At 71.1% G+C, this 56,586-nt stretch carries 53 protein-coding genes (2 of these 53 only partly in view); 38 read left to right on the top strand and 15 right to left on the bottom strand.

Features of this window, described 5'->3' with window-relative positions:
- Positions 1–174, top strand: partial view of a chorismate mutase gene (locus AB0N02_RS14175; RefSeq protein ID WP_363945805.1) — the final stretch only. The gene continues 756 nt to the left of window position 1, outside the view; 174 of the gene's 930 nt are visible here — the last part of the coding sequence; the start codon falls outside the window, past its left edge; the stop codon is at positions 172–174.
- Between the two features lie 172 nt (positions 175–346).
- Here AB0N02_RS14175 and AB0N02_RS14170 read toward each other — a convergent pair whose 3' ends face one another.
- The gene (locus AB0N02_RS14170; RefSeq protein WP_363945804.1) at positions 347–1,750 is read right to left on the bottom strand and encodes an amino acid permease; all 1,404 of its coding nucleotides are present in this window, start codon (positions 1,748–1,750) and stop codon (positions 347–349) included.
- Positions 1,751–1,899: 149 nt separating this feature from the next.
- On the opposite strand from AB0N02_RS14170, the gene dnaE reads away from it, so the two are divergent.
- The 5 genes from dnaE to AB0N02_RS14145 all read left to right on the top strand — a co-directional run bounded on the left by dnaE (position 1,900) and on the right by AB0N02_RS14145 (position 10,904).
- Positions 1,900–5,421, top strand: coding sequence for a DNA polymerase III subunit alpha (gene dnaE, locus AB0N02_RS14165; RefSeq protein WP_363945802.1), 3,522 nt, complete (start codon positions 1,900–1,902; stop codon positions 5,419–5,421).
- A gap of 268 nt (positions 5,422–5,689) precedes the next feature.
- Positions 5,690–7,087, top strand: a complete 1,398-nt coding sequence (locus tag AB0N02_RS14160; RefSeq protein ID WP_363945800.1) for a discoidin domain-containing protein — start codon at positions 5,690–5,692, stop codon at positions 7,085–7,087.
- Positions 7,088–8,311, top strand: coding sequence for an MFS transporter (locus tag AB0N02_RS14155; RefSeq protein ID WP_363945798.1), 1,224 nt, complete (start codon positions 7,088–7,090; stop codon positions 8,309–8,311).
- A gap of 61 nt (positions 8,312–8,372) precedes the next feature.
- Positions 8,373–9,377 carry a hypothetical protein gene (locus tag AB0N02_RS14150; RefSeq protein WP_363945797.1) on the top strand — a complete coding sequence of 335 codons (1,005 nt, stop codon included), beginning with the start codon at positions 8,373–8,375 and terminating at the stop codon, positions 9,375–9,377.
- A 189-nt stretch (positions 9,378–9,566) separates the two neighbouring features.
- Positions 9,567–10,904, top strand: coding sequence for a serine hydrolase domain-containing protein (locus AB0N02_RS14145; RefSeq protein WP_363945795.1), 1,338 nt, complete (start codon positions 9,567–9,569; stop codon positions 10,902–10,904).
- A gap of 75 nt (positions 10,905–10,979) precedes the next feature.
- On the opposite strand, the gene AB0N02_RS14140 is transcribed toward AB0N02_RS14145, so the two are convergent.
- Entirely contained in the window at positions 10,980–13,295 is a 2,316-nt protein-coding gene (locus AB0N02_RS14140; RefSeq protein WP_363945794.1) for a transglycosylase domain-containing protein, read from the bottom strand.
- Between the two features lie 52 nt (positions 13,296–13,347).
- Complete coding sequence (murA, locus tag AB0N02_RS14135) at positions 13,348–14,664, bottom strand: UDP-N-acetylglucosamine 1-carboxyvinyltransferase (RefSeq protein WP_363945793.1); 1,317 nt, start codon at positions 14,662–14,664, stop codon at positions 13,348–13,350.
- A gap of 106 nt (positions 14,665–14,770) precedes the next feature.
- On the opposite strand from murA, the gene AB0N02_RS14130 reads away from it, so the two are divergent.
- Positions 14,771–15,322 (top strand): hypothetical protein, encoded by a 552-nt coding sequence (locus AB0N02_RS14130; RefSeq protein ID WP_363945792.1) that lies wholly within the window; start codon positions 14,771–14,773, stop codon positions 15,320–15,322.
- A gap of 65 nt (positions 15,323–15,387) precedes the next feature.
- Here the strand turns inward: AB0N02_RS14130 and AB0N02_RS14125 are convergent, their stop codons facing one another.
- Together AB0N02_RS14125 and ybaK are read right to left on the bottom strand one after the other, a co-directional pair.
- Positions 15,388–16,779 carry an amidase gene (locus AB0N02_RS14125; protein ID WP_363945791.1) on the bottom strand — a complete coding sequence of 464 codons (1,392 nt, stop codon included), beginning with the start codon at positions 16,777–16,779 and terminating at the stop codon, positions 15,388–15,390.
- Between the two features lie 100 nt (positions 16,780–16,879).
- Positions 16,880–17,380: a Cys-tRNA(Pro) deacylase gene (ybaK, locus tag AB0N02_RS14120; RefSeq protein ID WP_363945789.1), complete on the bottom strand. Its 501-nt coding sequence runs from the start codon at positions 17,378–17,380 to the stop codon at positions 16,880–16,882.
- A 100-nt stretch (positions 17,381–17,480) separates the two neighbouring features.
- Here ybaK and hisD point away from each other — a divergent pair, with 100 nt between their 5' ends.
- The 11 genes from hisD to AB0N02_RS14065 all read left to right on the top strand — a co-directional run bounded on the left by hisD (position 17,481) and on the right by AB0N02_RS14065 (position 26,487).
- Positions 17,481–18,788 carry a histidinol dehydrogenase gene (gene hisD / locus AB0N02_RS14115; RefSeq protein ID WP_363945788.1) on the top strand — a complete coding sequence of 436 codons (1,308 nt, stop codon included), beginning with the start codon at positions 17,481–17,483 and terminating at the stop codon, positions 18,786–18,788.
- The gene (locus AB0N02_RS14110; RefSeq protein ID WP_363945786.1) at positions 18,785–19,855 is read left to right on the top strand and encodes a histidinol-phosphate transaminase; all 1,071 of its coding nucleotides are present in this window, start codon (positions 18,785–18,787) and stop codon (positions 19,853–19,855) included. The genes hisD and AB0N02_RS14110 overlap by 4 nt, the downstream gene beginning before the upstream one ends.
- Positions 19,852–20,472 carry an imidazoleglycerol-phosphate dehydratase HisB gene (gene hisB / locus AB0N02_RS14105; RefSeq protein ID WP_363945784.1) on the top strand — a complete coding sequence of 207 codons (621 nt, stop codon included), beginning with the start codon at positions 19,852–19,854 and terminating at the stop codon, positions 20,470–20,472. Before AB0N02_RS14110 ends, hisB begins: the two co-directional genes overlap by 4 nt.
- 40 nt (positions 20,473–20,512) lie before the next feature.
- A complete protein-coding gene (locus tag AB0N02_RS14100) occupies positions 20,513–20,668 on the top strand; it encodes a hypothetical protein (protein ID WP_363945783.1) in 156 nt (51 codons plus the stop codon).
- Complete coding sequence (gene hisH / locus AB0N02_RS14095; RefSeq protein WP_363945935.1) at positions 20,659–21,294, top strand: imidazole glycerol phosphate synthase subunit HisH; 636 nt, start codon at positions 20,659–20,661, stop codon at positions 21,292–21,294. The genes AB0N02_RS14100 and hisH overlap by 10 nt, the downstream gene beginning before the upstream one ends.
- Positions 21,295–21,409: 115 nt before the next feature.
- Positions 21,410–21,751, top strand: coding sequence for a hypothetical protein (locus AB0N02_RS14090; RefSeq protein ID WP_363945782.1), 342 nt, complete (start codon positions 21,410–21,412; stop codon positions 21,749–21,751).
- Positions 21,752–21,755: 4 nt separating this feature from the next.
- On the top strand, positions 21,756–22,478 hold the full coding sequence (gene priA / locus AB0N02_RS14085) for a bifunctional 1-(5-phosphoribosyl)-5-((5-phosphoribosylamino)methylideneamino)imidazole-4-carboxamide isomerase/phosphoribosylanthranilate isomerase PriA (RefSeq protein ID WP_363945781.1): 723 nt from the start codon (positions 21,756–21,758) through the stop codon (positions 22,476–22,478).
- Positions 22,479–22,507: 29 nt separating this feature from the next.
- Positions 22,508–22,915 carry a RidA family protein gene (locus AB0N02_RS14080; protein ID WP_363945779.1) on the top strand — a complete coding sequence of 136 codons (408 nt, stop codon included), beginning with the start codon at positions 22,508–22,510 and terminating at the stop codon, positions 22,913–22,915.
- A gap of 31 nt (positions 22,916–22,946) precedes the next feature.
- Complete coding sequence (gene hisF / locus AB0N02_RS14075; RefSeq protein ID WP_363945777.1) at positions 22,947–23,717, top strand: imidazole glycerol phosphate synthase subunit HisF; 771 nt, start codon at positions 22,947–22,949, stop codon at positions 23,715–23,717.
- Positions 23,718–24,481: 764 nt separating this feature from the next.
- A complete protein-coding gene (locus tag AB0N02_RS14070) occupies positions 24,482–24,970 on the top strand; it encodes a MarR family transcriptional regulator (protein ID WP_363945776.1) in 489 nt (162 codons plus the stop codon).
- A gap of 74 nt (positions 24,971–25,044) precedes the next feature.
- The gene (locus AB0N02_RS14065; RefSeq protein WP_363945775.1) at positions 25,045–26,487 is read left to right on the top strand and encodes a DHA2 family efflux MFS transporter permease subunit; all 1,443 of its coding nucleotides are present in this window, start codon (positions 25,045–25,047) and stop codon (positions 26,485–26,487) included.
- 18 nt (positions 26,488–26,505) lie between these two features.
- On the opposite strand, the gene AB0N02_RS14060 is transcribed toward AB0N02_RS14065, so the two are convergent.
- The 3 genes from AB0N02_RS14060 to AB0N02_RS14050 form a co-directional block, all read right to left on the bottom strand.
- Positions 26,506–27,900 carry a glutamine synthetase family protein gene (locus tag AB0N02_RS14060; RefSeq protein WP_363945774.1) on the bottom strand — a complete coding sequence of 465 codons (1,395 nt, stop codon included), beginning with the start codon at positions 27,898–27,900 and terminating at the stop codon, positions 26,506–26,508.
- A 142-nt stretch (positions 27,901–28,042) separates the two neighbouring features.
- Positions 28,043–28,204 carry a hypothetical protein gene (locus AB0N02_RS14055; RefSeq protein WP_363945772.1) on the bottom strand — a complete coding sequence of 54 codons (162 nt, stop codon included), beginning with the start codon at positions 28,202–28,204 and terminating at the stop codon, positions 28,043–28,045.
- Between the two features lie 277 nt (positions 28,205–28,481).
- A complete protein-coding gene (locus tag AB0N02_RS14050; RefSeq protein WP_363945770.1) occupies positions 28,482–29,444 on the bottom strand; it encodes a hypothetical protein in 963 nt (320 codons plus the stop codon).
- An 85-nt stretch (positions 29,445–29,529) separates the two neighbouring features.
- Here AB0N02_RS14050 and AB0N02_RS14045 point away from each other — a divergent pair, with 85 nt between their 5' ends.
- From AB0N02_RS14045 to AB0N02_RS14035, 3 genes are all read left to right on the top strand, one after another.
- The gene (locus AB0N02_RS14045; protein ID WP_363945769.1) at positions 29,530–30,198 is read left to right on the top strand and encodes a MerR family transcriptional regulator; all 669 of its coding nucleotides are present in this window, start codon (positions 29,530–29,532) and stop codon (positions 30,196–30,198) included.
- Between the two features lie 586 nt (positions 30,199–30,784).
- Positions 30,785–31,684, top strand: a complete 900-nt coding sequence (locus AB0N02_RS14040; protein WP_363945768.1) for a hypothetical protein — start codon at positions 30,785–30,787, stop codon at positions 31,682–31,684.
- A gap of 26 nt (positions 31,685–31,710) precedes the next feature.
- Complete coding sequence (locus tag AB0N02_RS14035; RefSeq protein WP_363945767.1) at positions 31,711–32,766, top strand: hypothetical protein; 1,056 nt, start codon at positions 31,711–31,713, stop codon at positions 32,764–32,766.
- A gap of 189 nt (positions 32,767–32,955) precedes the next feature.
- On the opposite strand, the gene AB0N02_RS14030 is transcribed toward AB0N02_RS14035, so the two are convergent.
- The gene (locus AB0N02_RS14030) at positions 32,956–33,588 is read right to left on the bottom strand and encodes a TIGR03085 family metal-binding protein (protein WP_363945765.1); all 633 of its coding nucleotides are present in this window, start codon (positions 33,586–33,588) and stop codon (positions 32,956–32,958) included.
- A 171-nt stretch (positions 33,589–33,759) separates the two neighbouring features.
- Between AB0N02_RS14030 and AB0N02_RS14025 the strand changes: the two genes are divergently transcribed.
- The gene (locus tag AB0N02_RS14025) at positions 33,760–35,541 is read left to right on the top strand and encodes an ABC transporter ATP-binding protein (RefSeq protein WP_363945933.1); all 1,782 of its coding nucleotides are present in this window, start codon (positions 33,760–33,762) and stop codon (positions 35,539–35,541) included.
- A complete protein-coding gene (locus tag AB0N02_RS14020) occupies positions 35,538–37,310 on the top strand; it encodes an ABC transporter ATP-binding protein (RefSeq protein ID WP_363945763.1) in 1,773 nt (590 codons plus the stop codon). Before AB0N02_RS14025 ends, AB0N02_RS14020 begins: the two co-directional genes overlap by 4 nt.
- A gap of 21 nt (positions 37,311–37,331) precedes the next feature.
- On the opposite strand, the gene AB0N02_RS14015 is transcribed toward AB0N02_RS14020, so the two are convergent.
- The 5 genes from AB0N02_RS14015 to AB0N02_RS13995 all read right to left on the bottom strand — a co-directional run bounded on the left by AB0N02_RS14015 (position 37,332) and on the right by AB0N02_RS13995 (position 41,698).
- On the bottom strand, positions 37,332–37,802 hold the full coding sequence (locus AB0N02_RS14015) for a GNAT family N-acetyltransferase (protein WP_363945761.1): 471 nt from the start codon (positions 37,800–37,802) through the stop codon (positions 37,332–37,334).
- Entirely contained in the window at positions 37,799–38,806 is a 1,008-nt protein-coding gene (locus AB0N02_RS14010; protein ID WP_363945759.1) for an ABC transporter substrate-binding protein, read from the bottom strand. The genes AB0N02_RS14015 and AB0N02_RS14010 overlap by 4 nt, the downstream gene beginning before the upstream one ends.
- Before the next feature lie 83 nt (positions 38,807–38,889).
- Positions 38,890–39,654, bottom strand: a complete 765-nt coding sequence (locus tag AB0N02_RS14005) for an amino acid ABC transporter ATP-binding protein (protein WP_363945758.1) — start codon at positions 39,652–39,654, stop codon at positions 38,890–38,892.
- On the bottom strand, positions 39,651–40,559 hold the full coding sequence (locus AB0N02_RS14000) for an amino acid ABC transporter permease (RefSeq protein WP_363945757.1): 909 nt from the start codon (positions 40,557–40,559) through the stop codon (positions 39,651–39,653). The genes AB0N02_RS14005 and AB0N02_RS14000 overlap by 4 nt, the downstream gene beginning before the upstream one ends.
- Positions 40,556–41,698, bottom strand: coding sequence for an LLM class flavin-dependent oxidoreductase (locus AB0N02_RS13995; protein WP_363945756.1), 1,143 nt, complete (start codon positions 41,696–41,698; stop codon positions 40,556–40,558). Before AB0N02_RS13995 ends, AB0N02_RS14000 begins: the two co-directional genes overlap by 4 nt.
- Positions 41,699–42,064: 366 nt before the next feature.
- Here AB0N02_RS13995 and ppk2 point away from each other — a divergent pair, with 366 nt between their 5' ends.
- From ppk2 to AB0N02_RS13925, 14 genes are all read left to right on the top strand, one after another.
- Entirely contained in the window at positions 42,065–43,024 is a 960-nt protein-coding gene (gene ppk2 / locus AB0N02_RS13990) for a polyphosphate kinase 2 (RefSeq protein ID WP_363945755.1), read from the top strand.
- Positions 43,025–43,301: 277 nt separating this feature from the next.
- Positions 43,302–43,649, top strand: a complete 348-nt coding sequence (hisI, locus tag AB0N02_RS13985; protein WP_363945754.1) for a phosphoribosyl-AMP cyclohydrolase — start codon at positions 43,302–43,304, stop codon at positions 43,647–43,649.
- Complete coding sequence (locus tag AB0N02_RS13980; protein ID WP_363945752.1) at positions 43,646–44,395, top strand: Trp biosynthesis-associated membrane protein; 750 nt, start codon at positions 43,646–43,648, stop codon at positions 44,393–44,395. Before hisI ends, AB0N02_RS13980 begins: the two co-directional genes overlap by 4 nt.
- A gap of 111 nt (positions 44,396–44,506) precedes the next feature.
- The gene (locus AB0N02_RS13975; protein WP_363945750.1) at positions 44,507–44,893 is read left to right on the top strand and encodes a DUF4190 domain-containing protein; all 387 of its coding nucleotides are present in this window, start codon (positions 44,507–44,509) and stop codon (positions 44,891–44,893) included.
- 157 nt (positions 44,894–45,050) lie between these two features.
- Positions 45,051–45,443, top strand: coding sequence for a DUF2752 domain-containing protein (locus tag AB0N02_RS13970; protein WP_363945748.1), 393 nt, complete (start codon positions 45,051–45,053; stop codon positions 45,441–45,443).
- A 169-nt stretch (positions 45,444–45,612) separates the two neighbouring features.
- On the top strand, positions 45,613–46,422 hold the full coding sequence (gene trpC / locus AB0N02_RS13965) for an indole-3-glycerol phosphate synthase TrpC (protein WP_363945746.1): 810 nt from the start codon (positions 45,613–45,615) through the stop codon (positions 46,420–46,422).
- Positions 46,423–46,473: 51 nt separating this feature from the next.
- A complete protein-coding gene (gene trpB / locus AB0N02_RS13960; protein WP_363945931.1) occupies positions 46,474–47,664 on the top strand; it encodes a tryptophan synthase subunit beta in 1,191 nt (396 codons plus the stop codon).
- A 67-nt stretch (positions 47,665–47,731) separates the two neighbouring features.
- Entirely contained in the window at positions 47,732–48,526 is a 795-nt protein-coding gene (trpA, locus tag AB0N02_RS13955; RefSeq protein WP_363945744.1) for a tryptophan synthase subunit alpha, read from the top strand.
- 683 nt (positions 48,527–49,209) lie between these two features.
- Complete coding sequence (locus tag AB0N02_RS13950; protein ID WP_363945742.1) at positions 49,210–49,779, top strand: DoxX family protein; 570 nt, start codon at positions 49,210–49,212, stop codon at positions 49,777–49,779.
- Positions 49,780–49,790: 11 nt separating this feature from the next.
- The gene (locus tag AB0N02_RS13945) at positions 49,791–50,555 is read left to right on the top strand and encodes a thioredoxin domain-containing protein (protein WP_363945740.1); all 765 of its coding nucleotides are present in this window, start codon (positions 49,791–49,793) and stop codon (positions 50,553–50,555) included.
- 26 nt (positions 50,556–50,581) lie between these two features.
- Positions 50,582–51,646: a prolipoprotein diacylglyceryl transferase gene (gene lgt, locus AB0N02_RS13940; RefSeq protein WP_363945737.1), complete on the top strand. Its 1,065-nt coding sequence runs from the start codon at positions 50,582–50,584 to the stop codon at positions 51,644–51,646.
- 29 nt (positions 51,647–51,675) lie between these two features.
- The gene (locus tag AB0N02_RS13935; protein ID WP_363945735.1) at positions 51,676–52,395 is read left to right on the top strand and encodes a VIT1/CCC1 transporter family protein; all 720 of its coding nucleotides are present in this window, start codon (positions 51,676–51,678) and stop codon (positions 52,393–52,395) included.
- Positions 52,392–53,240 carry a hypothetical protein gene (locus AB0N02_RS13930; RefSeq protein ID WP_363945734.1) on the top strand — a complete coding sequence of 283 codons (849 nt, stop codon included), beginning with the start codon at positions 52,392–52,394 and terminating at the stop codon, positions 53,238–53,240. Before AB0N02_RS13935 ends, AB0N02_RS13930 begins: the two co-directional genes overlap by 4 nt.
- Positions 53,241–53,279: 39 nt before the next feature.
- Complete coding sequence (locus AB0N02_RS13925; RefSeq protein WP_363945733.1) at positions 53,280–53,909, top strand: hypothetical protein; 630 nt, start codon at positions 53,280–53,282, stop codon at positions 53,907–53,909.
- Between the two features lie 90 nt (positions 53,910–53,999).
- Here the strand turns inward: AB0N02_RS13925 and AB0N02_RS13920 are convergent, their stop codons facing one another.
- Positions 54,000–55,565 carry a bis-aminopropyl spermidine synthase family protein gene (locus AB0N02_RS13920; RefSeq protein WP_363945731.1) on the bottom strand — a complete coding sequence of 522 codons (1,566 nt, stop codon included), beginning with the start codon at positions 55,563–55,565 and terminating at the stop codon, positions 54,000–54,002.
- A 270-nt stretch (positions 55,566–55,835) separates the two neighbouring features.
- Between AB0N02_RS13920 and gltB the strand changes: the two genes are divergently transcribed.
- Positions 55,836–56,586: the 5' end (the start) of a glutamate synthase large subunit gene (gltB, locus tag AB0N02_RS13915; protein ID WP_363945729.1), read on the top strand. It continues 3,755 nt past the right edge of the window; only the first 751 of its 4,506 coding nucleotides appear in the window; its start codon is at positions 55,836–55,838; its stop codon lies beyond the right edge, outside the window.

The raw sequence follows: 56,586 nt of genomic DNA, 5'->3' as shown, positions 1-56,586 counted from the left end.
AAGCCCGTCGGTGGCTTCGCCGGCCGTGACATGGAGCGCGAGCGCCGCCTGGTCGCCGAGATGGCCCGCCGGGCCCCCACCCTGGGCGAGGTACGGCTGGCGCCCATCATGAACGCCGTCATCGAGGCGGGCCTCCACCTCGCCGAGGAACGTGCCGCGAACGCCCAGGCCTGATCGGAGGCCTGATCGGAGGCCTGGCGGCGCGTCGTCACGTGCCCGGCGGTGGGCGGGGCCGCCGCCGGGCACGTCGGGCGAGTCGCGGAGGGTGGGCCCGGTCTGCCCGGGCTCCGCCGTGTCCAGCGGGGTGCCGAGGACGGTCGGCACACCTCCGGGCCGGGGCGCAGGCTCAGGCGCCGCCGGGCGGTGGCGGTGAGAGGGGGGAGCGGGTGGGGCGGGGGCGGCGGGAGTCGACGATTCGCCATCCGGCGGCGATGGCGGCCACCAGCAGCGGGAGGCAGAAGAAGGCGATCCGCTGGTCGGCGTCGGCGAACGGCATGAGGAGCACGACCAGCGCGAGGAAGCCCAGGGTGAGCCGGCCGGTGTACGGGGAGCCGGGCATCCGGAAGGAGGGGCGCTCGAGCAGGCCCCGCTCGGCGGCCTCGCGCAGCCGGATCTGGCACAGGAGCAGGGTGCCCCAGGTGGTGATCACGCCGAGGGAGGCGACCGCGATCGCGATGTTGAAGGCGCGCTCCGGTACGAAGTAGTACAGGACGATTCCGGCGACGAACACGCTCGCCGTGATGAGGATGCCGCCGTAGGGGACGTGGCGGGAGCCGATCCGTCCGGCGAGGGCCGGGGCCTCCCCCTTGACGGCCATGGCCCGCAGGATGCGTCCCGTCGAGTACAGGCCGGAGTTGCACGACGACATGGCCGCGGTGATCACGATGAGGTTCATGACGTCGGCGGCCCAGGGGGCGCCGAGTGCGGTGAAGACCGTCACGAACGGTGACTGGCCGGGGCCGTAGGCGGTCCACGGCAGGACCATGGCGAGCAGCAGGACCGAGCCGACGTAGAAGACCGCGATCCGCCAGATCACGCCGTTGATCGCCCTGGGCATGACCTGCTCGGGGTTCCTCGTCTCCCCGGCGGCGATGCCGACCAGCTCGATCGAGGAGTAGGCGAAGATCACCGACTGCATGCTCATCAGCGCGACGGGGAAGCCGTTGGGGAGGAAACCGCCGTGGGAGACGAGGTTGCCGGCCCCGGCGGTGCTCCCGCCCAGGGACGTCCCGAAGACGACCAGCGCCAGTCCGACCACCAGGAACGCGCAGATGGCCAGGACCTTCAGCAGGGCGAACCAGAACTCCAGCTCGCCGAAGAGCCGAACCGACAGCAGGTTGACGGTCAGCACGAACGCCAGCGCGATGATCGCGGTGCCCCAGCGGGGGAACTGTGGCGCCCACAGGCCCACGTACGTGGAGATCGCGGTCAGCTCGGCGATGCCGGTGAAGGCCCAGTTGACCCAGTACATCCAGCCGCTGGCGAAGGCGGCCCACGGCCCGACGAACTCGGCGGCGTAGTCTACGAAGGAGCCCGAGGTCGGTCTGTAGAGCACCAGTTCGCCCAGGGCCCGCATCACGAAGAACGCCGCGAGCCCGGCGACCGCGTACGACACCACCAGTATCGGCCCGGTCGTCTGGAGCAGCCCGCCGGCACCCAGGAACAGGCCCACCCCGATCGCGCCGCCGATCGCTATCATCTGCACCTGGCGATTGCCGAGCGCGTGGCTGTAGCCCTCGTCGCTCCTCATGGGTCCCCCCGTTTGCCCAGCCCGGAAACGATATCACGGAGAGTATCCAATCGTTGCTCAGGGTGCACGGCGATGGGTGCCCCCACAGGACGGCGAACGCGCGTAGGCTTCCCACGCCGACACGCGACTAGGGGGAGGGACGAGGCCGCATGTCCGACTCGTTTGTGCATCTTCACGTTCACACGGAGTACTCCATGCTCGATGGAGCCGCCCGTCTGAAGCAGATGTTCAAGCAGGTCGGGGACCTGGGAATGCCCGCCATCGCGATGACCGACCACGGCAACATGCACGGCGCCTACGACTTCTACAGGCAGGCGACCGGCGCCGGCATCAAGCCGATCATCGGCATCGAGGCCTACGTCTCACCGGCCTCCCGGCACCAGAAGAAGCCGGTGCTGTGGGGTGAGCCGCACCAGCGGCGCGACGACGTCTCCGCGGGTGGTTACTACACCCACATGACGATCTGGGCGCGTAACGAGCGCGGCCTGAAGAACCTGATGAAGCTCTCCTCGCGGGCCTACACCGAGGGCTTCGTCCGCAAGTGGGCCCGGATGGACGCCGAGACCCTCGCCGAGCACTCCGAGGGCCTGATGGCCACGACCGGCTGCCCGTCCGGCGAGGTGCAGACCCGCCTGCGCCTGGGCCAGTACGACGAGGCGCTGGCCGCGGCGGCGAAGTTCCAGGACCTGTTCGGCAAGGACAACTACTACCTGGAGATCATGGACCACGGGCTCGACATCGAGCGCCGGGTCCGCGAGGGCCTGACCCGCATCTCCAAAGAGCTGAACATCCCGCCGCTGGTCACCAACGACTCCCACTACACCTACGAGTCCGACGCGACCTCCCACGACGCGCTGCTGTGCATCCAGACCGGCAAGCAGCTGTCGGACCCCGACCGCTTCCGCTTCGACGGCAGCGGCTACTACATCAAGACCGCCGACGAGATGCGCGCGGTCGACTCCTCGGACCTGTGGGCCGAGGGCTGCCGCAACACGCTGCTGGTCGCCGAGAAGGTCGACCCGGCCGGCATGTTCGGCTTCAAGAACCTGATGCCGACCTTCCCCGTGCCCGAGGGGGAGAGCGAGGAGAGCTGGTTCCGCAAGGAGATCCAGCGGGGCATGGAGCGCCGCTTCCCCGAGGGCGTCGACGAGGTGCACCAGAAGCAGATCGACTACGAGATGGACATCATCCTGCAGATGGGGTTCCCCTCGTACTTCCTCGTGGTCGCCGACTTCATCATGTGGGCCAAGAACAACGGCATCCGGGTCGGTCCCGGCCGTGGCTCCGCGGCGGGCTCGCTGGCGGCGTACGCGCTGGGCATCACCGACCTCGACCCGCTGCCGCACGGCCTGATCTTCGAGCGGTTCCTCAACCCCGACCGCGTCTCCATGCCCGACGTCGACATCGACTTCGACGAGCGTCGGCGCGGTGACGTGATCCGCTACGTGACGGAGAAGTACGGCGCCGACAAGGTCGCCATGATCGCCACCTTCGGCACCATCAAGGCGAAAGCGGCCATCAAGGACGCGGCTCGCGTCCTGGGCTACCCGTACGCCCTCGGCGACAAGGTGTCCAAGGCCTTCCCGCCCGCGGTGATGGGCAAGGACATCCCGCTGTCGGGCATCTTCGACAAGGATCATCCTCGCTACAACGAGGCCGGTGAACTGCGCAAGCTGTACGACGAGGACGTCGACGTCAAATCGGCGATGGACCTGGGCAGGGGCCTGGAGGGCCTGATCCGCCAGACCGGCGTGCACGCCGCGGGCGTCATCATGTCCTCGGAGGTGCTGACCGACTACATCCCGATCATGCGCCGTGACTCCGACGGTGTGATCATCACGCAGTTCGACTACCCGACCTGCGAGACGCTCGGCCTGCTGAAGATGGACTTCCTGGGCCTGCGCAACCTCACGATCATCGACGACTGCCTGAAGATGATCGAGGCGAACACCGGCAGCGCGATCGACCTGCTCAAGCTCCCGCTGGACGACCGCAAGACCTACGAGCTGCTCGGCCGGGGCGACACCCTGGGGGTGTTCCAGCTCGACGGCGGCGGCATGCGGTCACTGCTGCGGCTGATGAAACCCGACAACTTCGAGGACATCTCCGCCGTCGGCGCGCTGTACCGTCCGGGCCCGATGGGCGCCAACTCCCACACCAACTACGCGCTGCGAAAGAACGGCCAGCAGGAGATCGCCCCGATCCACGAGGAGTTCAGGGAGTCCCTGGAGGAGATCCTCGGCACGACCTACGGTCTGATCGTCTATCAGGAGCAGGTCATGGCCATCGCGCAGAAGGTCGCCGGGTTCTCGCTCGGCAAGGCGGACCTGCTGCGCCGCGCGATGGGCAAGAAGAAGAAGTCCGAGCTGGACAAGCAGTTCGAGTCCTTCGAGAAGGGCATGAAGGACAACGGCTACTCGGCCGCGGCGATCAAGACCCTCTGGGACATCCTGCTCCCCTTCTCCGACTACGCCTTCAACAAGGCGCACAGCGCCGCCTACGGCCTGGTCTCCTACTGGACCGCCTACCTCAAGGCCAACTACCCGGCCGAGTACATGGCCGGGCTGCTGACCTCGGTCAAGGACGACAAGGACAAGTCGGCGCTCTACCTCAACGAGTGCCGCCGCATGGGCATCAAGGTGCTCCCGCCGGACGTCAACGACTCCGACTTCGACTTCACCCCGCGCGGCAGCGACGTCCGGTTCGGCCTGTCGGCCATCCGCAACGTCGGCGGCAACGTGGTCGACGGGATCATCTCGGCGCGCAAGGAGAAGAGCCGCTTCGCCGACTTCAAGGACTTCCTCCGCAAGGTCCCCATGATCGTCTGCAACAAGCGGGTCATCGAGTCGCTGATCAAGGCGGGAGCCTTCGACTCGTTCGCGCACGAGCGCAAGGGCCTGGTGATGGTCCACGAGCAGGCCGTCGACAGCATCATCGGCATCAAGAAGAACGAGGCGCAGGGACAGGACTCCCTGTTCGGCGCCATCGAGGGGGCCGAGGACCAGACGTTCGACGTGCAGATCCCGGTGGGGGAGTGGGACAAGAGCACCGTGCTGCAGTTCGAGCGGGAGATGCTGGGCCTGTACGTCTCCGACCACCCGCTCTTCGGCGTCGAGCACATCCTGTCGGCGGGCGCCGACTGCTCGGTCGCCGCGCTCCAGGACGAGTCCCGTCCCGACGGCCAGGTCGTCACCGTCGGCGGCATCCTGTCCGGCGTCCAGCGCAAGGTCACCAAGAAGGGCGACACCTGGGTGCTGACCATGCTGGAGGACCTGGAGGGCGCCATCGAGGTGATGGTCTTCCCCTCGGCGTACCAGCTCTGCGCGACCGTCCTGGCCGAGGACGCCATCGTCTTCGTCAAGGGCCGCCTGGACAAGCGTGAGGACGTCGGGAAGATCATCGCCATGGAGGTGACGGCCCCCGACCTGACCCGGGAGGGCGGCGGCCCGCTGCCGGTCAGCCTGCCGCTGGCCCGCTGCACCCCGCCGGTGATCGGCCGTCTCAAGGAGGTCCTGATCGCGCACCCCGGCACCACCGAGGTCCACCTCCAGGTCCACAACGGCCCGAAGACCACCGTCGTGCGCCTGGACGACCGGCTGCGGGTGGCGCTCTCCCCGGCCCTGATGGGCGACCTGAAGCAACTGCTCGGCCCGGCCTGCCTGGGCGCCTGACCCGGGGGGCCTCGGCCCTCCGCCGGTATCGCCGGATCGGGTGCGTGTACTGATCCTGTACATCCGCCTTCAAGTTAGGAAACTTTCCTAACTTCCGTTGACATGCCTTCCGGCCGCTTGCCACCATGCCGGTGAGCGGCTTGGCGCGGCGTCCCCGGCGGGGACGTGACGTGCTCAGTGAGAGATATGACTGCCCCGGCCGCGTTGTCGCGCGGCGCCGCAGACGGCGCCGTGACCGTCGTCTCTCCCCCCATCAGGAGACAAGCACGTGTCTTCAACGACGCCTCACTCCGTCCCCCGTCTCCCCCGCCGGTTCCTGTTCGCGCTCGCGGCGATGGCGCTCGTCGTGGGCGCCCTGGTCGCCACGGGCCGCGCCGACGCCGCCGAGACCCTGCTGTCGCAGGGCAGGCCCACCGCCTCCTCGTCCAAGGAGAGCTCCTCCTACGGCCCGGAGAAGGCGGTCGACGGCGACCTCACCTCGACCCGCTGGGCCTCGGCCGAGGGCAGCGACCCCCAGTGGATCCGCGTCGACCTGGGCGCGGTCTTCCAGATCTCCCGGGTCAAGCTGTCGTGGGAGTCCGCCTACGGCAAGGCATACAGGATCCAGGTCTCCGACGACGCCGCGAACTGGACGACCGTCTACTCGACGAGCGGCGGCGACGGCGGCCAGGACGACCTGACCGGCCTGTCGGGCTCGGGGCGCTACGTCCGCGTCTACGGCACCGCCAGGGGCACCGAGTACGGCTACTCGCTGTACGAGTTCCAGGTGTTCGGCGGCGGCGCCCCGACGGCGAGCCCGACCCCGACCTCCACGCCGACGACGAGCCCGACTCCCACGCCGACCCCGACTCCCACGCCGACGGGCGGGAGCTTCGTCGTGGCGGCGGCCGGTGACATCGCCGAGCAGTGCACCGCGAGCTCGAGCTCCTGCGCCCACCCCAAGACCGCGGCGCAGGTCAAGGCGATGAACCCCGAGTTCGTCATCACGATGGGCGACAACCAGTACGACGACGCCCGCCTGTCGGACTTCCAGAACTACTACGACAAGACGTGGGGCGCCTTCAAGAGCAAGACCCGCCCGGCCGTCGGCAACCACGAGACCTACGACTCGGCGGGTGTCTACGCCGGATACAAGGCCTACTTCGGCTCCGCGGCCACCCCGCAGGGCAAGACCTACTACAGCTACGACCGGGGCAACTGGCACTTCATCGCCCTCGACTCCAACTACTTCGACCAGACGGCCCAGATCAACTGGCTCAAGGCCGACCTGGCCGCCAACACCAAGGGGTGCGTCGCCGCCTACTGGCACCACCCGCTGTTCAGCTCCGGCGAGCACGGCAACGACCCGGTGAGCAAGCCGGTCTGGAAGATCCTCTACGACGCCCGCGCCGACCTGGTGCTCAACGGCCACGACCACCACTACGAGCGGTTCGCCCCGCAGAACCCCGACGCCCAGGCCGACCCCAACGGGATCGTGGAGATCCTCGGGGGCATGGGCGGGGCCTCGCCGTACAAGATCGAGAACGTCCAGCCCAACAGCCAGAAGCGGCTGGTGGACACCTACGGCGTGGTCAAGATGACCTTCGGTCCCGCCTCGTTCTCCTGGCAGCTGATCGGGACGGACGGCTCCGTCAAGGACACCGGCCCCACCTACGCCTGCCACTAGATGTACATCTCGGCGAACGGCCGGACCGCGGACGGAACCCGTCCGCGGTCCCGGCTCTCCTGGGCGGTCCCCGGGAACGTGCTCGCGCTCGGGGCGGTCAGCCTGGTCACCGACGTCTCCTCGGAGATGGTCACCGCCGTGCTCCCGCTCTACCTGACCCTCTTCCTCGGGCTGAACCCGCTGCAGTTCGGGCTGCTCGACGGCCTCTCCTTCGGGGTGACCGCGCTGGTCCGCCTCGCCGGGGGCAACCTCGCCGACCGCTGGCAGCGGCGCAAGCTCGTCGCCGGGATCGGGTACGCGCTCTCGGCGCTGTGCAAGCCGGCCCTGCTCGTGGCCGGCGGCTCGGTCGCGGCGCTGGGCGCGGTGATCGCGGCCGACCGGACGGGCAAGGGACTGCGCACGGCTCCGCGCGACGCGCTGATCTCGCTGAGCGCGCCGCCGGACGAGCTCGGCCGGGCCTTCGGCGCGCACCGCGCGATGGACACCCTCGGCGCGCTGCTCGGCCCCCTGGTGGCGTTCGCCGTCCTGACGGGCACCGGCGGGGCCTACGACGCGGTGTTCGTGGTCAGCTTCTGCGTCGCCGTGCTCGGCGTGCTGCTGCTGGTCATGTACGTCCGCGACCGGCGCGCGCCGCTGCTCGGGGCGAGCCCGGCCACCTCGCCGCGCGCCGCGCTGGGGCTGCTGCGCGACGCGGCGTTCCTGCGGGTGTGCGTCGTGGCCGCCGCCCTCGGCCTGGTCACGGTCGGTGACGCCTTCGTCTACCTGCTGCTGCAGAAGCGCGGCGGAATCGGCGCCGAGTACTTCCCGCTGCTGTCGATCGGCACGGCCGCGGCCTATCTGCTGCTGGCCGTGCCCGTGGGGCGGCTCGCCGACCGGCTGGGGCGGGTACCGGTCTTCCTGGCCGGGCACGGCGCCCTGGCCGCCGCCTACCTCGTACTGCTGGGCCCGGGATGGCCGGTCGCCGTGCTGGCCCTGCTCGGCGCCTTCTACGCCGCGACCGACGGCGTGCTGATGGCCGTCGCGGGGCCGATGCTCTCGGCCCACCTGCGCACCAGCGGCATGGCCCTGCTCCAGACCGGCCAGGCGACGGGCAGGCTGCTGTCCTCCGCCCTGTTCGGCGCGCTCTGGACGGTGTGGGGCAGCGCCCCGGGACTGTCCGTCATGGCGGCCGGGCTCGCGCTCTGCGCGCTCGGCGCCTGGTCCGCGTTGCGGAGGCACCCGTGATGCCGCCCCGGCCACCGGCGTGCCGGGGAACCGCTCCCCGGCACGCGGAGAGGAGACGAGCATGACCCCGTCCGGGCGCCTGACGGCGCTGCTCGCCGCCGTCGCCGTCCTCGGCGGCACGGCGGCCGGTTACACGGCCTGGGCCGCGCGCCGCGCCCCCTCGATCCCTGTCACCGCCCCTGTCACCGTCCCTGTCACCGCCCCCGCCCCGGGCACGGCGGCGGAGGGCGGTGCGACCGGGGCCGGGCGGCTGCTGTTCCGCACGGCCGGCGGCCAGGTCGCCGGGGTGCCACGGGGCGTCCCGTCGGCGGCCCCCGTTCCCCTGGGCCCGACCTGCAACCGGTTCTCCACGGCGGGCGGCACGTCGATCTGCCTCGTCGCCAGGCCGGGAGCCCTGACCACCACGGACGCGGTGGTCCTCGACCGGTCCCTGCGGGAGACCCGCCGGATCAAGCTGGCCGGGATCCCGAACCGGGCCAGGGTCTCACCGAGCGGCCGGATGGTGTCGTGGACCGTGTTCGTCACCGGGGACTCCTACAGCGACGGGAAGTTCTCCACCTGGACCGGCATCCTCGACACCCGCACCGGCTACGCCGTCACCAACATCGAGGACATCCCGCTCACCCTGAACGGCCGCCGCCACCACGCGCCGGACGTGAACTACTGGGGTGTCACCTTCGCCGCCGACGACAACCGCTTCTACGCGACCGTCGCCACCGGCGGGAAGACCTACCTCGTCGAGGGCGACTACGGCCGGTGGCGGGCGCGGGCGCTCAGGGAGAACGTCGAGTGCCCGTCGCTGTCGCCGGACGGAACCCGCCTGGTGTTCAAGAAGCGGGTCTCCTCCGACCCCCGGAGGATGTGGCGGCTCCACCTGCTGGAGCTGTCCACGATGAGGGAGACGCCGCTGGCCGAGACCGCGAACGTCGACGACCAGGCGGCCTGGCTCGACGACCGCACGGTGATGTACGCCAAGGGCGGGGACGTCTGGTCGGTCCCCGCCGACGGCTCGGGCGTCCCGGCCCCGCTGGTGCGGGGAGCCTCGTCCCCGGTGGCCGTGCGGTGACCGCCGTACCGCTCGCCCGTCCCCCGGCCGGGCGGGTATGCGGTACGGCCGTCGCCGCCGTCGTCCTCGCGAAGGAACACCGGATCGTCCGGTAAGGGGAGGCGCGGAGGGGCGGTGGATTGCGACCATCTCAGTGTCGTTTTCCGGTCCGCAGTGCTGTGTTTCCAACATGTGAGGAGTTGACAGGCGATGACCTTCGCAGGGGGTTCGGGTCGCAAGCACATGATCGCCGGGCTCGGGCTGAGCGCGCTGCTCGTGACAGGCGCCGTGGCGCCCGGCACGACGGCCGCCCTGGCCGACTCCGGACCGGCCGCCACGGCCGCCGTCCCTTCGGCCGACGTCTCTCCGGCCGCCGCCTCTCCGGTCACGGCCTCCGGGCTCGACCGCCGGGCGCTCGGCCGGACCCTCGCCGCGATCCGCACGGCGGGGATGTACGGCGTCTACTCCAGCGTCCGCGACGGCGAGGCGGGATGGGACGGGGCGGCCGGGGTCGCCGACGTGCGCACCGGGCGGCCGGTCAAACCCGGGATGCTCCACCGGGTCGGCAGCATCACCAAGTCCTTCACGGCGGTGGCGATCCTCCAGCAGGTCGAGCGGGGAGCGATCGACCTGGACGCGCCCGTCGCGCGCTATCTGCCCGAGCTGATCCCGGGGGAGCGCGGCCAGAAGATCACGGTGCGGATGCTGCTCAACCACACCAGCGGGATCGGCGACTACATCCTCTACGTCTACCCCTCCCTCCAGCAGGGCTCGCCCCAGAGCATCGACGACAACCGGTTCCGCCGGTTCACCCCCGGGGAACTGGTCGCGGCCGGCCTGCAGGCGCCGCCGACCGGCGAGCCGGGAGGCGTCGGCTCCTACTCCAACACCAACTACGTGATCGCCGGGCTGCTGCTGGAGAAGGTGACCGGCGTCGACGCCGAGACGTACATCACCCGCAACGTGATCCGCAGGGCGGGCCTGCGCGACACCTTCTTCCCCCGGACGCCCCACATCACCGGGCCGCACTCCAGGGCCTACGAGTCGCTCTACGGATACATCGACCCGCCGCGCGACTACAGCGTCTACGACCCGTCGACGCTGAGCACGGCGGGCGCGCTCGTCTCGACCACCGACGACCTCAACCGGTTCTACCGCGCGCTGCTGGGCGGCAGGCTCATCGGTCCCGCGCAGCTCGCCCAGATGCAGACCACGGTGCCGGTCGCCGTCGGGGGCGCGCGGATCCCGTACGGCCTCGGCCTCTACCCCGTGGACCTGCCCTGCGGCCGGTTCTGGGGGCACGACGGGGCCATCTGGGGGATGGGCACGATCTCCCTGTCCAGCCCGGACGGCCGCCGCCAGTTCTCCGTCGGGATCAACCTCATGAAGTACCAGCGCTTCGACCAGAACGGCGGCCAGCTGCCCAGCCCGATCGACGACGCGCTGGGACTGCACCTCATGCAGGCCCTGTGCGGGGCGAGCGCGGGGTTCGCCAAGGGCGCGCCCTTCGTGCCCTTCCCGACCGAGCAGGTCCTCGTCAGGAGGTAGCCGCCCGAGCCCGTCCCGGGCATCGCGTGGGATGTCCGGGACCGGTCCGTCCCGGGCATCCCACGCCCGGTGGGCTCAGCGGCCGCGGTTCCGCTGCTTCCATCTCTTCCAGTGCGTATTCCAGCCCCGGTAGGCGTGGTCCCCGGGGAAGCCGCGCTGCCCGCGGGGGCCGCCCGCCCGGTCGCTCACCGGGCCGTCGATCCGGCCGTCGCCGTACCCATCGGTCCGGCCGTCGCCGTGCCCGTCACCGCGGTGCTTGTCCTTGCGGCGCTCCTCCTCCAGGAGCTTCTCCAGGCCGGGGGTGAAGCCGCCGCCGAAGCGGCCCATGTCCGGGTGGTGGAAGGAGGCGGGGGAGACGTCCCGCAGCGCGGCGGACATGGAGGCCACCCAGATGGGGCCCGGCAGGGAGGCGCCCTGGACCTGGCCGTAGTACTCGCCGCCGATCGTCACGTCGCGCAGCGGGTAACGGTAGGAGCCCCGGATGTCGCCCAGGCTGACCGCGGCGGCCAGATCCGGGGTGTACCCGGCGAACCAGGCCGAGGTGTAGCCGTTGTTCGTGCCGGTCTTGCCCGCCGCGTCGCGGCCGATGCCCTGGCCCGTCATGGTCCCCTTGGTGAACACCCCGGACAGCACGTGGTTCACCGCGTCGGCCACGTCGCGCTCGATCGCCTGCCCGCAGCTCGGCGGCACCGTGACGCGCGCGCCGTCCCGCTCGACGATGTCCACGATCGCCATCGGACGGCAGTAGCGGCCCCGCGCGCCGAACGCGGCGAAGGCCCCCGCGACCGTCACCGGGTCCATCTCGTTGACCCCCAGGGTGAAGGTCGGCACCTCATGGAGCGGCGTGCCGTCGGCGCGGGTCGCGCCGAGCGCCTTGGCGGTCCTGACCACCTGGCACAGGCCGACCCTGCGCTCCAGCATCATGTAGAAGATGTTCACCGACTTCCAGGTGCCGGTCGAGATGCTCTGCGGGCCGCCGCTGCCCTCGCCGCTGGCGTTGAAGATCTCGGCGTCGGGGGCGTTCACCCGGTGCCCCCGGCAGTCGACGTAGCCGCTCGCGGGCACGAACCTGCCGGGGGTCATGAAGCCGTCGTCGAAGCGCCAGCCCTGGGCCAGCGCGGTCGCCAGGGTGAACACCTTGAACGTCGATCCGGCCTGGAATCCCTGCCCGCCGCCGTGCGCGATGTCGGCGGGCAGGTTGTAGGTGGTGCTGGGGCCGTTCTTGCGGTTGCCGGTGTTGGGACCGTACTTCTTGCTCGCCGCCATGGCCCTGATCCGCCCCGTCCCCGGCTCGATCATCGCCTCGGCCGCCACCTCGGTGTCCTTCGGCGAGACCCGGGAGGAGATGGCCCGCTGCGCGGCCCGCTGGGCGACCGGGTCGAGGGTGGTCCGCAGGACCATGCCACCCCTGGACAGCAGGCGCTCCCGCTCGGCCCGGGTGTGGCCGAACGCCGGGTTGTTCACCAGCTCGCGGTGGACGTAGAGGCAGAAGTAGGGGTAGGCACTCTCGGCGCAGCCGCCGGGCGCCGGCTTCATGTGGATCGCCAGCGGCCTGCGCTTGACGGCCTCGGCCTGGGCGACCGGGATCTCTCCCAGCTGGGCCATCCGGTCCAGCACGATGTCCCTGCGCTCCCGCAGTTTCAGCCTGCGCTGCGGTCCGAGCGAGGGGTCCGTCGCGTACGGCGTCCGCACCGCCCCCGCCAGCGTCGCGGCCTGCTGCAGCGACAGCTCCGAGGCGGAGACCGAGAAGAACCGCTGGGCGGCGGTCTCGACCCCGAACGCCCCGGCGCCGAAGTAGGCGATGTTGAGGTAGCGCTCCAGGATCTCGGCCTTGGAGTACTTGTTCTCCATCGCCAGCGCGTAGCGCAGCTCGTTGACCTTGCGCCTGATGCTCGGCTCGCGCGCCCTGTCACGCTCCGTCTCGGTCTCCGCCCCCTCGATCAGGATGTTCTTCACGAGCTGCTGGGTGAGGGAGGAGCCGCCCTGCCGTACCCCGCCCGCCTGGGTGTTGGTCACCAGCGCCCGCAGCGTTCCCTTGATGTCCAGGCCCGCGTGCTCGTAGAAGCGGGAGTCCTCGATCGCCACGATCGCCTGGCGCATGACCGGGGCGACCTGGTCCAGCTTCACGATCTTCCGGTTCTCCGTGTAGAACTGGGCGAACTGCTTGCCGTTCCTGTCCAGCAGCACCGTCCGCTCGGGGAGCGGGTCCTCGCGCGGGCTGGGCGGCAGATCGATGAAGGTGCGCGCGACCCTGTTGGTGGCGATACCGGCACCGCCGACGACCGGCAGGGCCGCGGTCGCCACCAGCAGCCCGCAGAGCACGCCGCAGAGGGTCAGGCCGCCCACGCACGCGACGAGCCCGAGTCTCACCTCGGATGATCGCAATGTCACGGATAGTAACGTGCGGCCGGGTGGCCGAGGACAAACACCCGGCTGTGAATCTTTACCCTTCCCGGACCTCTTCCCTGCTGATCCGCAGGCCCAGCGAGGCGAACTGCTCGAACGGGCGGTGGTAGCCCCGCTCGATGTGGTGCACCCCGCGCAGCGTCGAGGTGCCCTCGGCGGCGGCGGCCGCGAGCACGGCGGAGAACCCGGCCCGGATGTCGGGCAGCGTCACGTCGGCGCCGCGCAGTTTCGACACGCCCCGCACGACCGCCGAGTGCTTGGCGTTGGTGTCGTGGTAGCGGCACGCGGGCCCGCCCAGGCACACGTCGAAGACCTCGATCTCGCAGCCCATCTTCTGCAGCGCGGGCACGTAGACGAGACGGTTCTCGAACACCGTCTCGTGCAGCACCGACATGCCCTGCGCCTGGGTGAACAGCACCATCAGCGGCGTCTGCCAGTCGGTCATGAACCCCGGATGCGTGTCGGTCTGCACCGCGGCGGCCCGCAGCCCGTCCGGAGCCGAGGCCGACACGTAGTCGTCGGTGATCTCCATCTCGGCGCCCATCCGGGCGAGGGTGGTGATGGCGGTGACCAGGCGGTCCTGCGGGCACCCGTGCACCCGCACCTCGCCGCCGGTGATCAGGCCGGCCGCGAGGTAGGAGAACGCCTCGATCCGGTCGCCGTTGAGCCAGGTCGAGGCTCCGCGCAGCCGTTCGACCCCCTCGATCACGATGCGCCGGTCCGGGCTGAGCTCGATGCGCGCGCCCATGCGCTGCAGGAACAGGGCGAGCTCGACGACCTCGGGCTCCATGGCCGCGCCCTTGAGGACGGTCTTTCCCTCGGCCAGCACCGCCGACATCAGGATCGTCTCCGTCGCGCCCACGCTCGGGTAGGGCAGCTCGATCCGGGTGCCGCGCAGCCGCTTGGCCCTGGCGTAGACCCCGGTGTCGCTCACCTCGACCTCGGCGCCCATCGCGCGCAGTGCCTCGACGTGGAAGTCGACGGGCCTGCGCCCGATCGGGTCGCCGCCGACCAGCGGGACGAACGCCTCGCCCGCCAGGTGCAGCAGCGGGCCCAGCATCAGGATGGGAATCCGGTTGAGGCCGGTGAACGCCGCGGGTACGTGCGGGTTGATCTGCTCGCCCCTGGCGACACTGATCTCACGAGGGGTGATCTCCACGTTGATGCCGAGCGCCCGCAGCATCTGCGCGGTGATCCCGACCTCGCCCACGTCGGGAGCGTTGTGAATCGTGCTCTCGCCGGTGCCCAGCATCGCGGCGACCATGTGTTTGGACACGCCGTTCTTGGAACCGCGAACCTCGACGTCGCCGCGGAGCGGCCCGGAAGGTTCGATCAGCCATACCTCTTCGTTCACTCGGACAGCGTAACGGGATTCCCTCTTAGTCTCGGGGATCACAAGCCGGGATCGGTAACATCGGGCACATCAGTACAGACATCAGTACAGCGGGTAGGGGGACACTTTGCGGCACGCGCGCGACTTCGCCGTCACCGTGCTGGTGCTGGGCCTTCTCGGGGCGGTCGCCGGTGTCCTGTGGTCGATGCTGGCGCCGCGCCCGCCGTACGTCATGACCGGTCAGGGACCCTTCCTGGCCGATCCCTCGACCCAGGCGCTCATCGCGGCCGACGGCTGGTTCGCCGTCATCACCGGCGCGCTCGGGCTGGCCTGCGGCGCCGTCGGCTACAGCCTGTCGCGCAGCGCGCGCCCGCTCGCGGTGGTCCTCGGACTGGCCGGGGGCGGCCTGCTCGGGGCCTACCTCGCGTTGCTGGTCGGCGCGGCCGTCAACCTCGCCCCGGCGACCATCACGGCCTCGGGCAGGACCTCCTCCTCCCTTTTCCCCGGCCCGCTCGGCCTGACCGCCCACGGCGTGATGCTCGCCTGGCCGCTGCTGGCCGTCGGGCTCTTCTTCGCCCTGGAGGGCATCGCGGGCTACCGCGACTCGCCGCTGCGCAGGCCGTTCGGAGGGCAGGACCCCTACGGGCCGCTGTCCGACTACGACATCAGCGGCCGTTAGGCCGGCGGCGGCCCGGCGGCGGCCCGGCGGCCGGTCTCGGCCACGACGGCGGGACGGCACGGCGGTCAGAGCGGCGGGGGCCTGCGGGTGCCGTGGCCGGTGGCCCGTTCGAAGGCGTGGGCCAGCCGCAGCACCCCCATGTCGTCGAACGGCCGCCCGATGATCTGCACGCCGACCGGGAGCCCCCCGGCGGTGAACCCGCAGGGCACGGAGATCGCGGGGGCGTGCAGCACGCTGATCCAGTAGGCCGAGCGCATCCAGGCCAGGTAGTCGGGCATCGGCTCGCCGTTGATCTCCGAGACGTACGGTGCCTCGACCGGGAACGGCGGCACCTGGCTGACCGGCGCCAGCAGGAAGTCGTAGGTCTCGAAGAAGGTGTTCATCCGCCGGTAGAGGCCGCTGCGCAGCCGTTCGGCCCTGGCCAGGTCGGCCCCGGTGAGGCCGAGGCCCTGCTCGACGTTCCAGCGCACGTTGGCGCCGAGCCTGTCGCGGGGCATGCCGCCGTAGGTCAGCGCGTAGTACCACGCCCGGTAGATCCGGAAGGCGTCCTCGGCGTCCGACAGGTTGGGGCTGACCTGTTCGACCCGGGCGCCGAGGTCCGTGAGCACCGCGGGGGCGTCCGCGGTGGCCTTCGCCGTCTCCACGTCGACGGGCAGCCCGCCCAGGTCCGGGCTCCACGCCACGCGCGTACCCCGCAGGTCCGCCTCGAGCGACCCGGCGAACACCGCGCCGCTCTCGGTGATCGACAGGGGGGAGGCGGCGTCGAATCCGGAGATCACGCTCATCAGCAGCGCCAGGTCCGGCACGGTGCGGGCCATCGGCCCCGGCACGCCGAGGGTGAACCAGGCGGCCGTCGGCGAGGGCGAGGGGACCCGGCCCGGCGTCGGCCGCAGCCCGACCACGTTGCAGAAGGAGGCCGGGTTGCGCAGCGATCCGCCCATGTCGGAGCCGTCGGCCAGCGGGACCATCCCGGTGGCGAGCGCCGCGGCGGCCCCGCCGCTGCTGCCGCCGGCCGACCTCGACGGGTCGTAGGGGTTGCGGGTCGCGCCGAACAGCTCGTTCACCGTGTGGGAGCCGGTGCCGAACTCCGGGGTGTTGGTCTTGCCGACCGTGATCGCCCCGGCCTCGCGCATCCGCCGCACCACGGGGGAGTCGCGGACGGGGACGTAGTCGGCGAACAGCGGCGAGCCGTACGTGGTGCGGATCCCCGCGGTCTCCGTCAGGTCCTTGTGGGCGACCGGCAGCCCGTGGAGCGGCCCGCGCCAGTGCCCGCGCGCCAGGTCGCGGTCGGCCTCCTCCGCCTCCGCGAGCGCCCGCTCCGCCACCAGCGTGACGATCGCGTTGACGCGCGGGTTGACCTCCTCGATCCGGCGCAGGTGTGCCTGGAGCAGTTCCACGGCGCCGACCTGCCGGGTCCGCAGCAGCTCCAGCATCTCGACAGCGGTCAGGTAGAACATCTGCCCCCGATCAGGTAAGCCTCCGTGCCGAGTCTTCCCGACGGCCCGTTCCCGGCGCGTCGGCAACCTTCGACAGGATTTCCCGCGTCCTCCCGGTCCGTCAGCCCACCTTGCCGATGGGGGCGGTGGTCGCCTGCGTCAGCCGTACCAGCTCCGCCGGGGCCGTCTCGATCTGCAGTCCTCTGCGCCCGGCGGAGAAGTAGATCGTCCCGAACTCCAGGGCGGAGGCGTCGACCACGGTCGGCAGCCGTTTGCGCTGTCCCAGCGGGCTGATGCCGCCGACCACGTAACCGGTGACCCGCTCCACCTTGGCCGTCTCGGCCATGACGGCCCGCTTGCCCTTCAGCGCGGCGGCGAACGCCTTGAGGTCCAGCTTGCCCGCCACCGGCACGACCGCGACGGCGAGGTCGCCGTCCACCTCGGCCACGAGCGTCTTGAAGATCCGCTCGTACGGCACGCCGAGCGCGTCGGCCGCCTCCTCGCCGTAGGCCTGGGCGCCCGCGTCGTGCTCGTAGGGATGGAGGGTGAAATCGACCTTGGCCTGGGACAGCGCCACGGTCGCCGGGGTCCCCTGACCCCCCTTGTTCCTGCTCTTGCTCACGGGGGGATTCTAGTGGGCCAAATAAAATCTACAACGTAAAGGAGGTGTCCGGATGGTGGACGCAGCAGGAGCCGGTGCGGGACCTCCGTAGACTAGACGGGTGATTTCCCGTACCGACCTGCGCGGGGTCCTGCCGAAGGACCTCCGCGACGTGCTGCCCCGTGCCGAACTCGACGTCGAAGCCGCCCTGGAGAAGGTGCGGCCGATCTGCGAGGACGTGCATCATCGCGGCGCGACGGCCGTGCGGGAGCTGACCGCGCGCTTCGACGGCGTCGAGCTGGCCTCCACCCGGGTGCCCGCCGAGGCGATCGGCCGGGCGCTGGAGGAGCTCGACCCGAAGGTCAGGGCCGCACTGGAGGAGTCGATCCGGCGCGCCCGTCTCGTCCACCACGACCAGCGGCGCACCGACGTCACCACCCAGGTCGTGCCGGGCGGCACCGTCACCGAGCGCTGGGTCCCCGTCGATCGCGTGGGCCTCTACGTCCCCGGAGGACGGGCGGTCTACCCGTCGAGCGTCGTCATGAACGTCGTCCCGGCCCAGGAGGCGGGGGTCGCCTCCCTCGCCGTGACCTCGCCCGCCCAGAAGGAGTTCGGCGGGCTGCCGCACCCGACCATCCTGGCCGCGTGCGCGCTGCTCGGCGTCGACGAGGTCTACGCCGTCGGCGGTGCCCAGGCGGTGGCGATGTTCGCCTACGGCACCGAGGAGTGCGAGCCGGTCACCATGGTCACCGGCCCCGGCAACATCTGGGTCGCCGCCGCCAAGCGCCTGCTCAAGGGCATCATCGGCATCGACTCCGAGGCCGGTCCCACCGAGATCGCGATCCTCGCCGACGCGACCGCCGACCCCGTGCACGTCGCCGCCGACCTGATCAGCCAGGCCGAGCACGACACGATCGCCGCCTCCGTGCTGGTCACCGACTCCGCCGAGCTGGCCGACGCCGTCGAGCGCGAGCTGCCCGGCCAGGTCGCCGCGACCAAGCACGGCGAGCGCGTCACCGAGGCCCTGTCGGGCCGCCAGTCGGGCATCCTGCTGGTCGACGACATGGAGGCCGGGCTGCGGGTCGTCGACGCCTACGCCGCCGAGCACCTGGAGATCCACACCGCCGACGCGCCCGCGCTCGCCGCCCGGGTCCGCAACGCCGGGGCGATCTTCGTCGGCCCCTACGCGCCGGTCTCGCTCGGTGACTACCTCGCGGGCTCCAACCACGTGCTGCCCACCGGGGGATGCGCCTGCCACTCCTCCGGGCTGTCGGTGCAGACCTTCCTGCGCGGCATCCACGTCGTCGAGTACACCCGCGAGGCCCTGGCGGAGGCCGCCGCCCACGTGTGCGTCCTGGCCGACGCGGAGGACCTGCCCGCGCACGGTGCCGCGGTCCGCGCGAGGTTCGACTGGGAGATCCCCTCATGAGGCTCGAAGACCTGCCCATCCGCGACGACCTGAGGGGACGTTCGCCTTACGGCGCCCCCCAGATCGACGTTCCCGTGCTGCTCAACACCAACGAGAACCCCTACGGGCCCTCCGAGGCGCTGGTCGCCGACCTGGCGGAGGCCGTACGGCGCGACGCGGGAGAGCTCAACCGCTACCCCGACCGCGACGCCGTCGAGCTGCGCCGGGACCTGGCCGCCTACCTGGGGCACGGCCTGACCTACGAGCGGGTCTGGGCGGCCAACGGCTCCAACGAGGTGCTCCAGCAGATCCTGCAGGCCTTCGGCGGTCCCGGGCGCGGCGCGCTCGGCTTCGAGCCCTCCTACTCGATGCACCCGATCCTCACCACCGGCGCCTCGACCGAGTGGATCTCCGCGGCGCGGGAGGAGGACTTCGGGATCGACCCGGACAAGGCCGTCGCCGCGATCGAGGAGCACCGGCCCGCCGTGGTCTTCCTCACCTCGCCCAACAACCCGACCGGCACCGCGCTGGACCCGGCGGTGATCGCCCGGATCGTCGCGGCGGCGCCCGGCATGGTCGTCGTGGACGAGGCCTACTTCGAGTTCGCCCGGACCGGCACGCCGTCGGCGCTGACCCTGCTGCCGGACAACCCCCGGCTCATCGTCACGCGGACCATGTCCAAGGCGTTCGCCATGGCCGGCACCCGGCTGGGTTACCTCGCCGCCCATCCGGCGGTGATCGAGGCGCTGCTCCTGGTGCGCCTGCCGTACCACCTGTCGACGCTCACCCAGGCGGCGGCGCGCGTGGCGCTGGCCCACCGGGCCGAGCTGCTCGGCACCGTCGACGCGCTGCGCGCCGAGCGGGACGCCACCGTCGAGTGGCTGCGGGCCAAGGGGCTCCAGGTCGCCGACTCGGACGCCAACTTCGTACTGTTCGGCCGTTTCCCGGACCGGCACGCGGTCTGGCAGGGCATGCTCGAGCGCGGGGTGCTGATCCGCGAGGTGGGGCCGCCCGGGTGGCTGAGAGTGTCGATCGGAACGGCCGAGGAGATGGCGGCGTTCCGCGCCGCCCTGGAGGGAACCCTGTGAGCAGTCTTGCCGGAGCCGAGCACAACCGGCGTTTCGGTCGCGTGGAGCGCGCGACCAAGGAGACCTCGGTGCTGGTCGAGGTCAACCTCGACGGCACCGGATACGTCGACGTGTCCACGGGGGTCGGGTTCTACGACCACATGCTGAACCAGCTGGGCAAGCACGGCCTGTTCGACCTGACGGTGAAGACCGAGGGCGACCTGCACATCGACTCGCACCACACGATCGAGGACACCTCGCTCGCGCTGGGCGCCGCGTTCCGCGAGGCCCTGGGCGACAAGTCGGGCATCCGGCGGTTCGGCAGTGCCTCCTGCCCGCTGGACGAGTCCCTCGCGCAGGTCACGGTCGACCTGTCCGGCAGGCCGTACCTCGTGCACACCGAGCCCGAGGGTATGGCCCCGATGATCGGTCCCGAGTACGACACGACGATGACCAGGCACATCCTGGAGTCGTTCGTCGCCCAGGCCGCGATCTGCCTGCACGTCCACGTGCCCTACGGCCGCAACGCCCACCACATCGTGGAGGCGCAGTTCAAGGCCCTGGCCAGGGCGCTGCGGGAGGCCTCGGAGCTCGACCCCCGCGCCACCGGGGTGCCCAGCACCAAGGGCGTCCTGTGAGCGGATGCCCCGGGAGCGCCCGGCCGGCGGAGGAGGGAACGTGAGCGACAACTGGACGGCCGTCGCCATGGCCTTCATCGCCCTCTTCCTCGTCGGCGGGATCGTCTCCTTCCTCAAGCAAGGGCTCAAGGTGGGCGCGCTGGTTCTGGGCGTGCTCGCGGCCATGGCAACTACCGCGGCGGTGCTCTGGTGGTGAACGTAACGGTTCTGGACTACGGATCGGGCAATCTCCGGTCCGCGGAGCGGGCCCTGGCCAGGGTCGGCGCCGATGTCACGGTGACCTCCGACTACACGCAGGCGATGGAGGCCGACGGCCTCCTCGTCCCCGGGGTGGGGGCCTTCGCGGCCTGCATGGCGGGGCTGCGGGCCGTACGGGGTGACCGGATCATCGACCGGCGCCTGTCCGCGGGCAGGCCGGTCCTCGGCATCTGCGTCGGCATGCAGATCCTCTTCGAGACGGGCGTCGAGCACGGTGTCACGACCGAGGGCTGCGGCGAGTGGCCGGGCACCGTCGAGAGGCTCGAGGCGCCGGTCCTGCCCCACATGGGGTGGAACACCGTCAAGGCGCCCGAGGAGACCGTGCTGTTCGCCGGGCTCGCCCCCGAGACACGGTTCTACTTCGTCCACTCGTACGGCGTGCGCACCTGGGAGCTCCAGGCGGGTCCCGGCTTCACCGACCCCCTGGTCACCTGGTCCGAGCACGGGGTCCCGTTCGTCGCGGCGGTGGAGAACGGCCCGCTCATGGCCACCCAGTTCCACCCGGAGAAGTCGGGCGACGCCGGGGCCCAGCTGCTCACCAACTGGCTGGACACCCTCAAGTGACCCGTCAGGCCCGCCGGAGGAGTCCTCGGGTGAGCCCCCGGTGAGCTCTCCGTGAGCCTCTTCATGAGCCTCTTCATGAGCAAGGAGCGTTCTTCGTGAGCCAGGAGCGTTCCTCATGAGCAAGGAGCGGGCCAGGCGCAGGGCGGCGCGTGAGGCCGAGCAGGCTCGGCTGGCCGCCCTGCGCGCCGAGCGGGATGCCAGGCTGGCGCGGCGGCGCGAGCGTTTGGGTCGCGTCACCGCGCTCCTGCCCCGCAGGCCCGCCAGGATCGCCGTCCAGGGCGGGATCATGGCCCGCCGCCGCAGGGCGCAGAACGGCCTGGTGGCGGTCCTGTTCTTCGTCGTCCAGGCCATCGCCTGGCTGCTGTGGTCCTCCTGGACCGCACGGTTCGGGGTTTTCGTACTCTCGGTGCTGTTTGTGCCGCTTTTTCTCACCCTTGTCTTCGACCGGAGGTCTTGATCAGATGTCGCTAGAGCTGCTGCCCGCCGTGGACGTCGCCGACGGCCAGGCGGTCCGCCTGGTCCAGGGTGCGGCAGGCACCGAGACCTCGTACGGCGACCCCCTGTCCGCCGCGCTCGCCTGGCAGGAGGCCGGCGCCGAGTGGATCCATCTGGTCGACCTCGACGCGGCCTTCGGCCGGGGCTCCAACCGTGAACTGCTCGCCTCCGTCGTGGCCGCGCTCGACGTGAAGGTCGAGATGTCCGGCGGCATCCGCGACGACGCCTCGCTGGAGGCCGCGCTGGCCACCGGCTGCCGCCGCGTCAACATCGGCACCGCGGCGCTGGAGAACCCCGCCTGGTGCTCGAGGATCATCGCCGAGTACGGCGACCGCATCGCGATCGGCCTGGACGTCCGCGGCACCACCCTCGCCGCGCGCGGCTGGACCGAGGAGGGCGGCGACCTGTGGGAGGTGCTGGAGCGCCTTGAGCGCGACGGCTGCCCCCGCTACGTCGTCACCGACGTCACCAAGGACGGCACCCTGCGCGGCCCCAACCTCGACCTGCTCCGCGAGGTCTGCGCCCGCACCGACAAGCCGGTGGTCGCCAGCGGCGGCGTCTCCTCCCTGGACGACCTGCGCGCCCTGGCCTCGCTGGTCCCGATCGGCGTCGAGGGCGCGATCGTCGGCAAGGCGCTCTACGCCCAGGAGTTCACGCTTGAGGACGCCCTGGCCGCGGTGAGCTCCTAGGCGCGCGTCGGGGGAGGACGGAGCACCAGGTGAACGAGATCGAGATGAGCCACCGCTCGGGTTCCCGGGTGTTCAGCGGTGGCGTCTGGGAGGAGCGGTACGGCTACGCCCGTGCCGTCGTGGCCGGGCCGTGGGTGATCGTCTCCGGCTGCACCGCCGCGGTGGGCGGTGAGATCCTGCACGTCGGCGACGCCTACCAGCAGTCGCTGACCGCTTTCGGCGTCGCGCTGGACGCCATCGAGAAGGCGGGCCTGTCCCGGGGGGACGTGGTCCGGGTCCGTTACTTCGTCGTCGACGACGACCACTACGACGAGGTCGGTCGCGCGCACGCGGAACTGTTCGGCGAGGTCCGTCCGACCTGCACGGGTGTGCGGGTCGCGGGCCTCATCGACCCGCGGATGCTGGTCGAGGCCGAGGTCGAGGCATACCGCGAATGAGGGCGGGAATGCCGACAACGAGGAGTTTGGGATGAGTGTCGCGGTACGAGTGATCCCCTGTCTGGACGTGGACGCCGGGCGGGTGGTCAAGGGTGTGAACTTCGAGAACCTCCGCGACGCCGGCGACCCGGTCGAGCTGGCCCGGCGCTACGACGCCGAGGGGGCCGACGAGCTGACCTTCCTGGACATCACGGCCTCCAGCTCCGACCGGTCCACGATGTACGACGTGGTCCGCAGGACGGCCGAGCAGGTCTTCATCCCGCTGACCGTCGGCGGGGGAGTGCGCTCGGTCGAGGACGTGAACAAGCTGCTGCGCGCGGGGGCCGACAAGGTCGGGCTGAACACCGCGGCGATCGCCAGGCCCGAACTGCTGACCGAGGCCTCGCAGCGGTACGGCGCGCAGTGCATCGTGCTGTCGGTCGACGCCCGCAGGGTCGTCGACGGCCCGCCGACCCCGTCGGGCTTCGAGGTCACCACCCACGGGGGGCGCCGGGGCACCGGCATCGACGCCGTCGAGTGGGCCCGCCAGGGGGCGGAGCTCGGCGCGGGGGAGATCCTGCTCAACTCCATGGACGGCGACGGCACCCGTGACGGCTACGACCTGGAGATGATCCGCGCCGTACGGGCGGCCGTCTCGGTGCCGGTGATCGCCAGTGGCGGGGCCGGTTCCCTGGAGCACTTCCCGCCGGCGATCGAGGCGGGGGCCGACGCGGTGCTGGCGGCTTCGGTGTTCCACTTCGGCCAGCTCAAGATCGCCGAGGTGAAGGACGCCCTGCGCGCTGCGGGGCATCCTGTGCGGTGACGTCTCGTTGACGGGTGTCTCGCTGATGGGTGTTCGGTGAGGTGTTGCCGAATGGGCGTTGGGCGGGCGGTCTGGGTTGTTCGCGCTGCGGGGGCGGGTGGTTCGGTGTGTTCGCGCTGCGGGGGCGGGCGGTCTGGGTTGTTCGCGCTGGGGTGGCGGGTGGTTCGGTGTGTTCGCGCTGCGGGGGTGGGTGGGTTGGTTGCTTCCCGGTTCGCGTGAGGGGGGCGGTGTGTTCGCGCGGAGGTGGGCGGGTGGTCCGGCCGGCCGTCGTGGGTTGCGGGCTGGTGGGGTCAGGCCTTCGGCCTGGCGGGCGCGGTGGTTTCTGGCCTTTTATACGCCGGCCGGACCACCCGCCCACCTCCGCGCCATGTGCTCGCCGTACGGCCTGCCCGCCGTAGCCGCTCCCTCTCCGGCCGCCCATCGCCCCCATGGAGGCTGAAGCGATCCGCGGAGCTCTCCGCATGACCGATCGCCGTTGCTGAAGCCTCGCTTTCGAAAGGAGCGCAGGGCCGGCGGGCCTTCCCACCCGTGGGACTGTCGCTTCGGTGAGGCACCTGTTGCCCACCCCTGATCCTTGGGTGGGTTCACGGGTATCTGTGGGGTGGCCCTCTGAGGGGGAACGGCTGGGGGTTGTCGCGGCGGTGTGGAAGGGGGGTGGGTGGCTGAATGGCGTTGGTGTGGGGGTGGTCGCGGGTTTTGTGGGAGGGGGTGGGTGGGGTTTTGGTGGATAATCTGTTACGGATCGAATTGCTAGGCTGGTTGGTATGACCACCATGGCGCCTGTCAGCACCCAACCGGACCTGTCGTTCCTGCTGGACCACACCGGTCACGTCCTGCGGACCCGGATGTCGGCGGCGCTCGGCGAGATCGGGCTCACCGCGCGCATGCACTGCGTGCTGGTCCACGCTCTGGAGGAGGAGCGCACCCAGATCCAGCTCGCCGAGATCGGTGACATGGACAAGACCACGATGGTGGTGACGGTCGACGCCCTGGAGAAGGCCGGTCTCGCCGAGCGCCGTCCCTCCGGCACGGATCGCCGGGCTCGCATCATCGCGGTCACCGAGGAGGGGGCGAGGATCGCCGAGCGGAGCCAGGAGATCGTCGACCGAGTGCACGGGGAGGCGCTGGCCGCGCTCTCCGAGGACGAGCGGGAGGTCTTCCTGAGGGTCATGAACCGCCTGGTCACCGGGCACCTGGCCGTTCCGGCCGAGAATCCCCAGCCGGTCCGGCGGGCGCGTCAGCGGACGAAGTAGGTCTGTTAAGGATCGTCTGTTACAAAACTATCTGCTACGGTCTCTTCTGTTGCCTTCCTGACAGGAGAGACACCATGCCCACGACCCCCGCTCCTTCCCGCTGGCTCGCCCTTGGGGTGATCGCCACGGGAATGTTGATGACCATCCTCGACGGCAGCATCGTGACCGTGGCGATGCCGGCCATCCAAGCCGACCTGGGGTTCTCCCCGGCCGGGCTCAGCTGGGTCGTCAACGCCTACCTGATCGCGTTCGGCAGCCTGCTGCTGCTGGCCGGGCGGCTCGGCGACCTGATCGGCCGCAGGCGCGTGTTCCTGGCGGGCACCGCGGTGTTCACCGCGGCCTCGGTGCTCGCGGGCGTGGCCACCGCCCCCGCCGTGCTGATCGTCGCCAGGTTTCTGCAGGGGGTGGGCAGCGCGGCGGCCGCCGCGGTCAGCCTGGGCATCCTCGTGACGCTGTTCGCCGATCCAGGGGAGCGTTCCAGGGCGATCGCCGTCTTCAGCTTCACCGGCGCCGCGGGCGCCTCGATCGGCTCGGTGCTCGGCGGTGTCCTCACCGACGCACTCGGCTGGCACTGGATCTTCTTCATCAACCTGCCGATCGGGCTCGCGACGCTCGCGGTCGCCGTACGCGTGCTGCCCGCCGACCGCGGCCTCGGCCTCGCGGCCGGAGTGGACGTCGCCGGCGCCCTCCTGGTCAGCGCCGGGCTGATGCTGGGCATCCTCACCGTCGTCAGGGTCGAGGAGTACGGGTGGGCCTCGGCGTCCACGCTCGGTTCCGGTGCCTTCGCCCTCGTCCTGCTCGCCGCCTTCCTCGTCCGCCAGGCCACCGCGAGGGTCCCGCTCATGCCGCTGCGGATCTTCCGCTCGCGCAGCGTGTCGGGGGCCAACCTGGTCCAGATCCTGATGGTCGCCGCGCTGTTCTCCTTCCAGGTCCTCGTCGCCCTCTACCTGCAGAAGGTGGGCGGGTACGGCGCCGCCGGGACCGGCCTGGCGATGCTGCCCGCGGCGGTGGTCATCGGCGTGGTCTCCCTGGGAGTCTCGGCCCGGCTCAACGCCCGTTTCGGCGAGCGCAACGTCCTGCTGGCGGGCCTGGCGCTGCTGGTCGGGATGCTCGTGCTGCTCGCCCGGATCCCCGTGCACGCGGACTACCTCACCGACCTGCTTCCGGTGATGCTGCTCGGGTCGGGCTTCGGGCTCGCCCTTCCGGCGCTGACCGCGCTCGGCATGTCCGGTGCCGGGGAGGGCGACGCCGGGCTCGCCTCCGGGCTGTTCAACACCACCCAGCAGATCGGCATGGCGCTGGGCGTGGCGGTGCTGTCCACGCTGGCGGCCTCCCGGACCGGCGATCTGCTCGCGGAGGGCGGAGAGCGGGCCGAGGCGCTGACCGGCGGCTACCACCTGGCCTTCGCGGTCGGCGCGGGGCTCCTCGTGGCGGCCTTCGCCGTCGCGTTCCTCGTGCTGCGCGGGCCACGGCGGGGGGACGAGGCGGAGGTCTCCGCCTCCGGCGCGGTGGCCTGACCCCTCCGGCGGGCGCGGTCAGAAGACGCGGAAGTGGTGGAAGAGCTCGTAGGCGAGGTCCTGTGCGGCGAAGGCGCGGGCCTCGGAGCGTTTGACCGCGAGGTAGGCGGAGGCGCGCAGGGGGCCGAGGGCGTCCATCAGGACGTCGTCGGCCTCCAGGGCGTCCAGCGCCTCGTCCAGCGAGCGGGGCAGGCGGGCGACCGCGCCCTCGGGCAGGGTGGCGGGGTCGACGTTGACGGCCTCGCCGGGATCGAGTTTTCTGCGGATGCCGTCCAGGCCGGCGTGGATGACGGCGCCGAGCGACAGGTAGGGGTTGGCCGAGGAGTCGGAGGGCTTGATCTCCAGGTTGGTCGACGCCTCGACGGCCGTTCTCATGGGGGAGCAGATCCGCACGGCCGCCTCCCTGTTGTCCATCCCGTAGCAGGCGTAGGCGCTCGACCACATCCTCGGCGCGAGGCGCCGGAAACCGTTCACCGAGCCGCAGGTCAGCGCGGTGAGTGCGGGAAGGTGCGCGATAAGGCCGCCGATGAAACGGTAGGCCGTCTCGGACAGGCCGTAGCGGTCGGAGGGATCGCTGAAGGCGTTGACCCGGAGTTCGGGGTCCCACAGGGAGATGTGCAGGTGCGCGCCGTTTCCGGCCTGGTCGGCGATGGGCTTCGGAGCCAGGGAGGCCCACAGGGACGCGCGGAACGCCACACCCCGTACGGTCTCCCGGTAGATCACCTGGTTGTCGGCGGCGCGCATGGCCGGAGCGTGCCGGATGGACAGCTCCTGCTGACCGTGCCCGAGCTCGGGATGGTAGTGCTCGACCCGCAGGCCCTGTGCCTGCAGGGCACGGACCAGGCTCATGGCGTAGTCGTGGGCCTGGTCGAAACCCGAGGTGGCGTAGCAGAGGCTGTCGTCCGCGGGCAGGAGCCTGTCCGGTTCCCCGTCGGGGCCGGGTACGCGGCGGCCAAGGGTGAACTCGGGTTCGTAGGCGGCGACCGCGGCGAGTCCCTCGTCCGCGAGGACGGCGATGGCCTCGCGAAGGAAGGTGCGCGGGCAGGCGGCCCACGGGGAGCCGTCGGGCTCGCGCAGATCCGCCAGCATGGCAGCCGCGCCCGGGGCGTAGGGGAGGGCGACGAACGTGGCCGGGTCGGGGACGAGGCGGACCTCGCCGACGGGCCCGAGCCGCTCGACCTCCTGGAGCTGGTCGAGCATGTTCATCGCCATCATCGCCACGGTGTGCCCGATGCCCGAGCCGAGCCGTTCCGCCAGCCGGGAGCGCGAGACGGCCTTGCCGCGGATCACGCCACCGTGGTCGGCGTACAGGAAACGGACCAGCTCGATGCCCTCCGTCTCGGTACGTTCGAGAACGCGCCGCTCCGCAGGGTCGAGCGGATGGACCCCGGTGACACCGTAGCGATCTGCCATGCTCTCTGCGTAACACGTCCCGCGGGGGAGTGGAAGCACATCGAGCGGTGATCCGCTGTCACGAGGGGTACGCGCTCCCGCGTATGGCGGGCGGGAGCGCCGAGTGAGACATGTCAGGGGTGGGGCAAACCCCCACCGGCGGTCAGCGCAGCACTCGTGTGAAGAACAGAGCCAACTGGTCTGCCCCCCTCACGATCCCGTCGAAGACTCCGTTCACCGCGTTCGCCGCATCGGCGGGTCTGGTGAACAGATAAAAGGCCACGAACGCCACCGCTACGTAGGTGGCGACCTTCTTGACCTGCATGGGGGGCCTCCTGCTGTTCCAGTCCCAGCCGTTTATACCCGGATTTTAAGGATCTTTGGCATCTTCGGCCCGAGTGGCTCCCGGATTTTTGATGATCATACCTCTCGTACCCCGGTAATCCATGGCCGGATCACAGGATTGGCATGGACCACCTCCGCCATGGTGCGGTGGCGAGGCGATTATGTCCAATCCTGACTGACAGATATACCGGTAGCGCTAGGGAGGCGGCGGGGCCGCGCGGGCCGTGATCGGTGCCGTGAGCAGCGGGTGAGTCCCCTCAGCGCGTCTCCAGGGCGGAGGGTTCGGGGGCGGGCTCGGGCGCGGCGGTGACGTCGGTGGCGGCGACGCGCGGGGACCTGCGTGCGGGGGCGCGCAGGGTCAGCCGTACGGCGACCGCGACCCCCAGCATGAGCAGGCCCGCCGCGCCCAGCGTGAGGCCGTCGGGGCGCAGGAGCGGCTGGCCGCGCAGGGCCTGCCAGGTCACCAGGGCCACGAGCCCGGCGTAACCGGCGCCGCCGATGACCACCAGGCGCAGGCGGACGGCCTGGTTACGGATTCGCCTGGAGAGCAGGGCGAGCAGCGGCATGACCTGCAGGGCGTGCATGCCCACGAAGTGCGGGACGCGCAGGTCGCCGCCGGTGGTGCTCCAGCCGATCAGGGGCAGGCCGGGGCCGCCGTCGGGGACGCCGACGCTGTGGGCTCCGGCGACCGTGGTGGCGACGTCGGCGAGCTGGGCGGCGGTCGGCGGGAGCATCAGCGCGGCCAGGCCCAGGCCGGCGGCGGAGACGACCAGCCCGATGCGGATGGCCCAGGTGCCGACCGGGTCGGCCTGGCGCTCGCGCAGCACCAGGACGGCCGCCACCAGATTGGCGATCATGAGAATCGTGATGGTCGCGCCCATGAGGGCGAAGAGCGAGGAGTCCAGGGGGGTGGAGACGTTGAAGTGACTGCGCCGCCCGCGGACGACCTGGCCGATGATCACCGCCACCTCGACCACGCTCGTGATCGCCAGCACGGTGCCCAGCCACCAGCCCCAGCGTGGCGCCCGGTGTCGCAGGGAGAGAAGCCACGCCCAGGTCAGGCCGTAGACCGTGAAGGAGACGGTGAACTTCAGGGGTTTCGCCCAGATCGGCATGCCGTCGAGAACGCGATGGTCAAGAAGGACGCCGCCGAGCGAGATGATCGTCAGGACGGCCATGATCGCGGACAGGAGGAGCAGTGGGCGATGCCGGCGGGCCATAGGGGGACCTTTCACACGGATAACGGATTTATCTATTATCTATAGCTAAGCTGAAGGCTGACCACAAGAGGAGGCGGTTGTGCGGATGGCGGACCTGAGCCGGGTGACGGGGGTGTCCGTCCCGATGATCAAGTTCTATCTGCGGGAGGGGCTGCTCCCCAGCGGCGAGCGGACCAGCCCGAACCAGGCGAGATACGGTCAGGAGCACGTTCGGCGGATCATGCTGGTGCGGGCCATGGCCGACTACGCCGGTCTGTCGATCGCCGACATCCGCGACCTGCTCGGGCATCTCGACGACCCCCGGCACAGCCTGCACGACCGGCTGGGCCACGCCCAGAAGACCATCACGCCCAGGAGGGAGCCGGGGGAGGGCGAGGAGTGGGCGGCCGCGACGCGCGGGGCGGAGGAGCTGATCGCCCGGCACGGCTGGCTGCACGACTCCGACAGCCCCGCGATGCGGACCCTGGCCGGGGTGCTGCTCACCCTCGAGGGGCTGGGTTACCGGGGCATCCTGGACCGCCTCGACGAGTACGCCGAGGCGGCGGCCCGGATCGCGGAGGCCGACGTCGCCTCCATGGCCGAGGAGCCGAACCTGGAGCGGATGGTCGAGGTGGTCGTCGTCGGAACCTCCCTGGGGGACGCGCTGGTCGCCGCCCTGCGCCGTGTCGCGCAGGCCAACGTCTCGGCCCGGCTGCTCGGCGAGGTCCTGCGGGACCCCGCCTGCGAGGAGCCGGGGCCCGGGGGGCCGTCCTGATCGCGTCCCGGCCGCGTGCGGCCCGCCCGGTGATCGTGGCGGGGCGTCATTCGTCCGGAGGGTGGGAGGGGGCGCCGGTGCGCGTGCCGTACCGGCGGGCCCCTTCCGCCGCCGAAGAAATCACTTTGAGTGATGCTTCACGTTTATTCGCAGGGCGATAGCGATTCATGACAACGCGCATTGCCGTACTTGACTCGTGTATGTGACGACCTTAGGGTCTGACTCTGTTCGTTGCATATCTGTAAAACGATCAGTATGTACGGTTGTGCAGCTTTCTTTGCTGTCGCAGAGAGACAGAGAGATGAGGGGGCGTGCCATGTGGATCAGGCATCGTGCCAAGGTCGGCGCCCTTCCGTCGTTCACCTGTAAGTGACCGACCGTCCGGGGACGGTGTCCCCGGCGCCGGATCTTCCTCCCGCATCTCGTCCCGGCCTGCGCTCCCCTCCGACGTCAAAGGGAATTGACAGTGTCTGTGAACTTTCTTCCGGTAAAGCCCTGTCTGCGCGCATCATTGCGCATCGGAGAGAAGGGCGAGGCCGAATTGCACACCTCTTCCGGAGTCCTGGAGGTCGAAGCCCCGGAGGGCATGAGCAGGGACGATTTCCTGGACCTGCTCAAGCTGCTCGACGGCAGCAGGACGATCGAGGACCTGGAGCGCGAGACCGGCCTCGACAGTGAGGCGGTGCGCGAGATCGTCGAGCCCGCCGTGGTCTGGGGCCTGGTCGACGACGGCGCCGCCCCGGCGGCCTCCTCCGGGCAGGCGGTCCTGTCGCGCCTGGAGGAGGTCCTCAACCGGCTCCTGGAGGACCTGGTCTTCGCCGGGCCGTTCTGGCGGAAGATGCTGGAACGCCCGGAGGAACTGCACCGCAACGTCTTCTTCGGCTTCGGGCTCGAGAACTGGTTCTTCCTGTTCCGGGAGAAGGAGTTCGACTCCGCGGTCCTCGCCCTGGCCGAGAGCGCCGACCTCAGGGAGATGCTCAACGACTTCTACCTGGAGGAGCACCGCCACGACGACATCGTGCTCCGTGCCTTCCGGCCGCTCGGCATCACGCGCGACGACCTGCTGGCGGCCCGCCCGCTGCCGACGACCACCGCCCTGATCAAGATGCTGTCCTGGTGGGCGCGGACCGACCCGCTGTTCTTCGTCGCCACGGTCGGCGTGCTGGAGGGCCGTCTGGATCCGGACAACCGTGACGCCGGGGGGAGCGTCGCCTACGACCTCTTCCTGGCCGCCTGTGACAGGGCCGGCCTCGACTCCGCCTTCGTCGAGCCGATGCGCGCGCACGCCAGGGTCAACGCCGTCCACGACCACGGATCCGTCAGCCGGGAGCTGTTCGCCCGGGTGCCGGGGATCGACGAGGAGACCGAGCGGCGCTGGCTGGCCAAGGCGCACCTGTTCATGGAGTCCTACGCGGCCTTCTACAACGGCATCCTGGAGCACTACTCCGATCCCCGGCGCCCGCTGCTGCGCATCGCCGAGATCTGAGCGGCGAGATCCCGACAGGAGAGATGATGAGCGACTTCGCCGGTTTCCAGCGGCCCTCGCTGCGGCCTGGCGTACGGTCGGGTCCCACGGCGGACGGCGGCATCGGGTTCACCTACCTCGACGGGCGCAGGTTCGTCGAGTTCGAACCCGGAGAGGGGCGGGCCCAGCGCTTCCAGGACTTCGTCACCGTGCTGGCCGAGGGCGGGCTGAGCGCCGCCGAGCTGGGCGCGGCGTTCCCGGGCAGCCCCGAGGAGTACGACGAGATGCTCGCCGCGCTCGACGAGCAGGGCATGATCGCCGAGGCGGAGAGCGGGGCGCGGGACGGGATGAGCGGCGTCAGCGCCTACGCCTACCTGCGCCGCCTCGCCGGCAGGGTGCACACCGAGGTCGGCAGTCCCCTGCTCCGGGCCCTCGCCGAGGGCACCGTGACCCGCGAGCAGCTCATCGGCTACGCGATCGAGTACTGGCACATCACCCACCTGTGCCCCCGAGCCCTGGCCCCGGCGCTGGCCCGCGACGACCTCGGGCTGCGGGCGTGGGAGGAGCTGATGCGCCTCTACATGACCGAGCGTGACCGCGACCGCCTGCTGGAGCGGTCCCTGCTCGCGGTCGGCGTCCCCCGCGAGCGGCTGCTGCGGGCCCAGCCGCTGCCCGCGACGATGGCGATCATGGCCTCGCTCGGCGTGTACGCCTACAACTTCCCGCTGGCGCTGATCTCGACGCTCTTCCCGATGAAGGAGCCCGAGCCGGAGCTCCCGGAGCTGTTCCGGCTGCGCTGCGCCGAGCTGGGGCTGCCCGGAGACTTCGTCGGGCCGATCGCCGGGCACCCGGGCCTCGACGGGAACGAGGTCGACGAGGCGGTCACCCTCGACCTGCTGGCGGGCTTCCCCTACCTGAGCACCGAGACGGTCCGCGAGTGCGGCAAGGCGGTGGCCGACGTGATCGAGCAGCGGGCCCGGCTCGACGCCGAGATCGTCTCCTGGTACGGCGCGGGCGGAGGCCTGCGCGACTTCGGCCACCACGGTTATCCGACCCGGGCGGGCAGGGCTCTCACGCGCGCCCCGCTGACGTCCCTGGGATAGGCGTCCCCGTCCCCGTTCCCGCCTCCGTCCGGGGCCTCGTCCGGGGCCTCGTCCGGGGCCTCGTCCGGGGCCTCGTCCGGGGCGCGGACCTCCCGCCGGTCGTTCCGGCCTCCCGGTCCTCTCCGAGGCCGGGCGCCGCCTGATCCCCGGGCCGGGCGCGGGCGGGCAGGGGGTTCACGGGCAGGGGGCTCAGACGCCCAGCCGCGCGCCCATCAGCCTGGCCACGTCCCGGTCGTCACCGGTGACGTCCACCCTGGCGTGGCGCTGGCGGCCGAAGCAGAACAGCAGGAGTTCGCCCGCGAGGCCGGTCACCTCGACCCGCGGGCCGCCCGCGGGACCGCCGAGCGCGACGCCGCCGCCGATGCGGTGCAGCACCACGCCGACCGGCGATCGGCGCAGCGTCAGGCGTCCCAGGGGCCGCAGCCGCTTCCAGAGGATCTCGTCGAGGCCGGTGGGGAGCTCACGCGGCTCCCAGCCCGGCTGTGCGCGCCGTACGTCCTCGTGGTGGACGAAGAGTTCCAGGGTGTTGACGGCCTCGTCCAGGCCGGGGACGAGGCCGTAGGGGCCGCCGGGGCCGGTGCGGACCAGCTCGACCAGGCCCGCGTAGCCGTGTCCGGCCTTCAGCGACTCCTGGACCGAGGCGGTGTATCGGGCCAGCGGCCTGAGCGCGATGCCGCCGGCGGCGTCCAGGCGCCTCTCGCGCAGCACGAGGTGGGCGGCCAGATCGAAGGTGGTCCAGCCCTCGCAGAGCGTCGGGGCCGTCTGACCGAGCCGGACGAGGAGGTCGGCGAGCGCGGCGCGTTCGGCACGGGCATATGTCATCTGATCATCCTAACCATCCTGTTACCGGAGGATTTCGGACGGTCGTTGTGCTCCTTGGAGGAGGGGCTCAGGGAATAACTCCTTGATCTGGCGTGATAGTGACATAAGTAGCAACACATCCCTCTTTGAAAGGACACCCCCCGAGTGGCGAGCAAGGTGACTTCCGCCGTCATGCGTCAGGGGCTCCGCGTACTCGGGGTTGCCATCCGGGCAGAGAAGGCGGTCTTCACCGTCGCGGTTCTGGCCAGTGGCGTCTACGGTGTCATGACGGTCGCCTCGGCGTGGGCCCTGGGCTGGGCCACCCAGAACCTCGTACTGCCCTCCTTCGCCGCGGGCGAGGTGACCACCGGCGCGCTCGTGCTCAGCGCGGTGCTCATCCTCGGCGTCGCGCTGTTCAAGGCGCTGGGCATCGCCGGGCGGCGTTACTTCGCCGGGGTCATGCAGTACCGGATGCAGGCCGGCTCCCGGCGGGACGTCACCCGCCAGTACCTCAGGCTGCCCCTCTCCTGGCACCACCGGCACCCCACGGGCCAGCTGCTGTCCAACGCCAGCGCCGACGCCGAGGCGGCCTGGGCGCCGCTGGCCCCGCTGCCGATGGCGGTGGGCGTGGTCGTCATGCTGGTCACCGCCGCCGTCGCGATGGTGTTCACCGACCCGGTCCTCGCCCTCGTCGGCTTCCTGATCTTCCCGGCGATCGCCGTGCTCAACTTCGTCTACCAGCGCAGGCTCAGCCCGCTGGTCACCCGAGCCCAGCAGCTGCGCGCCGAGGTCAGCGAGATCGCGCACGAGAGCTTCGACGGCGCCCTGGTCATCAAGACCCTCGGCCGCGAGGACGAGGAGACCGCCAGGTTCGGAGACAAGGCCCGGCTGCTGCGCGACGCCAACATCGCCGTCGGCCGGGTCCGCGGCCTGTTCGACCCGGTCCTGGAGGCGCTGCCGACCCTGGGCGTCCTCGCAGTGCTGCTGGTCGGCGCCGAACGGCTGGAGAGCGGCGCGATCGACGCGGGCGTCCTGGTCCAGGTCGCCTACCTGTTCACCCTGCTGGCCTTCCCCATCCGCGCCCTCGGCTGGGTGCTGGCCGAGCTGCCCCGCGCCGTCGTCGGCTATGAGCGGGTGCGGGCGGTGCTCGACCAGACGGGCTCCATGGAGTACGGCACCGCCACGCTGCCTGGGCCCGCCCCCGCCCGTCTGGAGGTCCGCGACCTGGACTACGCCTACGGCGACTCGCCGGTCCTGCACGGCGTGGACCTCACGCTCGAGGCGGGCCGCACGGTCGCGCTGGTCGGCCCGACCGGCTCGGGCAAGTCCACCCTCACCCAGACCTTCGTCCGCCTGGTCGACCCGACGGCCGGGGCCGTGCTCGTGGACGGCGTCGACCTGCGCGAGGTCGCCAAGGGCGGCGTCAGCGAGGCCGTGGCGCTGGTGCCGCAGCAGACGTTCCTGTTCGACGACACCGTGCGCGGCAACGTCACCCTCGGCCTGCGGGCCGGTGACGAGGCCGTCTGGGCGGCGCTGCGCCTGGCCCAGGCCGACGGCTTCGTCAGCGCGCTGCCCGACGGGCTCGGCACCAAGGTCGGCGAACGCGGCGCGACCCTGTCGGGCGGCCAGCGCCAGCGGCTGGCCCTGGCCCGCGCCCTGGTCCGCCGCCCCCGGCTGCTCGTCCTGGACGACGCGACCTCCAGCGTCGACCCGCAGGTCGAGGCCCGGATCCTGCAGGGCCTGCGGGACGCATCCCAGGCCTCCACCGTGGTCGTCGTGGCCTACCGGATGGCCACCATCGCCCTGGCCGACGAGGTCGTCTACCTCGAACACGGCCGGGTCGCCGACCAGGGGGCCCACGAGGAACTGCTGCTCCGCTGCGAGGGCTACCGCAACCTGGTCACCGCATACGAACGCGAGGAGGCCGAGCGCGAGGCGCTCGGCGCCGAGGAAGAGGAAGAGGTCAGCGCGTGAGCTCGCTCCACGGGGTTGACAGGTCGGCGCTGGCCACCGTACGGCACGGCCTGTCGCTCACACCGGAGTTCCGCAGGGGGCTGGCCGGGACGCTCGCGCTGGCCGTGCTGGCGACGATCGGCAAGGTCATCGTCCCGGTCGCCGTCCAGCAGACCATCGACCGGGGACTCAAGGGCACGGTGCCCGACCTGCCCTACATCCGCGCGGCCGTGCTGCTGTGCGCGGCGGCCGTGGTCCTCACCACGCTGTGCGCCTACCTGATGAACGTGCGCCTGTACAAGGCGACCGAGACCTCCCTGGCCACGCTCAGGACCCGGGCGTTCCGGCACGTGCACGACCTGTCGGTGCTCACCCAGAACGCCGAGCGGCGCGGCTCCCTCGTCTCCAGGGTCACCGGCGACGTCGACCAGATCAGCACGTTCATGCAGTGGGGCGGGCTGTCGATCATCATCGCCCTGGGGCAGCTCCTCGTCACCACCGTGCTGATGTTCGTCTACTCCTGGCAGCTGGCCCTGACGGTCTGGGCGTGCTTCCTGCCGCTCATGGTCGTGCTGCCGCGCTTCCAGCGGTGGCTGTCGGGGGCCTACACGCAGGTCCGCGAGCGCGCGGGCGACATGCTCGCCGCCGTCAGCGAGTCGGTCGTGGGCGCCGCGGTGATCCGGGCCCACGGCTCCGAGGCCCGCACAGCGGAGCGGCTGGACGTGGCGATCGAGGCCAACAAGGCCGCGCAGGCCCGCACCCAGCGGATCGTCGCCACGATCTTCCCGCTGACCGACATCGTCGCCGCGGTGGCGCTCACCGCGGTCGTGCTGCTCGGCGTGCGCCTGGGCGTCGCGGGCGACATCACCGCCGGACGCCTGATCGCCTTCCTGTTCCTGATCACGCTGTTCATCTCGCCCATGCAGATCGCCACCGAGGTGCTCAACGAGGCGCAGAACGCCGTGGCCGGCTGGCGCCGCGTCCTCGGCGTCCTCGACACCCCGCCCGACGTCGCCGACCCCGGCCACGAGGGCGTCGAACTGCCGCGCGGCCCCATCTCCGTCTCCTTCGAGGACGTCGGGTTCGCCTACCCCGGCGGCGCGCCGGTGCTGAGCGAGGTCTCGGTGCACATCCCGCCGCGCTCGCGGATCGCGGTGGTCGGGGAGACCGGCTCGGGCAAGACGACCTTCGCCAAGCTCCTCACCCGCCTGATGGACCCGGTCACCGGCCGGGTCGTCGTCGACGGCGAGGACTTGCGCGGGATCCGTTTCTCCTCGCTGCGTGAACGGATCGTCATGGTGCCCCAGGACGGCTTCCTGTTCGACGGCACCCTGGAGGAGAACATCCGCTTCGGCCGCCCGTCGGCGACCGCGCCGGAGATCCTGCTGGCCTTGACCGAGCTGGGACTCGCCGACTGGCTGGACGGCCTGCCCGCGGGCCTGGCCACCGGGGTCGGCCAGCGCGGGGAGTCGCTGTCGGCGGGGGAGCGCCAGCTCGTCGCCCTGGTCCGCGCCTACCTGGCCGACCCCGACCTCCTCCTGCTCGACGAGGCGACCTCCGCGGTCGACCCGGCGACCGAGGTACGGCTGGCCCGCGCGCTGGAGGGGGTCACGCGGGGCCGTACCGCCATCTCCATCGCCCACCGCCTGTCCACCGCCGAGGCGGCCGACGAGGTGCTGGTCTTCGAGCGGGGCCGCGTCGTCCAGCGCGGCCCGCACGCCGACCTCGTCGCCGAGCCGGGCGTCTACGCCGACCTGCACGCCTCCTGGGTCTCCGCCGCCCGCTCCTAGGGACGGGAGCGGACGGGCGGGTCAGAGGTTCTTCTCGAAGGGGTGCGGGCCGACCGTCTCGGGGGCGGCCCGCAGGTCGTAGAGCGGGGTGTAACCGGTGGCCAGGTAGAGACCCGAGGCCTCGGGCTGGCGGGGGCCGGTCGTCAGGTAGATCCTGCGGTAGCCCTGCCGTACGGCCTCCAGCTCCAGCTCGCGCACCACGGCGGCACCGAGCCCGCGCCGCCGGTGGCCGGGGTGGGTCCAGATCCGCTTCAGCTCGGCGGTCCGCTCGTCGTAGCGGCGGAACGCGCCGCCGGCGACGGTCTCCCCGTTCTCGACGAGGATCAGGAACGCGCCTCCCCTGACGGGGGAGAAGTCGTCGTCGGGATAGCGGCTGAGCTCCTCGTTGGGGCCGTAGCGGCTGGTGTACTCCACGTGCAGGTCCGCCAGGAGCGGCCTGACCTCGGGGTCGCGGACCGTGACGTGTCGTACCTCGACGGAGTCGACGGTCACTTCGCCTGCCTCGGCAGGCCGGGCGGGTTGATCTGCGACTCGGAGACGGCCTCGTTGGCCAGGCCCCAGCGGTTGAGCACCTCGGCGTACTTGCCGTTCTTGATGACCGCGTTGAGCGCGTCGCTGACAGGCTTGACGAGCCCGCTGTCCTTCTTGGTCATGGCCGCGATCAGGCCCTGGAGGGAGGCGCCGCCGCCCGAGACCGTTCCGACGATCTTCGTGTCACCGGTGATGGCCGCCTGGTAGGAGAGGGACGGGTTGGGGCCGAAGTAGGCCTCGATGCGCCCGGACTTCAGCGAGAGCAGCACGTCGGTGTACTTCTGGTAGTTCTGGATCTGCGCGGGCTTGAGACCGGCCTTCTGGTTCTGCGCGTCCCACTCGAGCAGGATCTTCTCCTGGTTGGTGCCCGAGCCGACCCCGACCGTGTGCCCGGCGATGTCGGAGGCCTGCCTGATCTGGGTGATCGGGCTGTTCTTCGCCGTCTGCCAGGCGAGCTGGTCGACCCGGTAGGTGGCGAAGTCGTAGATGTCCTTGCGCTCCTCGGTCACCGTGACGTTGCTGAAGGCCACGTCGTACTTGCCGGACCTCGTCGCCAGGAACAGGTTCTCCCAGGAGGTGTTCTCCTGCTTGACCCTCAGCCCGAGGACGTCGGCGACGAGGTGGGCGATGTCGGTCTCGACGCCGATCGGGGTGGTGTCGTCGTCGGCGAGGAAGGACAGCGGCGGGGTGCCGCCGTCGGCGTTGAGGCCGACGTAGAGCTCGCCCTTCGAGCGGATCGCCTCGGGCACCTCGGCGGCGATCGTGTCCACCTTGTCGGCGCGCACCCGGTTCTGCTCGGGGGAGGTGTTGATCTTCGCGCCGCCGGGCGCCGCCGGAGCCGCCGCCTTCTCGGTGGTCTTGGCGCCGGTCCCGGAACCGGCCGGGGGCGTCCCGGTGCCGCCGCAGGCGGTGAGCAGGAGCGGTAGGGCGATGAGAGCGGGGGTCAGTCTGGAGAGGAGCGACATTTCAGTCCTAATTTCCGATGAACCGTGCGAAAGGGGATGTGGGGGTCCTGCTCGGGGTGTCCGGGGCCGGGGGTGCCAGGGGGCTAGAGGACCTTGCTGAGGAAGGTGCGGGTCCGCTCGTGGCGGGGGGAGTCGAGGACCTGGGCGGGCGGTCCCTGCTCGACGACGCGTCCGCCGTCCATGAAGACGACGGTGTCGGCCACCTCGCGGGCGAACCCGACCTCGTGGGTGACGACGATCATGGTGGTGCCGCTGCCGGCGAGGTCCTTCACCACGTCGAGCACCTCGCCGACCAGCTCGGGATCCAGCGCCGAGGTCGGCTCGTCGAAGAGGATGACCTTCGGCTCCAGGGCCAGCGCGCGGGCGATGGCGACCCGCTGCTGCTGGCCGCCGGACAGCTGGCGGGGGTAGGCGTCCTTCTTGTCGAGGAGCCCGACCCGGTCGAGCAGCCGCAGCGCCTGCTCCCGGACCTCGGCCCTGGGCCGGCGCTGCGCCGAGACCGGCGCCTCGACGACGTTCTCCAGCGAGGTCAGGTGCGGGAAGAGGTTGAAGCTCTGGAAGACGAACCCGATCAGGGTCCGCTGCCGGAGGATCTCGCGCTCGCGCAGCTCGTACAGCCTGTCGCCGGAGCGGCGGTAACCGACCAGTTCGCCGTCCACGAGCACCGATCCCCTGTCCACCTTCTCCAGGTGGTTGACGGTGCGCAGCAGGGTCGACTTGCCCGAGCCCGAGGGGCCGAGGATCACCGTGACCTCGCCGGGGGCGACCCGCAGGTCGACACCGCGCAGGACCTCCAGCGAGCCGAAGCTCTTGTGCACGTCCCTGAGCTCGACCATCGCGGTGCTCATGCGCGGCCCTTCGCGTAGTGGCGTTCGACGTAGTGCTGCGCGACGGACAGCACCGAGGTGATGGCCAGGTACCAGATGGTCGCGACCAGCAGCAGCGCGATGACCCTGCCGTTGCGGCTGTAGATCACCTGGACCTGGTAGAAGAGCTCGGGCAGAGCCATGATGTAGACCACCGAGGTGCCCTTGACCAGGCCGATGATCTCGTTGCCCGCGGTGGGCACGATCGACCGCATCGCCTGCGGGAGGATGATCCGGAACAGCTGCCTCGCCCAGGGGATGCCGAGCGCCGCCGCGGCCTCGCGCTGGCCGGGGTCCACCGAGAGCAGCCCGGCCCTGACGATCTCGCCGCAGTAGGCGGCCTGGTGGAGCGAGAGCCCGAGGACGGCGGCGGTGACCGGGCCGATCAGTTCCATGGTCCCGATGTCGAAGAACGCCGGGCCGAACGGCACGCCGAAGGAGATCCTCTGGTACAGCAGGGCCAGGTTGTACCAGAACAGCAGCTGCAGGATGAGCGGGATCGACCGGAACAGCGCGATGTAGCCCCAGGCGACCGACGACAGCAGCGGGTTCCTCGACAGCCGCATGATCGCGAGCACGGTGCCCAGCAGGAAGCCGAAGACGATTCCCATCCCGGTCAGCTGCAGTGTGAACAGGACCGCGCGCAGCACCGAGGGCGCGAACAGGTACTCCCCGACGACGCCCCAGTCCCAGGCGGGGTTGGTGATCAGCGCGCTGGCCGCCATGGCGAGCAGCACGCCGACGGCGGCCGCGGCCACCCACCGGCCGGGATGCTTGGTGGTGACCACCTTCGGCACGGGCGGCGGCGCGGCGCCGTCCACGGGCGCGCCGGGGCCGTCGAGGAGCTCGGAGCGGGGGGCCGGGACTTCGACCGAGGGGCGGCTCATCGCGCGGCCAGGGTGCTCACGGGGCGTCGCGGGGCCTCGGCCGCCTCACGTTCGCGATCTCGTTTGGCGACCTCCTCGCGGACGATGGGGATGACGTGGCGGCCGAAGTCGACGGCGTCGGTCAGCGGGTCGTGGCCGCGCGCGGAGATGATCTCCACACCGAGGTCGTAGTAGTCGAGCAGCGCCTGGGCCACGGTCTCCGGCGTGCCGACCAGGGCGGTCGAGTCGCCCGCGCCGCCGATGGCCGCCGCGGTGGGGGTCCACAGCGCGCGGTCGTACCGGTCGCCCCGGGCGGCGGCCTCGAGGGGCCGCCGGGATCCGGGGTTCTCCGGGGAGCCGCCCGCGGGCGGGCGCCGTACCGGGGCGGCACCGGCCTTGGCCGCCTTGACGGCCTCCAGCGTGCGGTGGGCCCTGTCCCAGGCCAGTTCCTCGGTCGGCGCGATGACGGGCCGGAACGCCACCTGGAAGCGGGGCAGCACGCTGCGCCCGGCCGCCAGCGCCGCGCTCCTGACCGCGGCGATCTGCTCGGCGGTCTGGGCCAGCGGCTCGCCCCACAGGCAGTAGACGTCCGCCTCCGCGCCGCCGGTCGCGTAGGCCGTGGGGGAGGAGCCGCCGAAGGACACCTGGGGCCGCGGCCGCTGTACGGGGAAGACGTCGGACCGGAAGTCCTCGAACCGGTAGTGCTCCCCCTCGTGGGAGAAGGGGGTCGTGGACGTCCAGCCCCTCTTGACGATCTGGATGTACTCCCTGGTGCGCGAGTGGCGCCGGTCCTTGGTCAGGAAGTCGCCCTCCCGGCCCTGCTCGTGGGTGTCGCCCCCGTTGACGAAGTGCACGGTCAGCCGGCCGTCGCTGATCTGGTCGAGCGTCGCGAAGGTCCTCAGGGCGAACGTCGGGTGGGACACGTTGGGCCGGTGGGCCAGCACGATCCCCAGCTCCTCGACCCGCGCGGCGACGTAGGCCGCCACCTGGGCGGGATCGGGCGCCGCCGAGCGGTGGGCGAACAGGACCCGGTCCCAGCCGTGCTCCTGGTGCGCCCGTGCCAGCCGTAGCGTGAACTGTTTGTCGAACGCGGGCCCCGAGCGCGGTGTCGTCTCCGATCCGTCGTCGGTGCCACCGATGCCTAAGAACTCGACGGGCATGGCTGAAGCCTTTCTGGCAGGTCGTCTGGGCGAGAGGGCCGCCCGGGCAGGGCGGCGCGGCGGGCGTGCCGCTGCGGGGCGCGGTGTCAGCGACGACACGAAGGGGACGACGCGCGGCACGGCGCGATGTGGCCGCGGATCGCCGGGGGGAACTCGGCCTGCATGGCCTCACTTCAACACAGGCCGCCAATTCCGTCAAGACCTACTGGTTTAGTAGGTTTTTGTCATGACCACAGTGGATGGGTGAACTCTGACCGACATGTCATGACAAGAGCTGTTGGATGCCCCAAGACAGCGATTAACGTGCTGACATAGAGGTAGTGGCAGCCGCGAGCGCGAAGTTCTGCCCTCGGGGAAGGGAAGTCCATGACCGATCTACTGGGCGACGAGCCCAAGCACGGGCGGCGTTATCCCGTGCTCGACGTGCGTTCCGCCGTGGCCCACAGCGACCTGCTCGACGACCTGCCGAACCTGCGGGTTCTGGACGACGATGACGACGACCCCGTACTGGTACGGCTGGACGGCACCCCCGTGGACACCTGGCGGGAGAAGTATCCCTACGGGGAACGCATGGACCGCGCGGAGTACGACCGGACCAAACGGCTGCTCCAGATCGAGCTGCTCAAACTCCAGTACTGGACCAAGGACACCGGCGGCCGGCTGGTGGTCCTGTTCGAGGGGCGCGACGCGGCGGGCAAGGGCGGCACGATCAAGCGCTTCATGGAGCACCTCAACCCGCGCGGGGCCGGCGTCGTCGCGCTGGAGAAGCCGAGCGAGCGCGAGAGCACCCAGTGGTACTTCCAGCGCTACATCTCCCACCTGCCCGCCGCGGGGGAGATGGTCTTCTTCGACCGCTCCTGGTACAACCGCGCCGGGGTCGAGCGCGTGATGGGCTTCGCCACGCCCGAGGAGTACATGGAGTTCATGGAGCAGGCCCCCGCGTTCGAGCGCATGCTCGTCCGCGACGGCATCCACCTGGTGAAGTTCTGGTTCTCCGTCTCCCGCTCCGAGCAGCGCACCCGTTTCATCATCCGCCAGGTGGACCCGGTGCGGCAGTGGAAGCTGTCGCCCATGGACCTGGAGTCACTGGACAAGTGGGACGAGTACACCCAGGCCAAGGAGGACATGTTCCTGCACACCGACACGGAGGCGGCGCCGTGGACGGTGATCAAGAGCAATGACAAGAAGCGGGCCAGGGTGGAGGCCATGCGCCACCTCCTGAGCCGGTTCGACTACACCAACAAGGACTGGGAGATCGTCGGCGAGCCCGACCCCAAGATCGTCGTTCACGCGGCCGACCTGTTCGACGACGACCGCACACGCTGACCCCGCTCGTCCCCCCGTCCCGGGGCGCCCCGAATCATCCCGTGCTGTCCTGGAGTGTCCTGAGTCAATTAAGGAGGTCCCAGGCCGTCCCGGGCCGTTCTGGACCGTCCCGGGCCGTGCCGGACCGCCCTGTGCCGGACCGCCCTGTGCCGGACCGCCCTGTGCCGTTCCGCGCCGTCCCGTTTCCGCCGGTGCCGGTGGGAGCGGTGACCCGGCGGGCCGGCGGGCCGGCCATGCCGGATGCCACCCCTCCACCTGGTTGCGGCACAATTACCGCATGTCCCTTGACCCCGACATCGCCGCCCGGCTGAAGCGCACCGCGGACGGGCTGGTGCCCGCCGTGGCCCAGCAGTACGACACCGGTGAGGTGCTGATGCTCGCCTGGATGGACGACGAGGCGCTGCACCGCACGCTCACCACGGGCCGTGCCACCTACTGGTCGCGCAGCCGCGAGGCCTACTGGGTGAAGGGCGACACCTCCGGTCACGTCCAGCACGTCAAGTCCGTCTCCCTCGACTGCGACGGCGACACGATCCTGCTCAAGGTCGACCAGGTGGGCGCCGCCTGCCACACCGGCGACCGGACCTGCTTCGACGCGGGCTCACTGGAGGTGACCTCCGCGTGACGGCCAGGCGGGCGCTGTGGACCTGGGTGGTCGCCTGCGCGGCGGGCGCCGGGCTCGTGCTGCTGGCCGCCGGGCGTGACTGGGTCACCGTGACGTACGGCACGCGTACCGTGCCGGTCCCCGCCGCGGAGCTGGTGCCGGCGCTGGGGCCCGCGGCCTGGGCGGCCCTGGCCGCGGTGGTCGCGGTGCTCGCGACCAAGGGGGTGTGGCGCAGGGTCGTCGGCGTCGTGATGGCGCTCTGCGGGGCGGGCGTGATCGCCGGGGCGCTGAGCGGAGGCTGGTCGGACGCCGGACTGGCCGTCGCGGCCGAGCACGCGCCCATGGCCGCCGGTACGGCCGACAACCTGCGGATCGCCACCGCGGCCTGGCCGCTGGTCGCCGCCGCCGGCGGGATCGTCCTGCTCGCCGGGGGAGTGGTCGCCGCAGTCAGGGGCGGCCGCTGGCCCGGCATGTCGGAGCGCTACGACCGTCACGGCACGGGCTCCGGGGGCGCGGGCCGCGTCCCCGCCCGCGGCACCCCGACCGACCGGGAGCTGTGGGACGCGATCGACGTGGGCGCCGACCCCACGCTCGATCCCGAGACGGACCCCGAGACGGACCCCGAGACGGACCCCGAGACGGACCCCGAGACGGACCCCGAGACGGACCCCGAGACGGGCCCCGAGACGGGCCCCGAGACCAGTGGTGAGGCCGGGAGCCCGGCGGCGGGACGGCGCGAAGGCCGCGAAGGCCGCGACGGGCGCTGACCCGGGGTTCCCCGCCCGGTCACAACTTGCCCACGACCTCGGCACGGCCGCTCGGGAAAGACCTGATTTCGCTAGGATCTCGCCCGCAACCTGTTCAAAGGGGAGTCATTCATGAGCTATGGGAACCAGCCCGGCGGGTACGGCCCCCCGCAGGGTGGCTACGGACCTCCGGGCGGGTACGGTACGCCGCCCGGTGGTGGCTACGATCCCTATGGCTACGGCGCGCAGCCGCCGCGCGGCAACAACGGCATGGCCATCGCGACCCTGATCCTGGGCATCGCCGGGCTCTTCGTGTGCGGTCTCACCTCGATCGTGGGCATCGTGCTCGGCCACATCTCGCTGAACCAGATCAAGCGCACCGGCGAGGAGGGACGCGGTATGGCGATCGCCGGCCTGATCATGTCCTACTTCGGGGTGCTCTGCTGGCTGGCCGTCCTGGCCTGGCTGGTCGCGATCGGCGTCATCGCGGGTTCGAGCTACTCGAGCTACGGATCCTGAGCCCCGGCCACCGGCGCCGACGTCCCCCGGGTGACGGGTTGCTCCCGGTCATCCGGTCCCGCTTTGAGTATCGTGGCTGGTGACACTCGTCACCGACAGAGGGGTTTCGGGCGGGCCGATGGTGACCGGAAGGACCGTGACGGCGCGGGGGCCGCGGGTGCGGGCCGTGCTGGGACCGCTCGCCGCCGCCCTGGCCGCGGGCGCCGCGGTCGTCTACGTGGGCCTGGTCGACCCCAACGAGCCCGGGCACTATCCCACGTGCCCGTTCCTGATGCTCACCGGGCTCTACTGTCCGGGCTGCGGGGGGCTGCGGGCCGTGCACGCGCTCACCCACGGTGATCTCGGCGCGGCGCTCGGGCTGAACCCGTTCGTCGTGATCCTGATTCCGGTCGCCGTGCTGTTGTGGGGACGCTGGGCGCTGTTTTCCTGGCAGGGCAGACCGTCCGCCGGAAAATCCATACATCCTTCCTATGTGTGGACATTTCTTGCTTTAATGATCGTTTTCTGGATAGTTCGAAATGTTCCATTTGGGGAATTCTTGGCCCCCTAGTCACCTATAGGCGTCACCCGGTGGCGGGGTGACCCCGGCAAGGCCGATAGCATCGGCGGGACAAGGGCAATCGATCGGGAGGGGCCTTACTCGTGAGCGAGTGGAGCGAGCGGACCATGCGTGTGGCAGCGTTCGCGAGCGTGACCTCCGAGTTTCGCGAGGAGGACAAGTGAGCGTGCTGGAGGAGATCCTCGAAGGCGTCCGCGCCGACCTGGCCGATCGGCAGGCCGCGGTGTCGCTGGCCGAGCTCAAGGAGCGCGCCCGGCGGGCGCCCGCGCCTCGCGACGCCTACGCCGCCCTCGGCGGCGACCAGGTGGCGGTCATCGCCGAGGTGAAGCGGTCCAGCCCGTCCAAGGGAGCGCTGGCCGCGATCGCCGACCCCGCGGCGCTCGCCGGTGACTACGAGTCCGGCGGCGCGCATGTCATCAGCGTGCTGACCGAGCGGCGCCGCTTCGGCGGCAGCCTCGACGACCTGGCCGCCGTGCGCGCCGTGGTCGACATCCCGGTGCTGCGCAAGGACTTCGTCGTCACCTCCTACCAGCTGTGGGAAGCCCGCGCCTACGGTGCCGACCTCGTGCTGCTGATCGTGGCCGCGCTGGAGCAGAACGCCCTGGTCTCGCTCATCGAGCGGGCCGAGTCGATCGGGCTGGCCCCGCTGGTCGAGGTGCACACCGAGGAGGAGCTCGACCGGGCGCTCGCGGCCGGAGCGAAGATCATCGGTGTCAACGCGCGCAACCTCAAGACCCTCGAGGTGGACCGGGACGTGTTCGCCAAGCTCGCCCCGAAGATCCCGGAGGGCGTCATCAAGATCGCCGAGTCGGGCGTGCGCGGCCCCCACGACCTGCTCGCCTACGCCAGGGCCGGCGCCGACGCCGTCCTGGTCGGCGAGAGTCTGGTCACCGGTAAGGACCCGCGGGCCGCGGTGGTCGACCTGGTGACCGCCGGTGCCCACCCCGCATCCCGACCTGAGGGGCAGTAAGCAGTGGCAGACGAAATTCTTCTCACTCCCGCCGACCTCGCAGGAAACGGCATTTACGGCAACGATCCGGACATTCATGGCAAGTTCGGCGTTTTTGGTGGCCGTTATGTGCCCGAGGCCCTCATTCCGGCGCTTGACGAGGTCGCGGCCGAATACGAGAAGGCCCGCAACGACATCGAGTTCCTCCGTGAGTTCCACCACCTGCTGCGGACTTACGCCGGGCGGCCGACCACGCTCACCGAGGTGTCGCGTTTCTCCGAGCAGGCGGGCGGCGCCCGGATCGTGCTGAAGCGCGAGGATCTGACCCACACCGGCGCACACAAGATCAACAACGTGCTCGGCCAGGCGCTGCTCACCAAGCGACTCGGCAAGACCCGGGTGATCGCCGAGACGGGCGCGGGCCAGCACGGTGTCGCGACCGCGACCGCCGCGGCCCTGATGGGCCTGGAGTGCGTGATCTACATGGGGGCCGTCGACTGCGAGCGCCAGGCGCTCAACGTGGCCCGCATGAAGCTGCTCGGCGCCACCGTCGTCCCGGTCACCAACGGCAGCCAGACCCTCAAGGACGCCATCAACGAGGCCTTCCGCGACTGGGTGGCCAACGTCGACCACACGCACTACCTGTTCGGCACCATCGCCGGGCCGCACCCGTTCCCGGAGATCGTCCGCGACTTCGCCCGCATCATCGGCGTCGAGGCCCGCCGCCAGATGCTGGAACTCACCGGAAGGCTCCCCGACGCGGTCGCCGCGGCGGTCGGCGGCGGCTCCAACGCGATCGGCATCTTCCACGCCTTCCTCGGTGACGAGAGCGTCCAGCTGCACGGCTACGAGGCGGGCGGCCGGGGCCGGGAGACCGGCGAGCACGCCCTCACCCTCACCGAGGGCTCGATCGGGGTCCTGCACGGCTCGCGCACCTACGTGCTGCAGGACGAGGAGGGCCAGACGATCGAGTCCCACTCGATCTCCGCGGGGCTCGACTATCCCGGTGTCGGCCCCGAGCACGCCTGGCTCAAGGACACCGGGCGCGCCTCCTACCACGGCATCACCGACGCCGAGGCCATGGACGCCTTCGCGCTGCTGGCCCGCACCGAGGGCATCATCCCGGCGATCGAGTCCTCGCACGCGCTCGCCGGAGCCCTCAAGCTCGGCCGTGAGCTGGGCCCCGAGGCGACCATCCTGGTCAACCTCTCGGGCCGGGGCGACAAGGACATGGGCACCGCGATGAAGTACTTCAACCTCTGACGACCGACTTGCTTCCCCTCCGGTGCACCGGAGGGGACGGAGGCCACAAACCGCAACGGAACCAACGATGACGACTCTTCAGACGGTGTTCGCCAAGGCGAAGGCGGACGACCGCGCCGCCCTCATCGGATACCTGCCCGCCGGGTTCCCCACGAAGGACGGCGCGATCGCGGCCGCCACCGCCATGGTCGAGGCGGGCTGCGATGTGATCGAGATCGGCCTGCCGTACTCCGATCCGCTCATGGACGGCCCGACGATCCAGGACGCCGTGCACCGGTCGCTGACCAACGGCACCCGCATCGCCGACGTGCTGCGCACGGTCGAGGGCGTGGCCAAAACCGGCGCGGCCACGCTGGTCATGACCTACTGGAACCCGATCGACCGCTACGGCGCCGACCGGTTCGCCCGCGACCTGGCGAACGCGGGCGGGGTGGGCACCATCACCCCCGACCTGACCCCCGAGGAGGCGGGTCCCTGGCGCGAGGCCAGCAAGGAGGCCCGGATCGACACGGTCTTCCTGGTCGCGCCGAGCTCGCCCGAGCCGCGGATCAGGGCCGTCGCCGAGTGCTGCACCGGCTTCGTCTACGCCGCCTCGCTGATGGGCGTCACCGGTGCCCGCGATTCGGTCAGCGGGGCCGCCGAGGGCCTGGTCGAGCGGACCCGCCTGCAGACCGAGCTGCCGGTCTGCGTCGGCCTCGGCGTCGGCACCGGCGGGCAGGCCGCCGAGGTGGCCCGCTACGCCGACGGCGTCATCGTGGGCTCGGCGTTCATCCGCCGCCTTCTGGACGCGCCGGACGAGGCCTCGGGCCTTGCGGCGGTGCGCGAGCTGGGCGCCGAGCTGGCGGCGGGCGTGCGCGGCTGACCGCCCGCCGGGCCCGCCTCCGGTGTGAGGAGCCCTGTCATCGAGTGCGGCCGTCCCGCGGGACGGCCGCACTTTTCTTTGCCGTCTAATTATTTGCCGTTCCCTGTCATCCGCATAGCTAAGTGTGGATAACTTAAGGAACTTGCCGTTATTCGCCCATATTTGGGTGTTTGGATTACGGCGGAATATCCGGTGTACCGCGCCCCGCGACGGTGGGAGAGAGCGTCCGGTACGGCATTTCGCCGCCCCGCGTGAGACGGCGGGGCGCGTCTCCCGGCCGTCTCCCCGGCAGCCGTCCCGGCCGCCGTGCGGGGCGCCGTCCGGGGCGCCGTCCGGAGCACTGCCGAATCCGTGGCGTGCGGAGGTCGCGGCGGACCCCGTCCCAGCTCCGGGCGTACTCTGAGAACAGTCCGCCGCGCCGAGAGCGCACGCATCTTCTGTTCCGTCCGGCCTGGACGCCCTGGCGCCGATCCGGGGACGCCGCGCACAGTGCTTCGCTACGATTTCCCAGTTCGCAGGGGCCCGGCCTGTTTCCGGCAAGGTTCCGGAAGCGGTCATTCCTGGGCTTTTCGCCCTGCGGATTGCTTTATTCAACGCTTATCCGGCACCTGGTGAGGTTCCCTCAGGGAACGTGCGTATCCATTCAGATCGGCAACGACGGAGGCTTGGAATGGGAGACCCTGATGCTCGTGACTTCTGAAAAGCAGGCCCCTCCGAGGTCGCGCACCACCCGTTCGACGCTACCCTGGGTAACGACCGCCTCACGGTTCGTGCTGGCTGGAGTGCTGATCGTCGCGGGTTGGGGCAAGATCGGCACCCCCGTGCTCTCCGTTCAGTCGGTCAAGGCATACGAACTGCTTCCGGACTCGCTCGCCGCGGTGGTCGGCTACGGCCTGCCCATCCTGGAGATCGTCATAGGGGTGTTGCTGGTTGTGGGGCTGCTCACCCGTGTCGCGGGTGTCATCACCGTGTCGCTCATGCTGGCGTTCGTCATCGGCATCGCCTCGGTGTGGGCGCGCGGGCTGCGCATCGACTGCGGTTGCTTCGGCGGCGGCGGCCGGCTCGGGCCGGGGGTCGAGCCCGACTACCTCATCGACATCCTGCGGGACTCGGGCCTGTTCGTCCTCGGCGTGGTCGTCACCTGGTTCGCGCCGGGGCGGCTCGCACTGGACTCCGCGCTCGGGCTGGCTCCGGAGCGGGAGCCGTACGACGACATCGCAGGCGACGACGAGGACGAGGAGCCACGCGAATAGGAGGACCACCGATGGGCAAGGCAGCGCGGGATCAGTCGGTGCGTGACCGGATCAGGGCGCAGCGCGAGGAGCAGCGGCAGAAGGACCGGCTCAGGCGAATCGCCACGATCATCGCTGTGTCGATCATCGCGCTCGGCGCCGTCGGAGCCGGCTGGTGGTACGCCGCCGTCGCCAGCAGACCCGAGGAGGTCACCCAGGCGCTCGCACCGATCACCGCCTCCCCCGACGGCTCCTTCGTGATGTCCGTCGCGGGCGTCGAGAAGCCGGTGCTGGACGTCTACGAGGACTTCCAGTGCCCCGCCTGCAAGGCGATGGAGGAGACCAGCGGGGCCACGATCAAGAATCTGGCGGCCGAGGGCAAGGTCAAGGTGGTCTACCACCCGATCACGATCTTCTCGCCGGAGGCGAACGGCGGCATCACCCGGGGCAACTCCCTGCGCGCGGGGGCCGCCGTCCGCTGCATTCCCGGAGGCGCCGCGTGGAGCAGGTTCCACGACAGGCTGTTCAAGGAGCAGCCCCCCGAGACCGTCGAGGGTTTCAAGACCGAGGACATGGTCTCCTGGGGTGAGGAGGCGGGGGTCACCGCGCCCGGATTCGCCACGTGCGTGACCGGTCAGCAGAAGGCGGCCGAGCAGGCCGACTACAGCACCAAGACCCTGCAGTCGGCCCAGCTCAGCGGCACTCCGACATTGAAGATCAACGGTACCGAGATCAGCGGTGAGGTCGCGTTCAACCCCGGCAGTCTCCGCAAGGCCGTTCTCGATGCCGCCAAGTAGCCCGCGACACGGTAACGTCACCTGACATGCCCCTCGCCTCGATTCCCAGCCCCTCCCAAGGGGTGTGGTACCTCGGTGTAATTCCCATCAGGGCCTATGCACTGTGCATCGTGCTGGGCGTCGTCGTCGCCGTCATCATCGGCGAACGCCGCTGGCGTGCCCGCGGCGGCGCGCCGGGCACGATCGTGGACCTCGCCGTCTGGGCGGTGCCGTTCGGGCTGGTCGGCGGGCGCCTCTACCACGTCATCACCGACTGGCAGCTCTACTTCGGGCCGGACGCCCCCCACACGCCGATCGAGGCGCTGTACATCTGGAACGGCGGGCTGGGCATCTGGGGGGCCGTCGCGCTCGGAGCCCTGGGCGTGTGGTTCGGCTGCCGCAACCGGGGGATCTCCCTGTCCGCGGTGGCCGACACCGTGGCCCCCGGCATCGCGGTCGCCCAGGCCATCGGCCGGTGGGGCAACTACTTCAACCAGGAGCTGTTCGGCAGCCCGACCGACCTGCCGTGGGGCCTGGAGATCGACCCCGACAAGCCGGGAACGGTGCCGGGCGCGTTCACCTACCACCCCACGTTCCTGTACGAATCGATCTGGGACCTGGGCCTGGCCCTCGTCCTGATCTGGGCGGGCAGCAGGTTCGCGCTCCGGCACGGCCGGGTGTTCGCCCTCTACGTCGCCGGATACACCGCCGGCCGGTTCTGGATCGAGGGCCTGCGCATCGACAGCGCCCACCACATCCTGGGCCTGCGGCTCAACCAGTGGACCTCGATCGTGCTGTTCGTCGCGGCGCTCGTCTACTTCTGGTACGCCAGGAACAAGACCGGCGAGGAGTCGGTCGGCGCGGCTCCCGAGTCCGCCCCCGGCGCCGAGGAGACGGCCGATCCCGCCCACCCGTCCGGCCAGGACGACGAGGCCGATGCGCGGGGCGGGGACGCGGACGCGGAGGATGGCAAGGTGGAGGCGGTGTCGGCCTTCGCCGCGACCGGTGGGAACCGGGTCGATCCGGCCCACTCCTCCGACCAGGCGGACGAGGCCGAGACGAAGGCGGCCGGAGACGGGCACGGGACCTCCGTGGAGGGAGGCACGGCGTGAGCCGTGCCGGGGGGAAAGAAAGAGAAACGATGAACGACGGCGAGACCGCTGGGCGCGCCGAGATTCACCACGCCCACCGTGACGTCAACGGAGGATGGCTGCGGCCGTCGGTGTTCGGAGCGATGGACGGGCTCGTCTCGAACTTCGCGCTGATCGCCGGTGTCGCGGGCGGTACGGCCAGCACCAGGGTCATCGTGCTGGCCGGAATGGCGGGGCTGGCGGCGGGCGCGTTCTCCATGGCCGGGGGCGAATACGTCTCGGTGGCCAGCCAGCGGGAACTCGCGATCGCCGAGATCGACGTGGAGCGGCGCGAGCTCGAACGCCACCCGGAGGCCGAGCAGCGCGAGCTCGCCCTGCTCTACGAGTCGCGCGGCGTCGATCCCGCACTGGCGGCCGAGGTGGCCAGGCAGATCTCCAGAAACCCCGACAAGGCGCTGGAGGTGCACGCCAGGGCCGAGCTCGGGGTCACCCCGGGCGACCTGCCCTCGCCCAGGATCGCCGCGATCTCCTCGTTCCTGTCCTTCAGCGTGGGCGCGATCCTGCCGCTCCTGCCCTACCTGCTGGGGGTCACCAGCCTTGTCGGCTCGGCGATCCTGTCCTGCCTGGCGCTGTTCGGGGCGGGCGCCCTGGTCTCCAGGGTCACCGCGCGCAGCTGGTGGTACAGCGGCCTGCGCCAGCTCGTCGTCGGCATGGTCGCGGCGGCGCTGACCTTCGGCCTCGGCCACCTGCTCGGAGGAGGCGGGCCGTGACGACCACCCCCTCCGGCCCCCCCGGTCCCCCCGATCCCTCGGCCCCCTCCGGCCGCAAGCGCCGCCGTACCCAGACCAGGACGCCGAACTGGAACATCCCCCAGCTGGAGGAGTGGGGCCTGAGCCAGGTCCAGCAGCGGCTGCTGGTGATCGTCGGGTCCGTCGCGGGCGTGCTCGTCGCCGCGGTCGCCGTCACCTTCGCGATCTCCACGATCGGCAACGACTTCGTGCCCGAGCGGGCCACCGCCGCGGCGATCTCCACCCAGCCCAGGCCCGACGCCTACCGCGGCTGGGTCTCGCCGAAGTTGTTCGCGCCCATCGCGCGCATCGACGCCGACCCGACCCCGCTCACCGCGAAGGACGTCTTCGGCGAGAAGACCCTCAAGGAGGGCGGGGTCACGCTGAAGCTGTCGGGCACCAAACTCGACACGGACTGCTCGGCGGTGATCTGGAGTCAGGAGCTGGCCGACCGGCTCGCCGAGGCCGGCTGTACCCAGGCGCTGCGGGGCACCTACCGCAGCGCGGACGGCCGTTACGTCGCCCAGTACACCCTGCTGAACCTGCGCGACACCGAGTCCGCCGACGGACTGGTCCAGTCGCTGAACGCCACCTACCGGGGCGGCTGGGTGCAGGTCCCGTCCGGGACGCCGCTCTTCCCCACCGGCGGTCACACCGAGGCCAGCGGCCACGCCATGGGCCACTACGCGGGCCTGGTCTGGATCGGGCGCGCGGACGGCGCCGAACCCGGCCCCAGAGACGACTTCGTCTCCCTGTCGCTGGCGGTCCGCCGCGCGGAGAAGGCCGTGTTCCGGCGAGTCGTCGCGGTCGGCCCAGCCGGCGGCTGATCCCGCGTGACGCCTCAGGTCCCAGTAGGCTCATCGGTCATGCGCAAGTGGATCGTCGCCGCCGTCGTGCTCGCCGTCGCCGCAGGGACGGGGGCGTTCCTGTGGATGCGGGGCGGCGCGGAGGCCCAGCGCCCGGCCACCTTCAGGGCCGAGAGGACCACGGCGCACTACGCCCCCATCGCCACCCGCGCGGTCGACCCCGCCCCTCTGACAGCCGCGGAGATCTTCCCCACCGCGTCGGTGACCGCGGGCGGCACCACGCTCGCACGCCAGGGAACCGAGACGCTCACCGACTGCGCCTCGGCGGTGTGGGGGAGCGCCGAGCAGGCGGTCGACGGCTGCACCCAGGTACTGCGCGCCCGCTACGCGACCCGGGACGGCCGGGTGTCCGGGCAGTTCGTCATCTTCAACCTGGCCGACTCGGCCGCCGCGGACAGGCTCGTGGCGGCGCTCGGCGACGGCGGGTTCGTCCGGCCCGTCCCCGGCACCCCCGAGGGTTTCGACGGTTCGCACGGCTGGGCGCAGGCCCGTGCCCTGGGCCACTACGTCACCGTCAGCTGGGTCGGCCCGGTCACCGGCGCCGCGGGCGGGAGCCGGGTCGACCTCACCTATCCGCAGCTGGCCGTCGACAGCCCCAGCCTGCTGATCCAGCGGCGCCTGCTGAACTGACCGGGATCGGGGCCGGGGCCGCGGCCGGGGCCCCGGCCGGACTCGAAGTCCGAATCCGGGCCTCGGGTCAGTCGGGGACCGGGCGGCCGGTCAGGCGGGGGCCGGCGCGGTGAGGGATCTCGCCACCGCGCCCCCGAGGTCCCCGGGGCCTCCGAGGCCCCCGAGCTCCCGGAGCCGGTGGGCGGGCAGTTCCAGGACGGTGACGTCGTCGGCCCAGGGGGCGACGGCGGCGATGATCGCCCTGGCCTGCTTCTTGGTCAGGTCTCCCCGGGCTTTGATGAGCGCCTCCCGCCAGGTGTTGACGACCTTGCCGTGGGCGTTGTCCAGGATGCGCCGCAGGACGAGCTCCTCGCCGGTGCCGGGGAGCGGGAGCCGTACGGCGCGCACGGTCCGCCCCTCGACGGTCAGCTCGTAGACGGCCGACAGCGCTTCGGCGAGCGGTTCGGCGGGCGGCGCGGCCAGGGTGACCTGGACACGGCGGGCCCTGGTGGCCAGCAGCAGCCGGGGGAGCGCGGCCTCGAGCCCGGCGGGCACGGCCATCGCCACCTCGCCGGGATCGCTGGCGTAGGGCTTGGCGAGCCAGGTCGTCAGGCGGGCCCTGGGCACCTTGGGCAGCAGCTCCCTGGGCCAGTCGCCCACGAGCACCTCCGGCGCCTGGCCGGGGACGGACACCGGGGCGGCGGCAGGGGCGGCGGACTCGATCGACTGCGGGCCCTGGGTGTAGATGGCGGCGCTGAGGCCGTCGACGCGGGCGGCCACCGCGGGCCAGGTCTTCGTGGTCGGCCGCAGGATGTACAGGTCGGCGGCGGAGCCGATGGCCTCGGCGCCGAGATAGCGGTTGAAGTCGGGATAGATCGCCTCGCTGAGGAGGTTGAGCTGGGACAGGGCCTGCTGCACCTTCAGCGCCAGCGCCGGGGTGCGCTCGCCGGCGCCGTAGGCCAGCAGGATCCGGCCCTGGTCGCGGTCGCGCAGGCCTTCGGCGGCGCGGGCGACGAACAGCCCGACGCCCTCCGGCGTGTAGGGCGGGTCGGTGATCGCCAGGTCGGCCCACGAGCGCGTCGAGGCCGGCAGGCCCAGGCGCAGATCGGCCCAGCGGGTCCGCACCGGCAGGCCGAGCGCTCCGGCCTGTTCGTCGATGTAGGCGAGGATGCGCTCGTCGATGTCGGCCACGGTCACCTCGAGGTCCGGGCGCAGCGCCGCCACGGCCAGCGAGGTGAGGTCGTGGTCGCCGACGCACAGCAGGCGGGCGCCCTCCAGCCAGAACCGGGCGTCCAGCAGCAGGGCCCGCCGGACCACGGTCTCCGCGGTCGCGGCCACGTGGTCCAGCGTGTGACGGCCCCGGGGCGCCTTGGCGATCAGCTCGTCCATCCTGGCGACGAGGGCGGCGTGCCCGGGGAGCAGGTGGGCCACCGGGTCGGCGGGCGCGGCCTCGTGCCGGGTCAGGCCGGGCAGTGGCTCCGCGAGCCGGAACCGGTCGCCGGAGCGCCGCAGGTCGACCTCGCGCAGCAGAGCCTCGACCGTCCGCCGTGACGTCGCCGTCTCCCGGACCAGGTCGGCCAGGGTCCACCAGCGGCCGTCGCCCAGCGCCGCCAGCACCGCACGCGGCCGCCTGCCGTCCACACCCGCACGCGCGAGGAGCTCCGCAATCGCTTCCATGAGCCCACCTTAGGGCCCGTCCGGAAGGGGGCTCACCTGGAAGCGGAAGGGGGCGTCGGGAGGTGGAAGGGGGTCTCACCGGAAGTCTCACCTGGAATACGACGCCCGACCGGCACGTTGACCAAAGCGGGCAAATCTGTACTAAATGGTCGTGATGTGGACCGGGTGGACAGGTTTCCAAGAGGGTACGGTAATGTCTATCCACCACGCAGCAGGGCCAACGTCGTCCCTTTGCTTATCCACCAGCAGTGAGACGACGGGAGGGATTCAATGCCTGCTGCCCACCTTGGCTTTCCCGAGCCCCAGGGCCTCTACCACCCCTCTAACGAACACGACGCCTGCGGCGTCGCCATGGTCGCCGACGTGGCGGGACGACGCAGCCACGACATCGTCGCGAAGGCTCTGACGGCTCTGTGCAACCTCGACCACCGGGGGGCCCAGGGTAGCGAACCGGACACCGGTGACGGAGCCGGTATCCTCACCCAGATCCCCGACACCTTCTTCCGCGCCGTGGCCGGCTTCCCGCTGCCCGACGCGGGGTCCTACGCCGCGGGCATCGCCTTCCTGCCCGCCGACCCCGAGGCGCGGGCGGTCGCGGTACGGCTGATCGAGGAGATCGCGGCGGAGGAGGGACTGACCGTCCTCGGCTGGCGCGACGTCCCGACCGACTCCACGCTCCCCGGGCCGAGCGCCCGCGCGGTGATGCCGTTCTTCGGCCAGCTCTTCGTGACCTCCCCGAACGGCGAGAGCGGCGTCGGGCTCGACAGGCCGGCCTTCTGCCTGCGCAAGCGGGCCGAGCACGAGGCGCACGTCTACTTCCCCTCGCTGAGCTCCCGGACGATCGTCTACAAGGGCATGCTCACCCCCCTGCAGGTCGAGCCGTTCTTCCCCGACCTGAGCGACGAACGCTACGAGACCGCGATCTCGCTGGTCCACTCGCGCTTCTCCACCAACACCTTCCCCTCGTGGCCGCTGGCGCACCCCTACCGCTACATCGCCCACAACGGCGAGATCAACACGG

It is taken from the genome of Streptosporangium sp. NPDC051022, assembly GCF_040683035.1.
Classification (GTDB): domain Bacteria; phylum Actinomycetota; class Actinomycetes; order Streptosporangiales; family Streptosporangiaceae; genus Streptosporangium.
The sequence above is the reverse complement of the archived record's forward strand: the minus strand, read 5'-3'. Positions and strand labels throughout refer to the sequence as shown.

Excerpts from the sequence above, each read along its gene's own strand:
- AB0N02_RS14035 (WP_363945767.1), top strand. The coding sequence starts at position 31,711 with ATGAGCGACTTCGCCGGTTTCCAGCGGCCCTCGCTGCGGCCTGGCGTA.
- AB0N02_RS14145 (WP_363945795.1), top strand. The coding sequence starts at position 9,567 with ATGACCTTCGCAGGGGGTTCGGGTCGCAAGCACATGATCGCCGGGCTC.
- AB0N02_RS13925 (WP_363945733.1), top strand. The coding sequence starts at position 53,280 with ATGCGCAAGTGGATCGTCGCCGCCGTCGTGCTCGCCGTCGCCGCAGGG.
- AB0N02_RS13945 (WP_363945740.1), top strand. The coding sequence starts at position 49,791 with ATGGGCAAGGCAGCGCGGGATCAGTCGGTGCGTGACCGGATCAGGGCG.
- AB0N02_RS14170 (WP_363945804.1), bottom strand. The coding sequence starts at position 1,750 with ATGAGGAGCGACGAGGGCTACAGCCACGCGCTCGGCAATCGCCAGGTG.
- trpA (WP_363945744.1), top strand. The coding sequence starts at position 47,732 with ATGACGACTCTTCAGACGGTGTTCGCCAAGGCGAAGGCGGACGACCGC.
- AB0N02_RS13995 (WP_363945756.1), bottom strand. The coding sequence starts at position 41,698 with ATGCCCGTCGAGTTCTTAGGCATCGGTGGCACCGACGACGGATCGGAG.
- hisI (WP_363945754.1), top strand. The coding sequence starts at position 43,302 with ATGTCCCTTGACCCCGACATCGCCGCCCGGCTGAAGCGCACCGCGGAC.
- AB0N02_RS14050 (WP_363945770.1), bottom strand. The coding sequence starts at position 29,444 with ATGGCCCGCCGGCATCGCCCACTGCTCCTCCTGTCCGCGATCATGGCC.
- lgt (WP_363945737.1), top strand. The coding sequence starts at position 50,582 with ATGCCCCTCGCCTCGATTCCCAGCCCCTCCCAAGGGGTGTGGTACCTC.
- ppk2 (WP_363945755.1), top strand. The coding sequence starts at position 42,065 with ATGACCGATCTACTGGGCGACGAGCCCAAGCACGGGCGGCGTTATCCC.
- AB0N02_RS14090 (WP_363945782.1), top strand. The coding sequence starts at position 21,410 with ATGAGCAAGGAGCGGGCCAGGCGCAGGGCGGCGCGTGAGGCCGAGCAG.
- AB0N02_RS14000 (WP_363945757.1), bottom strand. The coding sequence starts at position 40,559 with ATGAGCCGCCCCTCGGTCGAAGTCCCGGCCCCCCGCTCCGAGCTCCTC.
- AB0N02_RS14150 (WP_363945797.1), top strand. The coding sequence starts at position 8,373 with ATGACCCCGTCCGGGCGCCTGACGGCGCTGCTCGCCGCCGTCGCCGTC.
- AB0N02_RS14125 (WP_363945791.1), bottom strand. The coding sequence starts at position 16,779 with ATGTTCTACCTGACCGCTGTCGAGATGCTGGAGCTGCTGCGGACCCGG.
- AB0N02_RS14070 (WP_363945776.1), top strand. The coding sequence starts at position 24,482 with ATGACCACCATGGCGCCTGTCAGCACCCAACCGGACCTGTCGTTCCTG.
- AB0N02_RS14025 (WP_363945933.1), top strand. The coding sequence starts at position 33,760 with ATGCGTCAGGGGCTCCGCGTACTCGGGGTTGCCATCCGGGCAGAGAAG.
- AB0N02_RS14030 (WP_363945765.1), bottom strand. The coding sequence starts at position 33,588 with ATGACATATGCCCGTGCCGAACGCGCCGCGCTCGCCGACCTCCTCGTC.
- AB0N02_RS13975 (WP_363945750.1), top strand. The coding sequence starts at position 44,507 with ATGAGCTATGGGAACCAGCCCGGCGGGTACGGCCCCCCGCAGGGTGGC.
- AB0N02_RS14005 (WP_363945758.1), bottom strand. The coding sequence starts at position 39,654 with ATGAGCACCGCGATGGTCGAGCTCAGGGACGTGCACAAGAGCTTCGGC.
- AB0N02_RS14155 (WP_363945798.1), top strand. The coding sequence starts at position 7,088 with ATGTACATCTCGGCGAACGGCCGGACCGCGGACGGAACCCGTCCGCGG.
- dnaE (WP_363945802.1), top strand. The coding sequence starts at position 1,900 with ATGTCCGACTCGTTTGTGCATCTTCACGTTCACACGGAGTACTCCATG.
- hisF (WP_363945777.1), top strand. The coding sequence starts at position 22,947 with ATGAGTGTCGCGGTACGAGTGATCCCCTGTCTGGACGTGGACGCCGGG.
- AB0N02_RS14055 (WP_363945772.1), bottom strand. The coding sequence starts at position 28,204 with ATGCAGGTCAAGAAGGTCGCCACCTACGTAGCGGTGGCGTTCGTGGCC.
- AB0N02_RS13935 (WP_363945735.1), top strand. The coding sequence starts at position 51,676 with ATGAACGACGGCGAGACCGCTGGGCGCGCCGAGATTCACCACGCCCAC.
- AB0N02_RS14060 (WP_363945774.1), bottom strand. The coding sequence starts at position 27,900 with ATGGCAGATCGCTACGGTGTCACCGGGGTCCATCCGCTCGACCCTGCG.
- AB0N02_RS14010 (WP_363945759.1), bottom strand. The coding sequence starts at position 38,806 with ATGTCGCTCCTCTCCAGACTGACCCCCGCTCTCATCGCCCTACCGCTC.
- AB0N02_RS14045 (WP_363945769.1), top strand. The coding sequence starts at position 29,530 with ATGGCGGACCTGAGCCGGGTGACGGGGGTGTCCGTCCCGATGATCAAG.
- AB0N02_RS13950 (WP_363945742.1), top strand. The coding sequence starts at position 49,210 with ATGCTCGTGACTTCTGAAAAGCAGGCCCCTCCGAGGTCGCGCACCACC.
- AB0N02_RS14110 (WP_363945786.1), top strand. The coding sequence starts at position 18,785 with ATGAGGCTCGAAGACCTGCCCATCCGCGACGACCTGAGGGGACGTTCG.
- AB0N02_RS14065 (WP_363945775.1), top strand. The coding sequence starts at position 25,045 with ATGCCCACGACCCCCGCTCCTTCCCGCTGGCTCGCCCTTGGGGTGATC.
- AB0N02_RS13920 (WP_363945731.1), bottom strand. The coding sequence starts at position 55,565 with ATGGAAGCGATTGCGGAGCTCCTCGCGCGTGCGGGTGTGGACGGCAGG.
- priA (WP_363945781.1), top strand. The coding sequence starts at position 21,756 with ATGTCGCTAGAGCTGCTGCCCGCCGTGGACGTCGCCGACGGCCAGGCG.
- AB0N02_RS14040 (WP_363945768.1), top strand. The coding sequence starts at position 30,785 with ATGAGCAGGGACGATTTCCTGGACCTGCTCAAGCTGCTCGACGGCAGC.